The 56,968-nt window shown below is 61.5% G+C and carries 49 protein-coding genes (1 of these 49 only partly in view); 22 read left to right on the forward strand and 27 right to left on the reverse strand.

Features of this window, described 5'->3' with window-relative positions:
- Positions 1–53: 53 nt before the first annotated feature.
- Both ACQ4LH_RS13945 and ACQ4LH_RS13950 read right to left on the reverse strand, forming a co-directional pair.
- Positions 54–536, reverse strand: a complete 483-nt coding sequence (locus ACQ4LH_RS13945) for a glutathione peroxidase (protein ID WP_430697702.1) — start codon at positions 534–536, stop codon at positions 54–56.
- 148 nt (positions 537–684) lie between these two features.
- Positions 685–1,170, reverse strand: coding sequence for an FKBP-type peptidyl-prolyl cis-trans isomerase (locus ACQ4LH_RS13950; protein ID WP_305593363.1), 486 nt, complete (start codon positions 1,168–1,170; stop codon positions 685–687).
- Here ACQ4LH_RS13950 and ACQ4LH_RS13955 point away from each other — a divergent pair.
- The 4 genes from ACQ4LH_RS13955 to ACQ4LH_RS13970 all read left to right on the forward strand — a co-directional run bounded on the left by ACQ4LH_RS13955 (position 1,139) and on the right by ACQ4LH_RS13970 (position 5,925).
- The gene (locus tag ACQ4LH_RS13955) at positions 1,139–1,510 is read left to right on the forward strand and encodes a DUF3565 domain-containing protein (RefSeq protein ID WP_430697703.1); all 372 of its coding nucleotides are present in this window, start codon (positions 1,139–1,141) and stop codon (positions 1,508–1,510) included. The two genes, ACQ4LH_RS13950 and ACQ4LH_RS13955, sit on opposite strands and share 32 nt — an antisense overlap.
- A complete protein-coding gene (locus tag ACQ4LH_RS13960; RefSeq protein ID WP_430697704.1) occupies positions 1,511–2,698 on the forward strand; it encodes an acetate kinase in 1,188 nt (395 codons plus the stop codon).
- Between the two features lie 27 nt (positions 2,699–2,725).
- On the forward strand, positions 2,726–4,819 hold the full coding sequence (pta, locus tag ACQ4LH_RS13965; RefSeq protein ID WP_430697705.1) for a phosphate acetyltransferase: 2,094 nt from the start codon (positions 2,726–2,728) through the stop codon (positions 4,817–4,819).
- A gap of 200 nt (positions 4,820–5,019) precedes the next feature.
- Positions 5,020–5,925, forward strand: a complete 906-nt coding sequence (locus tag ACQ4LH_RS13970; protein ID WP_430697706.1) for an acyltransferase — start codon at positions 5,020–5,022, stop codon at positions 5,923–5,925.
- 28 nt (positions 5,926–5,953) lie between these two features.
- Here ACQ4LH_RS13970 and ACQ4LH_RS13975 read toward each other — a convergent pair whose 3' ends face one another.
- The 5 genes from ACQ4LH_RS13975 to ACQ4LH_RS13995 all read right to left on the reverse strand — a co-directional run bounded on the left by ACQ4LH_RS13975 (position 5,954) and on the right by ACQ4LH_RS13995 (position 14,535).
- Entirely contained in the window at positions 5,954–8,104 is a 2,151-nt protein-coding gene (locus ACQ4LH_RS13975) for a putative bifunctional diguanylate cyclase/phosphodiesterase (protein ID WP_430697707.1), read from the reverse strand.
- A gap of 72 nt (positions 8,105–8,176) precedes the next feature.
- A complete protein-coding gene (locus ACQ4LH_RS13980; protein WP_430697708.1) occupies positions 8,177–11,935 on the reverse strand; it encodes a response regulator in 3,759 nt (1,252 codons plus the stop codon).
- 172 nt (positions 11,936–12,107) lie between these two features.
- Positions 12,108–12,764: an OmpA family protein gene (locus tag ACQ4LH_RS13985; RefSeq protein ID WP_430697709.1), complete on the reverse strand. Its 657-nt coding sequence runs from the start codon at positions 12,762–12,764 to the stop codon at positions 12,108–12,110.
- A 101-nt stretch (positions 12,765–12,865) separates the two neighbouring features.
- Positions 12,866–13,513, reverse strand: coding sequence for an MBL fold metallo-hydrolase (locus ACQ4LH_RS13990; RefSeq protein WP_430697710.1), 648 nt, complete (start codon positions 13,511–13,513; stop codon positions 12,866–12,868).
- 2 nt (positions 13,514–13,515) lie between these two features.
- Positions 13,516–14,535 (reverse strand): AraC family transcriptional regulator, encoded by a 1,020-nt coding sequence (locus ACQ4LH_RS13995; RefSeq protein WP_430697711.1) that lies wholly within the window; start codon positions 14,533–14,535, stop codon positions 13,516–13,518.
- A gap of 400 nt (positions 14,536–14,935) precedes the next feature.
- Between ACQ4LH_RS13995 and ACQ4LH_RS14000 the strand changes: the two genes are divergently transcribed.
- A complete protein-coding gene (locus ACQ4LH_RS14000; protein WP_430697712.1) occupies positions 14,936–15,775 on the forward strand; it encodes a metal-dependent hydrolase in 840 nt (279 codons plus the stop codon).
- 102 nt (positions 15,776–15,877) lie between these two features.
- Here ACQ4LH_RS14000 and ACQ4LH_RS14005 read toward each other — a convergent pair whose 3' ends face one another.
- Together ACQ4LH_RS14005 and ACQ4LH_RS14010 are read right to left on the reverse strand one after the other, a co-directional pair.
- The gene (locus ACQ4LH_RS14005; RefSeq protein WP_430697713.1) at positions 15,878–16,819 is read right to left on the reverse strand and encodes an alpha/beta fold hydrolase; all 942 of its coding nucleotides are present in this window, start codon (positions 16,817–16,819) and stop codon (positions 15,878–15,880) included.
- A 79-nt stretch (positions 16,820–16,898) separates the two neighbouring features.
- Positions 16,899–17,579 (reverse strand): TetR/AcrR family transcriptional regulator, encoded by a 681-nt coding sequence (locus tag ACQ4LH_RS14010; protein ID WP_430697715.1) that lies wholly within the window; start codon positions 17,577–17,579, stop codon positions 16,899–16,901.
- 99 nt (positions 17,580–17,678) lie between these two features.
- Between ACQ4LH_RS14010 and ACQ4LH_RS14015 the strand changes: the two genes are divergently transcribed.
- Complete coding sequence (locus ACQ4LH_RS14015) at positions 17,679–18,545, forward strand: hypothetical protein (RefSeq protein WP_430697764.1); 867 nt, start codon at positions 17,679–17,681, stop codon at positions 18,543–18,545.
- Here ACQ4LH_RS14015 and ACQ4LH_RS14020 read toward each other — a convergent pair.
- The 4 genes from ACQ4LH_RS14020 to ACQ4LH_RS14035 form a co-directional block, all read right to left on the reverse strand.
- Entirely contained in the window at positions 18,534–21,257 is a 2,724-nt protein-coding gene (locus ACQ4LH_RS14020) for a LuxR C-terminal-related transcriptional regulator (protein ID WP_430697716.1), read from the reverse strand. The genes ACQ4LH_RS14015 and ACQ4LH_RS14020 overlap by 12 nt on opposite strands.
- 279 nt (positions 21,258–21,536) lie before the next feature.
- Positions 21,537–22,904, reverse strand: a complete 1,368-nt coding sequence (locus ACQ4LH_RS14025; RefSeq protein WP_430697717.1) for a DUF1329 domain-containing protein — start codon at positions 22,902–22,904, stop codon at positions 21,537–21,539.
- 31 nt (positions 22,905–22,935) lie between these two features.
- Positions 22,936–24,807: a DUF1302 domain-containing protein gene (locus tag ACQ4LH_RS14030; protein ID WP_430697718.1), complete on the reverse strand. Its 1,872-nt coding sequence runs from the start codon at positions 24,805–24,807 to the stop codon at positions 22,936–22,938.
- 371 nt (positions 24,808–25,178) lie between these two features.
- Positions 25,179–26,861, reverse strand: coding sequence for a fatty acid--CoA ligase (locus ACQ4LH_RS14035; RefSeq protein ID WP_430697719.1), 1,683 nt, complete (start codon positions 26,859–26,861; stop codon positions 25,179–25,181).
- Between the two features lie 183 nt (positions 26,862–27,044).
- Here ACQ4LH_RS14035 and ACQ4LH_RS14040 point away from each other — a divergent pair, with 183 nt between their 5' ends.
- Entirely contained in the window at positions 27,045–28,220 is a 1,176-nt protein-coding gene (locus ACQ4LH_RS14040) for a thiolase family protein (protein WP_430697720.1), read from the forward strand.
- 75 nt (positions 28,221–28,295) lie between these two features.
- Here ACQ4LH_RS14040 and ACQ4LH_RS14045 read toward each other — a convergent pair whose 3' ends face one another.
- The 6 genes from ACQ4LH_RS14045 to ACQ4LH_RS14070 all read right to left on the reverse strand — a co-directional run bounded on the left by ACQ4LH_RS14045 (position 28,296) and on the right by ACQ4LH_RS14070 (position 33,613).
- Positions 28,296–28,907, reverse strand: coding sequence for a DUF2846 domain-containing protein (locus tag ACQ4LH_RS14045; protein ID WP_430697721.1), 612 nt, complete (start codon positions 28,905–28,907; stop codon positions 28,296–28,298).
- Positions 28,908–28,997: 90 nt separating this feature from the next.
- Entirely contained in the window at positions 28,998–30,155 is a 1,158-nt protein-coding gene (locus ACQ4LH_RS14050; protein WP_430697722.1) for a phospholipase D-like domain-containing protein, read from the reverse strand.
- Between the two features lie 115 nt (positions 30,156–30,270).
- On the reverse strand, positions 30,271–30,609 hold the full coding sequence (locus tag ACQ4LH_RS14055) for an amidase (protein ID WP_430697723.1): 339 nt from the start codon (positions 30,607–30,609) through the stop codon (positions 30,271–30,273).
- Entirely contained in the window at positions 30,606–31,697 is a 1,092-nt protein-coding gene (locus ACQ4LH_RS14060; protein ID WP_430697765.1) for a serine hydrolase domain-containing protein, read from the reverse strand. The genes ACQ4LH_RS14055 and ACQ4LH_RS14060 overlap by 4 nt, the downstream gene beginning before the upstream one ends.
- Positions 31,698–31,852: 155 nt before the next feature.
- Complete coding sequence (locus ACQ4LH_RS14065; protein ID WP_430697724.1) at positions 31,853–32,638, reverse strand: MBL fold metallo-hydrolase; 786 nt, start codon at positions 32,636–32,638, stop codon at positions 31,853–31,855.
- A gap of 87 nt (positions 32,639–32,725) precedes the next feature.
- Positions 32,726–33,613, reverse strand: a complete 888-nt coding sequence (locus ACQ4LH_RS14070; RefSeq protein ID WP_430697725.1) for an acyl-CoA dehydrogenase — start codon at positions 33,611–33,613, stop codon at positions 32,726–32,728.
- Positions 33,614–33,904: 291 nt separating this feature from the next.
- On the opposite strand from ACQ4LH_RS14070, the gene olsB reads away from it, so the two are divergent.
- On the forward strand, positions 33,905–34,663 hold the full coding sequence (gene olsB, locus ACQ4LH_RS14075; protein ID WP_090249004.1) for an L-ornithine N(alpha)-acyltransferase: 759 nt from the start codon (positions 33,905–33,907) through the stop codon (positions 34,661–34,663).
- 71 nt (positions 34,664–34,734) lie between these two features.
- Complete coding sequence (locus ACQ4LH_RS14080) at positions 34,735–35,529, forward strand: lysophospholipid acyltransferase family protein (protein ID WP_430697726.1); 795 nt, start codon at positions 34,735–34,737, stop codon at positions 35,527–35,529.
- On the opposite strand, the gene ACQ4LH_RS14085 is transcribed toward ACQ4LH_RS14080, so the two are convergent.
- Positions 35,526–36,101: an ACP phosphodiesterase gene (locus ACQ4LH_RS14085; protein ID WP_430697727.1), complete on the reverse strand. Its 576-nt coding sequence runs from the start codon at positions 36,099–36,101 to the stop codon at positions 35,526–35,528. The genes ACQ4LH_RS14080 and ACQ4LH_RS14085 overlap by 4 nt on opposite strands.
- Before the next feature lie 127 nt (positions 36,102–36,228).
- On the opposite strand from ACQ4LH_RS14085, the gene ACQ4LH_RS14090 reads away from it, so the two are divergent.
- Genes ACQ4LH_RS14090 through ACQ4LH_RS14100 form a run of 3 tightly spaced genes read left to right on the forward strand, consistent with a single transcriptional unit; the run spans position 36,229 to position 38,803 of the window.
- Complete coding sequence (locus ACQ4LH_RS14090; protein WP_430697728.1) at positions 36,229–36,531, forward strand: ArsR/SmtB family transcription factor; 303 nt, start codon at positions 36,229–36,231, stop codon at positions 36,529–36,531.
- Between the two features lie 38 nt (positions 36,532–36,569).
- Complete coding sequence (locus ACQ4LH_RS14095; RefSeq protein WP_430697729.1) at positions 36,570–37,736, forward strand: MFS transporter; 1,167 nt, start codon at positions 36,570–36,572, stop codon at positions 37,734–37,736.
- A gap of 17 nt (positions 37,737–37,753) precedes the next feature.
- Positions 37,754–38,803, forward strand: coding sequence for an alkene reductase (locus ACQ4LH_RS14100; protein WP_430697730.1), 1,050 nt, complete (start codon positions 37,754–37,756; stop codon positions 38,801–38,803).
- Between the two features lie 269 nt (positions 38,804–39,072).
- Here the strand turns inward: ACQ4LH_RS14100 and ACQ4LH_RS14105 are convergent, their stop codons facing one another.
- Positions 39,073–39,918: an ATPase gene (locus tag ACQ4LH_RS14105; protein ID WP_430697731.1), complete on the reverse strand. Its 846-nt coding sequence runs from the start codon at positions 39,916–39,918 to the stop codon at positions 39,073–39,075.
- 489 nt (positions 39,919–40,407) lie between these two features.
- Here ACQ4LH_RS14105 and ACQ4LH_RS14110 point away from each other — a divergent pair, with 489 nt between their 5' ends.
- Positions 40,408–40,722, forward strand: coding sequence for a hypothetical protein (locus tag ACQ4LH_RS14110; protein ID WP_430697732.1), 315 nt, complete (start codon positions 40,408–40,410; stop codon positions 40,720–40,722).
- A 17-nt stretch (positions 40,723–40,739) separates the two neighbouring features.
- Here the strand turns inward: ACQ4LH_RS14110 and ACQ4LH_RS14115 are convergent, their stop codons facing one another.
- On the reverse strand, positions 40,740–41,732 hold the full coding sequence (locus tag ACQ4LH_RS14115; protein ID WP_430697733.1) for an NAD-dependent epimerase/dehydratase family protein: 993 nt from the start codon (positions 41,730–41,732) through the stop codon (positions 40,740–40,742).
- Positions 41,733–41,901: 169 nt separating this feature from the next.
- Here ACQ4LH_RS14115 and ACQ4LH_RS14120 point away from each other — a divergent pair, with 169 nt between their 5' ends.
- Positions 41,902–42,963 carry a saccharopine dehydrogenase family protein gene (locus ACQ4LH_RS14120; RefSeq protein ID WP_430697734.1) on the forward strand — a complete coding sequence of 354 codons (1,062 nt, stop codon included), beginning with the start codon at positions 41,902–41,904 and terminating at the stop codon, positions 42,961–42,963.
- On the opposite strand, the gene ACQ4LH_RS14125 is transcribed toward ACQ4LH_RS14120, so the two are convergent.
- A complete protein-coding gene (locus tag ACQ4LH_RS14125; RefSeq protein ID WP_430697735.1) occupies positions 42,953–43,849 on the reverse strand; it encodes a LysR family transcriptional regulator ArgP in 897 nt (298 codons plus the stop codon). The two genes, ACQ4LH_RS14120 and ACQ4LH_RS14125, sit on opposite strands and share 11 nt — an antisense overlap.
- 99 nt (positions 43,850–43,948) lie before the next feature.
- Between ACQ4LH_RS14125 and ACQ4LH_RS14130 the strand changes: the two genes are divergently transcribed.
- From ACQ4LH_RS14130 to ACQ4LH_RS14140, 3 genes are all read left to right on the forward strand, one after another.
- Positions 43,949–44,350 (forward strand): ACT domain-containing protein, encoded by a 402-nt coding sequence (locus ACQ4LH_RS14130; RefSeq protein WP_430697766.1) that lies wholly within the window; start codon positions 43,949–43,951, stop codon positions 44,348–44,350.
- Positions 44,351–44,355: 5 nt separating this feature from the next.
- A complete protein-coding gene (locus ACQ4LH_RS14135; protein WP_430697737.1) occupies positions 44,356–44,967 on the forward strand; it encodes a LysE/ArgO family amino acid transporter in 612 nt (203 codons plus the stop codon).
- A gap of 176 nt (positions 44,968–45,143) precedes the next feature.
- Complete coding sequence (locus tag ACQ4LH_RS14140) at positions 45,144–45,725, forward strand: superoxide dismutase (protein WP_167142437.1); 582 nt, start codon at positions 45,144–45,146, stop codon at positions 45,723–45,725.
- Positions 45,726–45,789: 64 nt separating this feature from the next.
- Here the strand turns inward: ACQ4LH_RS14140 and ACQ4LH_RS14145 are convergent, their stop codons facing one another.
- Positions 45,790–46,434, reverse strand: a complete 645-nt coding sequence (locus ACQ4LH_RS14145; protein WP_430697738.1) for a hypothetical protein — start codon at positions 46,432–46,434, stop codon at positions 45,790–45,792.
- A 1-nt stretch (position 46,435) separates the two neighbouring features.
- The gene (locus ACQ4LH_RS14150; RefSeq protein ID WP_430697739.1) at positions 46,436–47,731 is read right to left on the reverse strand and encodes an ammonium transporter; all 1,296 of its coding nucleotides are present in this window, start codon (positions 47,729–47,731) and stop codon (positions 46,436–46,438) included.
- 333 nt (positions 47,732–48,064) lie between these two features.
- Here ACQ4LH_RS14150 and ACQ4LH_RS14155 point away from each other — a divergent pair, with 333 nt between their 5' ends.
- Positions 48,065–50,128, forward strand: coding sequence for a putative bifunctional diguanylate cyclase/phosphodiesterase (locus ACQ4LH_RS14155; protein ID WP_430697740.1), 2,064 nt, complete (start codon positions 48,065–48,067; stop codon positions 50,126–50,128).
- A gap of 63 nt (positions 50,129–50,191) precedes the next feature.
- On the opposite strand, the gene ACQ4LH_RS14160 is transcribed toward ACQ4LH_RS14155, so the two are convergent.
- Both ACQ4LH_RS14160 and ACQ4LH_RS14165 read right to left on the reverse strand, forming a co-directional pair.
- A complete protein-coding gene (locus tag ACQ4LH_RS14160) occupies positions 50,192–51,088 on the reverse strand; it encodes a GIDE domain-containing protein (RefSeq protein WP_430697741.1) in 897 nt (298 codons plus the stop codon).
- A 3-nt stretch (positions 51,089–51,091) separates the two neighbouring features.
- On the reverse strand, positions 51,092–51,664 hold the full coding sequence (locus tag ACQ4LH_RS14165) for a LemA family protein (RefSeq protein ID WP_430697743.1): 573 nt from the start codon (positions 51,662–51,664) through the stop codon (positions 51,092–51,094).
- Between the two features lie 200 nt (positions 51,665–51,864).
- Here ACQ4LH_RS14165 and ACQ4LH_RS14170 point away from each other — a divergent pair, with 200 nt between their 5' ends.
- The 4 genes from ACQ4LH_RS14170 to ACQ4LH_RS14185 form a co-directional block, all read left to right on the forward strand.
- The gene (locus ACQ4LH_RS14170; protein WP_430697744.1) at positions 51,865–53,199 is read left to right on the forward strand and encodes an imelysin family protein; all 1,335 of its coding nucleotides are present in this window, start codon (positions 51,865–51,867) and stop codon (positions 53,197–53,199) included.
- Between the two features lie 471 nt (positions 53,200–53,670).
- Positions 53,671–55,086, forward strand: a complete 1,416-nt coding sequence (locus tag ACQ4LH_RS14175; RefSeq protein ID WP_430697745.1) for a di-heme oxidoredictase family protein — start codon at positions 53,671–53,673, stop codon at positions 55,084–55,086.
- A gap of 10 nt (positions 55,087–55,096) precedes the next feature.
- Positions 55,097–56,158: an imelysin family protein gene (locus ACQ4LH_RS14180; protein WP_430697746.1), complete on the forward strand. Its 1,062-nt coding sequence runs from the start codon at positions 55,097–55,099 to the stop codon at positions 56,156–56,158.
- Positions 56,159–56,167: 9 nt separating this feature from the next.
- Positions 56,168–56,968, forward strand: partial view of a DUF1513 domain-containing protein gene (locus ACQ4LH_RS14185; protein WP_430697767.1) — the 5' portion only. Its footprint extends 309 nt past the window's final position; 801 of the gene's 1,110 nt are visible here — the first part of the coding sequence; it begins with the start codon at positions 56,168–56,170; its stop codon lies off the right edge, out of view.

The following is a 56,968-nucleotide window of genomic DNA, read 5'->3' on the forward strand; positions in this document are numbered from 1 at the left end:
GGCCGCGAACAAGCTGGATACCGGCTTAGTCCGCAGCCTTGGCGCAAATGGCCTTAGCCCAGGGCCTTTTCGATAGCCTGAATGACACTTGGATCATCCGGTGTGGTGCGCGGCGAGAAGCGCGCCAGCACGCGACCGTCGTGACCAACGAGGAATTTCTCGAAGTTCCAGGTGATATCGCCAGGAAATTCGGCACCCTCGCCCGCCAGCAAACGGTACAGCGGATGACGCTCCGGCCCGTTCACCTCAAGCTTGCTGCCCAGGGGAAAGGTCACGCCGTAATTGAGGCTACAGAACTCGCGAATGGCTTCCTCGCTGTCAGGCTCCTGCTCGGCAAACTGGTTGCACGGTAGGCCCAACACGCTGAAACCCTGGTTCTTGTACTGCTGATACAGCTTTTCCAGGCCTGCGTACTGCGGCGTCAGGCCACACTTGGAAGCCACATTAACCACCAACACTACCTGCCCCTTGAAGGGTGCCAGCGGCAGCTCATGGCCATCCAGTGCACGCAGGTTGAGGTCGTGAAAGGCACTCATGGCTAACTCCTTGAGAACACACGGATTACACGTAGCGGACAAAAAAGGCGCCTATCTGAAGGCGCCTTTCTTCTGTTGCAGCTTAGCAGTCGAGCCAGCGGTTGATACGACCATAAGTCGACTCGCGGCTATGACATAAGGCTAAACCTTAGTGGTGATGACCACCTTCGCCATGGATATGCCCATGAGCGACTTCTTCTTCGCTGGCATCACGTACGCTGATGACCTTGACCTTGAAGTGCAGGCGCTGGCCAGCCAGTGGGTGGTTGCCGTCGACAATCACGTCGTCGCCTTCCAGTTCACGGATGGTGACGATCTGCATGCCGCCATCCGGGCCGGAGGCGTGGAACTGCATGCCGATTTCCAGCTCATCAACACCTTCGAACATCGAACGGTTGAGGGTGGCTACCAGCTCGGCGCTGTATTCGCCGTAGGCGTCTTCCGGCTCGACTGCAACTTCCAGCTCGTCGCCGGCTTGCTTGCCCAGCAGGGCTTTTTCCAGGCCGCCGATGATGTTGCCGGCACCGTGCAGATAAGCCAGCGGCGCGCCGCCTGCGGAACTGTCGATCACCTCACCGGCATCGTTAGTCAGGGTATAGTCGATGGAGACGGCCTTATTGGCGGCGATCAGCATGGGGCGAGACCTTTTGCTTGGAAATAAAGAGCGGGCAAGTTTACCCAAGGGCACGCGCGAAAGCGAACCGGACACAGACGGACGGCCAAGCGCGGCCTCAGTGCGCGTGCTTGATTTCCGTCAGGATGAGCACGGCCATTGGGTGGCAGTATTGTCCTGCGGCCATACTCAGCACCTGCGCCACCAGCCGCCCTGGCAGAATCGCGCCTGGGTGCTGGATGCGCAGCAACGCCAGGCGCACGTTGGCGAACCTTTCCTGTGCGGCTGGTGCGCGGCTGAAAAAGGCGCAAGCGAGGCGCTGACAGAGCGCCCGAACCAAGATTTGAACAAGGAGCGGTAAATGCCCGCACGCAATATTCTGGTGATCAACTGCGGCAGTTCATCGATCAAATTTGCCCTGATCAACGAAGACCAAGACGTCTTTATCCTCAGCGGCCTAGCCGAGCGCCTGGGCAGCCCGGATGCGCAAGTTCACTGGCAGCAGGGCGACAGCAAAGACAGCCTGATTCTGCCCCATGCCGATCACCGCGCAGCCCTCGCCCAGGTGTTACCTCTGGTGCAGGCCGCAACGGGCGGGCAATTGCACGGTATTGGCCACCGCGTGGTGCATGGCGGTGAGCACTTCACTGCGGCCTGCCGTCTGGATGCGCTAAGCCTCGCCGCAATTCGCGCCACCGCGCCGCTGGCTCCGCTGCATAACCCGGCCAACCTGCAGGGTATCGAAGCGGCGATCAAGCTGTTCCCCAGCCTGACCCAGGTAGCGGTGTTCGACACTGCGTTTCACCAGACCCTGCCCGAACACGCCTATCGCTACGCCCTACCCGAGCACCTGTACCGTGAACATGGCGTGCGCCGTTATGGCTTCCATGGCACCAGCCACCGCTTTGTCAGCCAGCGCGCCGCAGAAATGGCCGGGCTGTCGGTCAATGCCAGTAGCTGGCTGGTGGCGCACCTGGGCAACGGTTGTTCGACCTGCGCCATCGTCGATGGCCAGAGTCGCGACACCAGCATGGGCCTGACGCCGTTGGAAGGTGTGGTGATGGGCACGCGCAGCGGCGATGTCGACCCCAATCTGCACAGCCACCTGGCGCGCACCCTGGGCTGGAGCCTGGAGCAGATCGAAGCCATGCTCAATAAAGACAGCGGCCTGCTAGGCCTCTCCGGCCTGTCCAATGATATGCGCACCCTGGAACAGGCCCGCGAACACGGCCATGCCGGCGCCACCCTGGCCATCGAGGTGTTCTGCTACCGCCTGGCCAAATCCCTGGCAGCCATGAGCTGCGCCCTGCCGCAACTCGACGGTTTGATCTTTACCGGCGGTATCGGCGAGAACTCAGCGCTGATCCGCAGCAAGGTCGTCGCCCACCTGAAATTGCTCAACCTGGCCCTCGACGAGCCGGCCAACGCCCGCACCGTGCGCGGCTCAGCCGGGCAGATCCAGGCCGATGGACACCCGCGCGTGCTGATCGTACCGACCAATGAAGAACGACAGATTGCCCTCGACACCCTGGCGCTACTCGAAGCCTGATCGTCACCTGACTACTACGGAGCGCGAATGCACACTTTCTTTATTGCCCCCACCGGTTTTGGTGTCGGCCTTACCTCGATCAGCCTGGGCCTGGTCGGCGCCCTGGAGCGTGCCGGCCTCAAGGTCGGCTTCTTCAAACCCATTGCCCAACCGCATCAGGGCGACATGGGCCCAGAGCGTTCCAGCGAGCTGATCGCCCGCACCCATGGCCTGCACTCGCCAAAACCGCTGGCCCTGGCGCATGTCGAGCGCATGCTCGGCGACGGCCAGCTGGATGAACTGCTGGAAGAAATCATCAGCCTCTATCAGCAAGCGGCTGCAGGCAAAGACGTGGTGATCGTCGAAGGCATGGTGCCGACGCGCCAGGCCAGCTACGCCGCGCGAGTCAACTTCCACCTGGCCAAGAGCGTGGATGCCGAGGTGATTCTGGTCTCCGCGCCGGAACAGGAAAGCCTTAGCGAACTGAGCGACCGGGTGGAAATCCAGGCCCAGCTATTTGGCGGGCCGAAGGACGAGAAAGTGCTCGGGGTGATCCTCAACAAGGTACGCAGTGACGATGGCATCGAAGCCTTCGCCGCTCGCCTGAAAGAACTCTCGCCACTGCTCAAGGGCGATGGCTTCCGCCTGCTCGGCTGCATCCCCTGGCAGGACGAGCTGAACGCTCCACGCACCCGCGACATCGCCGACCTGCTCGGCGCGCGGGTGCTGAATGCCGGTGATTACGAGCAGCGGCGCATGCTGAAGATCGTGCTCTGCGCCCGCGCTGTGGCCAACACCGTGCAACTGCTCAAGCCCGGCACCTTGGTGGTGACGCCGGGGGACCGCGACGACATTATCCTCGCCGCCAGCCTGGCCGCCATGAACGGCATGCCGCTGGCCGGCCTGCTGCTGTGCAGCGACTTTGCCCCCGATCCACGGATCATGGAGCTGTGCCGTGGCGCGCTGCAGGGCGGTTTGCCGGTGATGACGGTAAGCACCGGCTCTTACGACACCGCGACCAACCTCAACCGCCTGAACAAGGAAATCCCGGTCGACGACAAGGAGCGTGCGGAAAAAGTCGCCGACTTCGTCGCCAGCCATATCGACCACGAATGGCTGTTCGCTCGTTGCGGTACGCCGCGCGAGCTGCGCATGTCGCCGCCGGCGTTCCGCTACCAGCTCGTGCAACGCGCCAAGGCAGCGAACAAACGCATCGTTCTGCCGGAAGGCAGCGAGCCACGCACCGTACAGGCCGCCGCCATCTGCCAGGCCCGCGGCATCGCCCGCTGCGTGCTGCTGGCCAAGCCGGAAGACGTTCACGCGGTGGCCCACGCCCATGGCATCGAACTGCCGGAAGGCCTGGAAATCCTCGATCCGGACCTGATCCGCGAGCGCTATGTCGAGCCCATGGTCGAGTTGCGCAAAGGCAAAGGGCTGAACGCGCCGATGGCCGCCGCACAACTGGAAGACACCGTGGTGCTGGGCACCATGATGCTCGCACTGGATGAAGTCGACGGTCTGGTTTCCGGTGCCATCAACACCACCGCCAACACCATCCGCCCGGCGCTGCAGCTGATCAAGACCGCGCCCGGCTACAAGCTGGTGTCGTCAGTGTTCTTTATGCTGCTGCCCGATCAAGTGCTGGTCTACGGCGACTGTGCGGTAAACCCAGACCCGACGGCGGTGGAACTGGCAGAAATCGCCCTGCAAAGCGCAGCCTCGGCCAGCGCTTTCGGCATCATTCCGCGGGTGGCGATGCTCAGTTACTCCACCGGCGATTCCGGCAGCGGTGAAGAGGTCGAGAAAGTCCGCGAGGCCACCCGCCTGGCCAAGGCCAGCAACCCCGATCTGCTACTCGACGGCCCGCTACAATACGACGCGGCGGCGATTGAAAGCGTCGGCCGGCAGAAAGCCCCTGGCAGCCCGGTCGCCGGCCGCGCCACGGTGTTTATCTTCCCCGACCTGAATACCGGCAACACCACCTACAAAGCGGTACAACGCAGCGCCGATTGCGTCAGTGTCGGGCCGATGCTGCAGGGCCTGCGCAAGCCGGTAAATGACCTGTCACGCGGTGCACTGGTCGACGATATCGTCTTCACCATTGCCCTGACCGCGATTCAGGCTGCCAACCTGCCGCAGTAACGCATAGCCAGGGCTGCTCAGCGGCAGCCCTGGCCAAGCAAAAGCGCTAAAAATCCGCGAACCGCAGCGATCACCAGCGTTTCGAAAGGCTTGCAGTTCGGTACACAGGCGTTAACCTGTGCGCCGACCGATCTGTGGTGGAAAACCACAGGCATAGATAAGTCGGGGCATAAGCCCCTTTCTTGGAGGCACCTGTCCCCATGCTGCATTTTTTGCCTGCTCCATTACGTGGTTTGATTGCAGGTATGCTGCTCGCCCTCAACACCCTTATCTGCTGCTGGCCGCTATTTATCGGAGCCCTGCTGAAATTTCTGCTGCCCATTCCGAAGGTGCAGCGCGCGCTGCGCGCGGCCATGCATGCGACTGCCGAGTTCTGGATTTCCGTCAACAAATTCTGGATGCATTTGGTAGGCAAGACCGAGTGGAATGTCGAAGGACTCAAGGGCTTCGACATGCAACATTCCTACATGGTGACCAGCAACCATCAGAGCTGGGTAGATATCCTTGTGCTGCAATACCAGCTCAACCGTCGCATCCCCTTTCTCAAGTTCTTCCTCAAGCAAGAGCTGATCTGGGTGCCAGTGATTGGCCTGTGCTGGTGGGCACTGGAATTTCCCTTTATGAAGCGCTTCAGCAAGGAATACCTGGCCAAGCACCCGGAAAAACGCGGTCAGGACCTGGCCACCACGCGCAAGGCCTGCGAGCGTTACAAGACCAACCCGGTGTCGGTGTTCAACTTCCTCGAAGGCACACGCCTGTCACCCGCCAAGCACGCGCAGCAGCAGTCACCGTTCAAGCACCTGCTCAAGCCCAAGGCTGGCGGCATTGCCTTTGTACTGGATGCAATGGGTGAACAGCTGCACAGCCTGGTCAACGTCACCATTCATTACCCGCAGGGCACCCCAGGATTCTGGGATCTGCTGTGCGGGCGGATTGACCAGGTGGTGGTGCGTTTCGATCAGGTGCAGATTCCCGAGGAATTTATTGGCGGCAACTACGATCAGGACGAAGCCTACCGCCTGCAGTTCCAGCAGTGGGTCAACCAGTTGTGGCTGGATAAGGATGCGCAGCTGGATGAGCTAAAGCAGCGCTATCCCGCGCGCTAAAACGCTATCGCAGCAGCCTCAAGCCCGCTTAATCAGCGGGCTTTTCATTGCGTAGCGGCAAGTTGTGCCAATCCAGCTGCGCGGGGAAGGTTTTGATCTGCTCGGCGCTCAGCCCTGGCGCAACCAGAAAGCCCTGCATGATCGCGCAGTTGTGCGCGGCCAACCAATCTCGCTGGGCCATGGTTTCCACGCCCTCGGCGATCACTTCCAAACCCAGGTTACGCCCCAGGTCGATGATGGTGCTGACCACCGCGGCGTCGCGCGGCGAGTCGAGCATATTGGAGATAAACAGCCGGTCGATTTTCAGCGTATCCAGCTCGAAATGGCGCAGGTAGGCCAGCGACGAGTAACCGGTGCCGAAGTCATCGATGGCGATCTTTACGCCCAGTTTGCGCAGCTGGCGCAGCTGTTCCTGGCTGGTTTCCAGGTCCTGCATCAGCGCGCTTTCGGTAACCTCCACCTCCAGCTGTTGCGGGGCCAACTCATGCTGATCCAGCACCCGACGCAGGTCATCGACCAGTTGCGGCATGCCGAACTGCACCGGGCTGACATTCAGGCTGATCACCAGCTCGTCGCCGTACTGCTGGCTCAGCTGTTGGCACTTTTCCACCCCTGCCTGGAAGATCCAGCTGCCCAGTCGATTGATCAGGCGAGTTTCTTCCAGCAGTGGAATAAACACCCCGGGGGCCACAGTGCCGGCAACCCGATGCTGCCAGCGCAGTAAAGCCTCGAAGCCGCGCAGACGCCCGGTTTCCAGGTAGATCTGCGGCTGATAGACCAGGACGAAATCATCATTCTCGATGGCATTGCGCAGGCTTTCTTCAAGCATCAGCCGTGAGCGCGCGCGGCCGTTCATTTCCGGGGAGAAGAAGCGGTATTGCTGGCGACCAGTGCGTTTAGCCTCGTACATCGCCATGTCCGCTGCCCGCAGCAAACCTTCCACGGTTTGCCCACATTCAGGGAAACAGGCAATGCCCACGCTCGCGCCCAGGGTCACCTCAATGCCGTCGAGGTTATGCCGCACCGACACCTGCTCGATCAGTTTTTCGGCGATGCGCGCGGCGTCTTCCGGGTGCTCCAGGCTGTCGAGCAAGGCGGTGAATTCATCGCCGCCAATGCGCGCCAGGCTGTCGTAGGGTCGTAGACTGGCCTTGAGTTGTTCGCCGACCAGTTTTAGCAAACGGTCGCCGACATCGTGGCCGAGCGAATCATTGATGCGTTTGAAACCATCCAGATCGAGATAGAGCACGGCCATGCGCTGACCGCTGCGATTGATCCGCGACAGCGCCGACTCCAACGCCTGATAGAAGCCACGACGGTTAAGCAGGCCGGTCAGGGCATCGGTAATCGCCTGGGACTCCAGCTGCTGATGCAGGTGGCGCACCACCGACATATCCAGGGCCATCACTACCATCGCGTGCTGTAGGCGCGGCAAGGGTGAACAGGACAGCGCTACCGGCACCTGCCCGCCGTTCAGCGTGCGCAAGCTGGCATCGTGCAAGCGATAAGCTTCGCCGCGCCGCCACTGCAGATAAAACTCGGACTGACGCCAGTCGCTGGTCACTTGCGGGCTGACCAGGTAGGAAAGCATTTCACTGCCTTCCAGATCGTTGATCGAACCCTCAAGCATGCGCGCCATGGCCGGGTTGGCGAAATTGATGCGGCCATCTTCGCCCACCACCATGATGCCTTCAGCGGCGTTGTCCAGCACCGAGGCATTGAAGGCCCGCGCCGTGTCCAGTTGCTGGGTCAGCTGCAGCAGTTCGCTGCGACTGCGCTCATGTTCGAGCAGGGCGTGAATCTTGTGGCGCAGCACGTTGGAGTCAAACGGTTTGAGCACGAAATCCACCGCGCCGGTGGCGTAGCCCTTGATGACCGAGTCCTGGGTCTGGGAGATAGCGGACACGAAGATGATCGGGGTGTAGCGGGTACGCGGGTTGCCGCGCATCAGCCGGGCGACTTCGAAGCCGTCCATGTGCGGCATTTGCACATCCAGCAGCACCAGGCCGACGTCCTCTTCGAGCAGGCACTGCAGGGCGGCCTCGCCCGAGTCGACACAGCGCAGTTGCCAGTCGCCCTCTTCCAGCAGGGCTTGCATGGCCTCCAAATTCTCCGGGCGGTCGTCCACCACCAGCAGAATCTGCGTACTGGCGGCGACCTTCAGCTGCACGTGTGCCATATCTCCTCCCTGTGTCCCTGGCGAGCGCCTTGCGACTCCTGTTGCGGTTCAGGTTAGCAGGCGCTGGCAAAACTACTGCGGTGGTGCTGCAGGTGCTGCGAATGAGCGCTTCGGTGGCTCGACAGTGGCCAACCAGCGCACCAGCAGCTCGAGCAAAGCCTCGCGGCTGACCGGTTTGGCCAGGTAGTCATCGGCGCCCGCAGTGATGCACTTCTCCCGGTCCCCCTTCATCGCATGCGCGGTCAGGGCGATGATCGGAATATTGCAGCCATGCTCGGTCTTGAGCAGCCGGGTAGCGGTGTAGCCGTCCATGGTCGGCATCGCCATGTCCATCAGGATCAGGTCGAACGGCTCGCGCTCATAACAGTTGATGGCTTCCTGGCCGTCCTTGGCCGAGCTGATGATCAACCCCACCTCGTCGAGCAAGGCGGTCAAGGCGTAGACGTTGCGCACATCATCATCCACCAGCAGCACACGCCGCCCTTCCAGCGGGCTCTCGACACTGAAGCCTCTCGCCCCTGAGGGGGCGCGCACACTGCCGAGAAAGCCCTGCACCGCCTCGCTCAGTTCCTGCATGTCCTCGCCGTGCTTGTGCACCACCACAGCGCTGTAACGGCGCAGGCGCTGCAAAGCCTGGCGGGTGACATCGACACCGGTATTGATCACCACCCGCGTGCCATTCAGCGGACGCTGCCGGTTGAGGGTTTCCAGCAGTTCAAAGCCGTCCTGATCGGGCAGGTCGAGGTCGATCACCAATGCGTTAAACATCCCACTGGCGTAGGCCTGCTGCGCCTCATCGGCACGCGCGCAGGCCTGTACATCGAAGCCCAGCTGCTGCAGATGCTCACGGTAATGTTCACGCTCAACCTCGACATCCTCGACCAGCAACAGCCGTTGCGCCGGGGACTGGTCAAGCTGCTGCAGGTCGACAAAGACCTGCTCCAGATCCGCGCGCTGGATCGGCTTGACCAGGTAGCGCGTGCCGTCATCATTCCAGTCCACCGGTTGCGGCACGCAGGAGATGATATGCACCGGCGTGTTGCGATGGCTGGCCTGGCCGCGCAGGCGGCGAAACAGCTGCCAACCGCTGATATCCGGCAGCAGGATATCCAGGATCACCGCACTGAAATGCTCGCCTTGCAGCAGGTTGAGCGCCTGCAACCCAGAGCGGCAATGCACGCTGGAAAAGCCGTGGGCATGCGCCTCTTCGGCCAACACCGCGGCAAAATTCACATCGTCTTCGACAATCAGCACCGCAGGGCCTTCACCGCTGCGTTGCGGCGCGTCTGCTGCCGGCTCCGTCTGGGCCTGCGCCACCACGCGCACCGGCAGGTGCACGGTAAAGCAGGAGCCTTCACCCGGCGCGCTTTGCAGGCTGATCTCGCCGTCCATCGCCAGTACCAGCTGACGGGTAATCGCCAACCCCAACCCGGTGCCACCGAAGCGCCGACTGGTGGAACCGTCGATCTGCTGAAAGGCCTGGAAAATCTGCTCATGCTGCTCGGCCGCAATGCCAATGCCGCTGTCGCGCACGCTGAAGTTGAGCAGCTCATGGCCCTCCTCCGGTTCACCGCTGGCGCAGGAAACAGTCAGGCTGACCTCGCCGTGCTCGGTGAACTTGAGGGCATTGGACAGCAGGTTGCGCAGGATCTGCTGCAGGCGGATGCGGTCCGTGTGAATCACCCGTGGCACCCCGGCCTCCAGCTGGGTATGCAAACGCAGGCCCTTGATCTCGGCCATCGGCCGCAGGCTGGCATCCAGCTCGACCAGAATGTCCTGCATGTTCAGCGGTTCGAGCTTGAGCTGCATGCGCCCGGATTCGACCTTGGCCAGGTCCAGCACATCGTTGATCAGCTGCAGCAGATCACTGCCAGCGCGGTGCACGATGTCGGCATGCTTGGCCTGCTTCTCGGTCAGGTTGCCGGCGCTGTTCAGGCGCAGCTGATCGCTGAGAATCAGGATGCTATTGAGCGGCGTGCGCAGCTCGTGGGACATGTTGGCGAGAAATTCCGACTTGTAGCGGTTGGCCAGAATCAGCTGCTCGGCCTGATCACGCAGGCGCTGCTCGGCGGCCTTACGCTCGCTGATGTCGATGATCACTGCCTGCACCAGTGCATCTTCGCCGCCACGGATCGGCGAAAGGCCCACCTCCAACGGAATCTGTCGACCATCGCGGTGCTGGCCGAACAGCTCACGGTTATTGCCCATGCGCCGTGGTTCCGGGGTTTTCTGGTAGCCCTGGCGCATCGGCACATGGCTGCCACGCAAGGCCGTGGGCAGCAAAATCTCTACCGGCTGAGAGAGCAACTCCTCGCGGCCATAACCAAACATCTGCTCGGTCTGGCGGTTGACCATGGCGATACAGCCTTGATTGTCGACCAGCACAATGGCATTGGGCGACGCTTCGACCACCAGACGGAAACGCTCTTCAGCGCCTTTGCGCGCGCGCAGGTCAATCAGGTTGATCAGGTAATTGACCCCACCAGAGTCGCCCAGCACGCTCAGGCTCAGGGCCACCGGCACTTCTTCGCCGAGGTCGCGACGGGCCAGGTATTCATTGGACAGCTCAGAGGTATCGTGATCAATCGCCAGTGCACTCAGTTGCTCGACGGTCGGCAGAAAGCGTTTGACCCGCTCACCGATCAAGCCCTCGGTGGTCGAATCGAGCAAGTCGGCGGCGCTGCGGTTGGCCATCTCGATACGGCCCTGGGCGTTGCACAGCAACGTCGCCACCGGCAGCCGCTCGACCAGCAGGCGAAAACGCTCTTCACGCTCACGCAATTTATCGGTGGCCAGATGATTGGCATGCAGCTCGCGCTCACGCAGATACAGGTAGCCACCAACCAGCAACGCCAGCAGAGCCGCTGCCACCAAGCCGATCCACAGACTGATGCCGCCACGGCTGGACAGAGTGGCCTCAAAAGCCGCCGTACTGGTTACCTCCAGAACCCAGTTACGGCCATACAGCGGCAATTCCAGCACATGCTTGAAGCGTGGCTGCAGCTCTGCGCCCTGCGCCTCGGCGCTTAACAACGGGGTTTGCAAGGCTTGCTGATCCTTGATCACCACATCGAAACGCTGGCTCTGCGCACCGAGAATGCCCTCCATCAGCTCATGGCTGCGAAACGCCCCATGCACCACGCCAAGCAAGGCCGCCCGACGCTCCTCAGCACTACTCTGCGGCATGCCAGGCAGGTACACCGGGAGAAACAGCAGCACCCCACCCTGCACATTGGCCTCGGTTTCCTGGCGCAAGGTGACCGGCGCACTGAGAATTGCCTGGCCACTGTCGATGGCCTGCTCAACTGCGGCATTCCGTACGGCTTCGCTGAGCATGTCGTAACCCAGCACCCTTCGGTTGCGCCAATCCAGCGGGCTGATGTAGTCGATCAACAGGTAATGCTCGCGCGCCCCTGCTGGGGAAATCTGGTAGTCCGCTCGCCCCTGGCTCTGCTGCGCAGCCAGAAAAGCATCAAGCTGTTCGGCACGCAGATACCGCGACCAGGCCAGGGCCAGGATGCCCGGATAGCGGTCTTGCAGCTGCAGCTGATCGAGGGCGCGATCCCATTCAGTCAGGGACACATGGTCACTACCGGTCATCAGCCCGGAAACGCCCCGCAGGACCATTTCATAGGCGCGCATACGGCTTCTCACGCGCTGGCCGATGTCCTGCGCTTCCAGCTCGAAGCGCTGCTGGCTCTGCTCGCGCTCACGCTGTTCGAAGACCTGCCACTGCCAGACGATCAAGGCCCCCAGGCCAAGCGACAAGGCCAGGGTGACCCACAATGGCAGCCAGGGTTTACGCGAAGTGGGTGCTGGCTTGTCGTCCATGATCTCTCCAGTTTTCGTCCATGTCTGGCGCGGGCAACGCGCCGTTGCGGCGGGGTTATTGGAACCACTGCCAGCAGTCTAGTCACGAATTGAACAGGCGGCCGAGTCTAAATTGCAGGCATAAAAAAGCCGCGCATTCAGGCGAATGCGCGGCTTTTATGGGGCGCTGCGGTTACAGCGGACGCAGGTTGATTTCTACCCGGCGGTTCTGCGCGCGACCTGCTTCATTGGCATTGCTGGCAATCGGCTGGTTCGGACCTGCGCCAAAGGACGTCAGGCGCGAAGCTGGCACGCCATTGGCACTCAGGTAAGAAGCGACGCTCTGCGCACGGCGATTGGAGAGGTTCTGGTTCAACTCCAACGAACCGGTGCTGTCGGTATGACCGACGATATCCACACCGTTCTTGTCGAACTCCTTGAACACCGTGGCCAGGGAGTTGAGCGTTGGGTAAAAGCTGCTGGAGATATCTGCCGAGTTGCTGGCAAAGGTGATATTGCCCGGCATGATCAGCTTCAGGTCATCGCCATTGCGCTGCACCTGTACGCCAGTGCCCTGCAGGGTCTGACGCAGCTTGGCTTCCTGGGTATCGACGTAATAGCCGTAGCCACCACCTGCCGCGCCACCAACTGCCGCACCGATCAAGGCACCTTTGGCGCGGTCCTTCTTGCTGGACGTGGCAGCGCCAATCACCGCACCGGTAACTGCGCCAACACCACCGTAGATGCCCGCCTTGCCCGCTTCACGCTCACCGGTATAAGGGTTGGTGGTACAGCCGGCGAGCACGCCAAGACCGAGGGTAACAACAGCCAGATTTCGCCACAGCTTCATGCGTACTTCCTTTGAATATCGGATCGGGACAGGTTTGCACCTGGATTTTCGAGCCAGAAACGCGGTTTAAGTTCCCCTCGCCGCGCAATTGAGTGGGAGGACTATGCCCGAATGAAGGGGTTCTCGCGCATCTCATCGCCGAGGCGCGTATCGGCACCATGGCCAGTCACCACGGTGGCGTCCTCGTCCAGGATATACAAACGCTGCTTGATCGAGCGCTCGATGGTCGCGTAATCACCGCCCCACAGGTCGGTGCGACCGATACCACGCTTGAACAGAGTGTCGCCGGCAATCAGCAGTTTGTCCTGGGGGAACCAGAAGCTCATCGAGCCTGGCGTATGCCCCGGCGTGTGCAGCGCCACGCCACAGCCGCAGGCCAGCTCCTCATCATCGGCCAACCACTGATCCGGCGACGGCACCGGCGTGTAGGGCACACCGAACATGCGGCACTGCATTTCCAGGTTATCCCAGAGGAACTGATCTTCCTTATGCAGGTGCAGGGTCGCGCCGGTCTTCTCCTTCATCTGCCCGGAGGCGAGGAAGTGATCCAGATGGGCGTGGGTGTGGATGATGCTTACCACCTTCAGCCCATGGGCCTCCAGGCGTGCCATGATCAAATCGGGATTGCCACCCGGATCGACCACAATGGCCTTCTTGGTCAGCGGGTCACCGATGATCGTGCAGTTGCACTGCAAAGGCCCGACGGGGAAGGTTTCGCGGATCAGGGTCGGGGTTGCGGCAGAACTCATGGTTATTCCTCAGCGCGGTAATCGCTGGGCAGTTTACCCGTCCATTTCTTGAACGCACGGCGAAAATTCGACGGGTCGCTGAAGCCCAGCAGGTAGGCGATTTCATACAGCGGCAGGTGGGTGGTGGTGAGGTATTGCAGGGCCAGGCTCTTGCGCACCTCATCGAGCACCTGCTGGTAACTGGTGCCCATAATCGATAGGTGTCGGCGCAGGCTGCGGCCGCTGGTGTGCAGGGCTGCGGCGGCGCTAGCCAGGTCGGGAAAGTCGCCGGGGCGCGCCAGCAACAGACGGCGCACGCGGGTCAGCAGGCCGTCCTGCACATCCAGGCTGGCCAGCAGCGCTTCGCATTGCTGCTCGCACATCTGCACCGTTGCCGGGTTGGCCAGGGCCATCGGCCGATCCAGGTAGGTGATCGGCATGCTCAGGCGATGGTAAGGCTGCTCAAACGCCACCGGCACGCCAAACAACCGTTCGTAGCGCTCGGCGTAATGCGGTGCGGCATGGGCAAAGCCCACCTCCACCTCCTGCAAGCGCTCCCCCACCAGAAACCGCGCGATGGTGTAGAGGCTGGTCAGCAAACCTTCTGCGGCGAAACGGCTGAGCGGACCAAGCGGCATGGTTTCGCTGGCGCGCAATTCAATCCGCGCGCCCAGTTCGACCATTTCCAGCTCATAAGTTAGGCCCAGCACCCTGTAATACTTCAGAGCGAACTGCATGGCCTTGCCCAGGTTGGCGCTGGACAGCACCGCATAACCGAGGATGCCGTGGGTCGAGACGTTCAGCCGCTGCCCGAGCAGCAGACCCAGCGCCGGTTCATCACAGAGGCGTAAGGCGCTACTGGTGAGCTGGGTGAAATCAATAAAGGACAACCGCCCCTGCGGATTGCCCATCACTTCGGGGCGTACCCGCGCCTCGGCAAACAGCTGCGCACGCGGCACGCCCAGCTCCTCAACCAGGTCGAGCAAGGCGGCGGCGTAGGCGACGGGAACCAGTTCGGCAGAGAAATTCAATGATGGCTTCATGGGCTTCTTATTATCTGGCCAGATATGACCACTGGCAGCGACGATAACCTTGTTCGACAAAACCCGACAAGGGCATCCATGCACCACAGTGCCGGGTCGGCAAACCTGCTGAGTTCGCACAAAGGCTTTAGCCATACTCAGGACTTGGCAGGTCGCTCACCACAACCGAAGGTTGGGCGCATGCATGCTAGTGCCGCAGTAAATGCCCGGCTTCACCCTGAAAAACGCTCTAGCACGGGCACTAGCAACACAACTCACGACACTAACAAGCTCCAAGATTGGTACACCCGTGCAATATTGGCCATAAATGACCGAAATATTGGCTGTTGTGAACCTTTGCCGAAGCGCTTGGCGAATCCATAGTGAAACCACGCTTCAGTCACAGACTCAGGGAGTCAGCATGGTCAGCACTACCCCGGAAGGTTTGCAGATTCGTCCACGGCATATGGATTTCGATTTCCCTAATCCCCTGCCGCGTCACTGGCACAGCGGCGATGCCTTCAAAAGCCATCTGTTCGATGCCATGTCGGTGCTGTTCCCCGACGGCGAGCGCTTCTTTATCGACTCGGTGCGCCACTTCCGCGACCAGATCAATGACCCGGTGCTGAAAGAGCAGATTCGTGGCTTTATCGGCCAGGAAGGCCACCACAGCCGCGAACATCTGGAATACAGCAACCGCCTGCGCGACTTGGGTTACAATATCACCCGTATCGAAAAACGCGCCCAGGCGCGGATTCGCTACACCCAGAAAAAGTTCTCGCCACAGCGCCAGTTAGCAGCCACCGCGGCGCTGGAACACATCACCGCGATCATGGCTGACGGCCTACTCAAGGACCCACGCCATATGGCCGGCGCCCATCCGACCATGGTGCGTCTGTGGCGCTGGCATGCGCTGGAGGAAACCGAGCACAAGGCGGTGGCCTTCGACGTGTACAACCAGGTCTGCGGCAGCCGCAAACTGCTGCGCCGGGCGATGATCATGGGCACCTTCTTTTTCGTGCTCGACACCACTCGCGGCCTGGCGCATATGCTCAAACAGGACGGCCTGCTGTGGAACTGGCGCGTATGGCGAGACGGCATCCAGTGGATGTGGGGCAAGGAAGGCGTGTTCCGCCCGCTGATCAGCACCTACCGCGACTTCTTCAAGCCAAACTTTCACCCCTGGGAGCACAACAACCTGGAGCTGCTCTACCAAACCCGCAGCGAGTTCGATCTGCCCGCGCAAAGCCAGGCAGCATAGCCTGAGAGTTGCCAATAACGACAAGGGAGCCTGCAGGCTCCCTTTTTTATGCGGGTCAATTTCATCAATAGCGACGGCTTGTGCCGCCGCTATCAGATCATTTCAGCCCTGCAGAAAACGCAAGGTATCCGCTGCACTCTGCTGCGGGATTTCCTCCATCGGGATATGTCCGACGCCTGGGTAGGTTTTCACTTGGATACCCGGCAGGTCGCGCTGCCACAGCGGCACGTGCTTGGGCGAAATCCAGCGATCACGCTCGCCCCACAGCAGCAGCGTCGGCGCCTGAATCTGCGCGACCCGCGCCGAAGTGCCATGCAGCTCTTCTTTATTGACCTTGAGCAGCACGCGGAAGATATCCATCATCGCCCGGCGATTGCCCGGCCGCCGCGTCAGGTCGTTGTAGCGATCCACCACACCCGGCTTGATCCGCGCGGGCTCACCGTAGACTTCCTTGATGCCCTGGGCGATCAATGCGCGCGGCATCCACAGCGGCATCGCCACGGTGGCACCGGGCAAAGCAGCGGCAGCAATCATCCACGGCACCTTGTGCATGTGATAGCCAGCCGGGTCGATCAACACCAGTTTCTCCACCCGCTGCGGCTGCGCCAGGGCGAAGTTCCAGGCGATATAACCGCCCAGGGAATTGCCGACAATTGATGCCTTGCTCACGCCCAGATAATCAAGCAGCAGACCAAATACCTTGATCATCCGCTCGGCCGAATACACGCCATCACGGGCCGGACCGGTGAGGCCGAAGCCCGGCACATCGAAACGGATCACCCGGTAATCCGCGGCAAAGGCCGGCAGCCAGTCGTCCCAGGTGTGCAACGAAGCAACCACCCCGTGGATCAATACCAGCACCGGCTTGTCGCGGCTGCCTTCATCGCGGTAATGCAGATTGAAGCCATCGAGTTCGATATAGCGCGAGCCGTTAGCGGCATTGCCATAGCGAGCCTTGAGGCTTTCCAGCGGCAAAGCGCCGAAACCTAGGCGGGCAAAACCGGCCGCCAGCGGCGGCGTCAGCGAGAGACTGGAAGCAGACATGCAGGCACCTCTAGATTGTTGTTATGGGAAAGACGCATCCGGTCTATCAGAGCATGCTCGCTTACGGCTGACGCCTAACCTAGGTTGAGCGCGCGGCAGGACACAGCGAGGCGATCAGCAGCTCGCTAAGCACCCGCTTGGCCTGTTCGATTTCCGCGCGGCTAGCGGCGCGCCCGAGCAGCTCCAGAGACGCGGCTTCCATCGCCCAGATCAGCGCGCGATAGGTCAATGGCTCTGCAGCTTGAGTATCGCCATGCAGACGCTCAGCCAGCAGCCGCGCCATCTCGACATGAGCCCGCTGGCGATGGGCGGCCAAAGGTGAGTCGGCGCGCAGGGCTTCTTCCTGCATCAGACGGATAATCGGCCCGACCGCCAGGTGATAGTCGAAATAACGCCCGACCATGCCCTGCAACCAGGCCTGCGGGCTGCCGGCAAGGCTCTGCATTTCACCGAATCGCGACAGCAGCAAGGCGACCGCCGTCTGGTAGATACCTTCGAGCACCTGCATCTTGTTTTCGAAGTATTTGTAGAAGGTGCGACGCGACACATTGGCCGCCGCCAGCAGGTCATTCACCGTGGTGTCAGCCAGGCCCTTGCGAGCAAACACCGGTATCGCCGCCAGCTGGATATTGGTGCGCTGCAGATGACCGATCAGCGGCCCCTCACCATCCTGTTCCTGCTGCTGGGCCACCGCACCGTAACCACCCAGATCCTCAAACACCGCACGAACAGCACCGAGCTCAGCCAAGGCTTGCTGCATTGCACACTTCCCAACCAAGGCGCGGGTGACGCAGCAGAGCAAGCTGGTTACTCTGCAGTTGATTACTCTGAACGCCATCGCCGCAGGATTATTGTTGTGCTGACCACGCTACCACGCCGCCTTTGTCTACCGCTGGCCATCCTTTTGCTGGTTCTGCTGTCACCCGTTCAGGCCGCCGAACTGTTCTATCTCGGGCAGAAGATTCCGGATATCCACAAGCCCTGGAACAGCGCCGACTACCAGCAACTGCTGGAAGCGCTGAACAAGGTCGACAGCACCCAGCTCAATGCCCTGCCCCGCCGTAGCGGCGAGTTCACCGGGCCGATCTACCAGCGCATGGTCAGCGAAGAGAACTTCCGCCCGCAGCTGAACATTTACGCCCCGCTGGAACTGCGGCAGAACGAAGCCCGCGAAGCGCTGTTTCGCCTCAAGGAGCTGATGCGTCTGTACTTTGATTTCCGCGCCGTGCAACAGCCCTATGCCGCCGAGGCGCTGGGCCTGATGAGTTATTCACTGCGCCAGCAGGCCGTACTGTTCACCCTGACCACCGAATTCTGGATGACCCTCTCTGAAACCGAGCAAAGCAACCCGGTACGCCTGCAAGGCCTGCATGAAACCAAGGCAGCGGCGGCAATGCTCACCTCTAGCGCCCTGGACTATCTGGGCCTGACCAAACAGTTTGGCCGTGAAGAGCTGGTGCTCTACAGCGCCGAACTGAGCAAGCAACTGCCAGAGCTGTTTATTCATTTGAGTGGGGAGGTGCGCGAAACGCTGCTGCAACGCGTCGAGCAGCTTGCCCAGCAGCATGCCTATGCGGAAGTGCAGGCCAATATGCGCGAGTTGCAACCGGTGCTGCTAAGCATCCAGCAGGATGTGCAGGCCAAACTCGCGGCGGCCGCGGCGCAACCGCACAAGGCGCCTACACGCAGCCTCGACCTGTCGGTACCAGCTGAATCAACGCAGTAGGCCGAGGCTCTTGGCCCGCGCCACGGCCTGAGTGCGCCGCTCGACGCCAAGCTTGCTGTTGATGTGGCGGGCGTGGGTTTTTACCGTGTGCAGGGAGATAAACAAACTGTCGCTGATCTCCTGATTGGAGCAGCCCTGGGCGATCAGTTGCAGCACCGACAACTCCCGTGAACTCAGGGCATCGACCCCGCCGACATAGTTGTCCTGACTGACGGCCTCTGCAGCCTGCGGCAGATGCTGCAGTAAGGCTTCAATCAAGGGACTCGCTTCCTGCGTGAGCAACTGCTCGCGTAGCCACTCGGGTTGCTGGCTTAGCAGCGCATAAAATGGCAGCAACCCACCGCCGGCGGCGGCCTGCAGCGCACTGCGCAGCTGTTGCTGAGCCTCACGTTCACGCCCGCCATCACGCAACAGAGCCGTCAGCTGCATCTGGGCAATCGCCCCGAGCAACTGCCCGCCGGCGTTCTGTGCCAGCTGACTCAAACCGCGCAAACGCCGCTCGGCCTGCTCATCCTCACCCTGCAGACGCTCGTAGGTAGCCAGGTGCAATTGAATATGCAGCGGCAATTGCGGATGGAATTCCGGGGCCGCTGCGGCCTGCTCGCCGCCATAGGCATCGAGCAGGCGACTCAGCCAGACGCCTGCCAGCTCGGTCTGCCCCTGACGCAGCCATAGCTCACATTTGGTCAGGGTGATCATCGCTAGGTAGTAGATCGGCGGAATATCCCAGATATGCATCAACCGCTCGGCCTCGGCCAGCTGAGCAAAAGCCTCGGGCAGATTACCGCTGCGCCCTTCCAGGCTGGCCAGCACGCAGTATCCGATCAACACGCTGATATCACGGCAGCCGCGCGCTTCGGCAATCCCGGCCAACAGCCGCTGACGGGCCTGCTGCGGCTGCAAGCGCAGGCTCAGCAGATAACCTTCATACAGGGTCAGGCGTCCGCGCACCGCGTACTGCCGCTGTGCCGGCAGACTGGCTAGGCGCTGCTGGCCCTGCCGCACTTCGTCCAGCGCCCGCAGCACTTCACCCCGGGCTTGTAACACGCGCGCACGGTCGTAATGGGCCAAGGCTTCGAACAGCGGATTACCGACCCGCTGCGCCAACTCCAGGGCCTCGCGGTTCAGCCCACGAGCGCGCCACAGATCACCGTGCACGATGGCCAGGTTGGCCAGGCTAGAGAGGCACATCAGGCGCTGACCATAACGGTCCAGCGGCAAACAACTCAGCGCTTCACTGCAATAGGCCTGCGCATTGGCGCTGTCGCCCCGGCCGCGAGCGATCACCCCACTCAGGGCCAGCCACTGGGCCAGCAGGCCTTCCTGCTCACTGCGATCGCGCGCAGGCAGAAAGCGCCCCAGTTCAGCCAGCAGCTCCTCGGCGGCATCCAGCTGACAAGCCAACGCCAAAGCCCAGCCATACAACAGAATCAGCCGCGGCGTACTGGTCAGCAGGCTATCCGGCAAGTCCATCTTCCAGCGCAGCAAGGTCGCGACGTTCTGCTCGGCCAGCAGCTGCTCCTCCGAGAGGTTTTGCACCAGATTGGCCGCCACATCCGGCTGACCGGCGCGCAACGCCTGCTCAATCGCTTCGTCCAGCAGCCCCTCGGCGCTGAACCAGCGACACGCACGCAAATGCAGACCTGAGGTTGGCTGCGGGCGACTGCGCAGCAAGTCGGAAAACAGGTGGTGATAGCGAAACCATTTGCCCTGCTCATCCAGCGGCACCAGAAATACCTGATGGGCCTGTAGATGGCGAAGAATTGCAGCGCTGTCATGGGCATCGCGCAGTGCATCACACAACTCGGCACAGAAGCGCTCCTGGCTGGCTGTTTCATAGAGGAAAGCCTGCACCTCGGCGGGCTGTCGCTCGATCACCTCTTCCAGCAGATAGTCATGGATCAGGCCGTCACTACCCTGAGCCAGCGCCGGCAGTGCAGCTGACTCCTGCGCTTCACTGGCAGCAAGCGACCACAAGCGCAAACCCGCTACCCAGCCTTCACTACGCTGCAGCAGAACGGCCAACGCCTCGGCCGACAGCACGGCACCTTGCAGCGCAAGCAACTCAGTGCTTTCCGTATCGGTCAGACGCAGATCCTGCTCATGCAGCTCCAGCAACTGCCGCGACAGGCGCAGGCGCGCCAGATGCCAGTCCGGACGCTGGCGACTGGTCACCAACATCACTAAACCGGGCGGCAAGTGGCTTAAAAAGAACTGCAGGCAGCGGTCGAGCACCGCGCCCTGGGCTAGGTGGTAATCATCCAACACCAGCAATAGCGGTTGCTGAGGATCGAGGCGCAGCGCCAGCTCATCGAGCAGACCATCGAGCCACTCTTCGAAAGCAAAGGGTTGATGCCGCTGGCGCAAACGCAGCAGCCCCAGCGCTTCTTGCCCGACACCGGGAAAAAACTGTTGCAGCCCGCTAAGCAAGCGCTCAAGAAAGCGCCCAGGATCACTGTCGCGCGAACTCAAACCCAGCCACAGGCTTTGCCAGTACTCTGGCAGATGCTCACAGAACTCGATGGCCAATGAGCTTTTACCAAAACCGGCCGGCGCGCTGACCAACAGCAGTCGCCCCGCCAAGCCGCCCAGCAGACGCTCGCACAACCCCGGGCGCGGCACGTAACTGGCCGGTAACGGGGGGCGATAGAAATGCCCGCCCAGTACGTTGGGCGCGGCAACCAAGCCAGGAATTCGGGACAGATCAGTCATCAACCAGTTTCTTGTAGTAGTCAGGCAGAGGCACTACCAATGCCCCGCAGACTAGCCTCTTGATGCGCGCATTTGAAGCCCTTGTGGCCATCAGGTAGCAAACGGCAATGATTGCTCTGCCCTATTGAACATTTCCCGAGCTTTATCACAAGCATAAAAAATGGCCGGGAGCCATTTTTAACGTCGCGCAGCGACGGCCCGAAGGGTGGCCGCCATGGATGGCTGGCCATAAAAAAACCGGCCCTTGCGGGCCGGTTCTTTATGCAGCGTTACTCAGATTTAGCGTACGCCAGCCTGGCGCAGGGCCGCTGGGGTGTAATCGCTTTCCTTTGCAGGGTAGTCGAACTCGTAAGCACTCTTCTCTTCGTTCTTCATACCCAGAGCCAGGTAACGACCGGACAGCAGGTCATACAGGGTCTCTACGCTGTACCACGGCACTTGCTTGTCGTAGTAGTACTGAGCATGGGCTTCAGCCACACGCCACAGGGTACCGCGACCGTCGTAGTGGTCGATGGCAGCAGCTTGCCAGGTGTCTTCGTCGAGGAAGAAGTCACGCTTGGCATAAATATGGCGCTCGCCCGATTTCAGGGTTGCAGTCACATGCCATACGCGGTGCAGCTCGTAACGGGTCAGGTCCTGGTTGATGTGGCCAGCCTTGATGATCTGGTCATACTTCAGCTTCGGCGAGTCCAGACGGTAGCTGTTGTAAGGAATGTAGATTTCCTTCTTTCCGTTGAGCTTCCACTCGTAACGGTCAGGTGCACCGTTGTACATGTCGAAGTTGTCAGAAGTACGCAGACCGTCAGCAGCGGTACCTGGACCGTCGTAGGACACCTGCGGAGCACGACGCACGCGACGCTGACCAGCGTTATACAGCCACGCCAGACGCGGCTCTTTCACCTGGTTGAGGGTTTCGTGTACCAGCAGCACGTTACCGGCCAGACGCGACGGAGCAGTTACCCGCTGCTTGAAGTAGAACAGAACGTTGCTTGGCTTGCTGGTGTCGGCATCCTTCAGAGCACCACGGAAGGTGAACTCATCCTGGAAGTACACCAGGCTGTAGGAGCCGTTCGGCTGCGGAGTAGCCTGGGTAACCAGACGCTTCACGCTGCCGCCACGGTAGCGGGTGATGTGGTTCCAGATGGCTTCCAGACCGTCCTTCGGAATCGGGAAGGGGTTAGCCTGCTCGAAGTTCTCCAGACCGTTACCGCCCTCGACCATCTTGGTGTTGACTGCGTTGTTCTTCGCAGCAGACAGGATGAAGTCCGGCATGGAGGCCGTACGATGAGTCGCGAACACCGGCATTTTGTAGCTTTCCGGATAACGCTTGAACATCGCCAGCTGGCCAGGGGTCAGCTTGTCTTTGTACTGATCGACGTTTTGCGCGGTGATGGTGAACAGCGGCTGCTCACTCGGGAACGGGTCCGAGAGGAAGCCCGCGCCATCGGCAGTGCCGGCACTGGCTGGCAGACCGCCAGTCCAGGCAGGGATCGAACCATCCGCATTGCCCGCCATTTCCGCACCAACTGGTGTCAGCGTGGTACCCAGTTTGGCAGCTTCATCCGGCGATACCGCCGCCATTACACCGCTGGCCAGCAGCGAGAGTGTCAGGGCGCCAGTTTGCAGCAGACTTTTTGTTGTTTTCATAGTCATAGTCGTCCTCAAAAATCTCGTCCGCTTAGAAGTTCACGCCAAAGCTGAGCGCAACGAAGTCGCGGTCAGTGGAAGTGTTGTATTTACCGTCAAAGAAGTCGGTGTAAGCGAGACTTGCGGTGTAGGTGTTCTGGTAGTCAGCATCCAGGCCCAGGCTTACAGCCTTGGCACCTTCAGTGAACAGACCATTCGGGCCATAGCCATCGACGTCATGAGACCAAGACACACTTGGCTTCAGGTTTACACCAGCGAAGACATCCGGGTAATCCCAAATGGCACGGGCACGATAGCCCCAGGAGGTGGAAGTAACGAAACCGTCATCTTCGCAATAACGACGGACGTTCTTACCAGAGTTTCCATTAAGTATCTGCGAGCATGTGTTAAACGGACCAGTAGCAGGCAAAGGACCAGGACCAAAAACAGGATCGCGGCCATAACGGACCTCATCCGTACTTTCTAACGCACCGACATGAGCCACGCCAATCTCGCCAACCAAAGTCAGACGGGAAGCCCCCATGACTTGATCAAAGAAGTGCGTAAAAGTGGTCTGGAACTGAGTAATTTCTTTTCGGTTATAACCATGCAGGTCATTCCCAGCAGTACCATTGAGAAGGGAGGCGTTTGCAAAATTACCGCCCAACAGTTTCACACCGCTATAAAGCACATCCGTTGAGTTAATTTGAACTGGCGCATTCGGACGATAGCTCAACTCACCAGCCCAAGAAGTACCAGTAGGAAGTGTTGTGGAGAAACTCAGCCCATAAAGCTGAATATCCTCAGGGTACTCCATAAAGTACTCGGAGTTACCTGCAACTATAAGTGGAGCAGCTGCGCCGGCAAGGAGCGCCGCGTTGTATACATTCTGACCCGCAGCCGTGGCGCTAAACACAGGAGCGCGGCTGTGATAATTCATAAAGTAGGCGCCGAACTCAGTGTCTAAAGGCTCAAACATATAGCGGAACGCCAAGCCCCACTGGCCGCTATCACGGGCATCCCGATCACCACCACGCGGCACGATTACGCCTTCGCTCGTACCGGAAATAGCATTCGCACCAAAACCAGCCAATGGGCCGGCACCAGTAATAGTTGCGTTGATACCCGCGATCTGAGCAGGCGTAGCACTCAATACATTCAGATTGTTATCACAACCATCGGCAACGATGTCGGCCTGAGAGAAAAATGTACCGCAGTTTTCAGCAACAGTCTGATCCCACTCAAGTTGATAAAAAGCTTCCGCAGAAAGGTTTTCAGTCAAACTTTGAGCCACATAAAACATATTTACCGGGATCAGACCTTCCTTGATCTCAGCACCGGGGCGACGAAATGCGGATACATCTACAGGGTTAATCTCGTTGATACTATTTCGGATAAAAGTACTCTCACCCCAGCTTACTACCTGCTTACCCAACCGAACGGAACCTGGCTGATCGCCGATGGCGTAGTTGTGATAAACGAAAGCATCGAGAATTTGAGCACCGGAGGATTGAGCACCTTCTTTACGGTTGCTATCGCTAATTTCCTTGAACTGGCGACTCTCGTCTTTCAGCTCGAAGTCATACCAATACTTGCCACGAACAAAAACACCGGTATCTCCATATTTCAATTCAAGGTCATGAATACCTTTGAAAATCTTCGAGAAAGTTTCACCCCTCTTGAAATTCAAATGACCGTCATCCGACGTCTGTGAAAGACCGTCACCACCATTGTTTTTACCAATCAGATCCTTATCCGCACCTTTCACCGACCAGCTCGCGCCAACCGACAGGGACGAGTCGAACTGACCTTCGATTTCACCGATATTGAAAGTAACGCCGAATGCAGGGGCGGCGAGGGTGGATGCGAGGCTGACGGCCAGTGGCAGTTTTGCCAGGCGCCAGGTTTGTTTTGTTTTTGTCATCGACGCTACTCCATGTGTTTTTTGTTATGGATGGTGCGGACTATAGCCAGCGGGTACTTCTGCTTGATCCCTCTAAAGTGTGATTTGCAGCCCCCAGGCACTCTGGCTCGCAGGTTTCGGCGTGTTTGGCACGGCCGGCAGAGCCAAGAATGGCTTGGAATGAGCAATTAGCAAGCCAAACGCTTGTTTGACTGGCCAGTCACCAAAAACGACCTAGCTTGGCGCGATTGGAACATCCCGCAACGTTACGCAAACTGCTCCAAGAGAATCCTGTTAAATCGCCTCAAAGCCTTAGTCCAGAAGGCTTTAACGGTATTACCCGGCAATCCCATAAACGAGCGAAGCCTGCGCCTCGCCCGCACATCAAAGCCTTAGACAGTCGACAGAAACGGGCTGCCCGCAGCCTGCCACTGGACGATATCCAGGCGAATGCGTTTCTTATCCAGCTTGCCGACGCTGGTCTTGGGAACTTCGGTAACAAGGGCGATCTGCGACGGTATCGCCCACTTGTTGATGCTGCCCTGATCAACAAAAGGCTTGAGGTGTTCCTTGAGGCCCTTGGCATCCAGGCTCTGGCCTTCGCGCAATACCAACAGGGCAAACGGCCGTTCGCCCCACTGCGGGTCGACCACGCCCACCACTGCCACTTCGCGCACCGCCGGATGACGGCTGATCAGATCTTCCAGCTCCAGGGAGGAAATCCACTCACCGCCGGTCTTGATCACATCCTTGATACGGTCGCGAATATCGATAAAGCCAAAGTCGTCGATGGTCGCCACATCACCGGTGTGCAGCCAGCCGTGTTCCCACAGTTCGGCACCCTTCTCAGGCTCGCGGAAGTAACCCTGGGTTAGCCACGGCGCACGCAGCACCAGCTCGCCCTGGCTTTCGCCATCGGCCGGTAACAGGGTGCCATCGGCGGACATGATCGCGGCTTCCACCAGCGGCACTGGCACGCCGGCCTTGATCCGGTAGGTGGTGCGTTCATCTTCGCTGCCGGCCATCAACTCATCGTTGATATGTGCGCAGGAGATCAGCGGGCAGGTTTCCGACATGCCGTAGGCGGCGGTCAACTGGATGCCGCGACCCTTGGCCGCTTCGTACAGCGAACGGTTGAGCGCGCTGCCACCGATGATCATTTTCAGACCGCCAAAGTCGTGGCCCTGAGCACCTGGGGCGGCCAATACCATCTGCAGAATGGTCGGCACGCAGTGGGAGAAGGTGACCTTCTCCTCTTTGATCAGGCGGCAAAGCATGTCTGGCTCATAACGGCCGGGATAGACCTGTTTGATCCCCAGCATGGTGGCCACATAAGGAATGCCCCAGGCGTGCACGTGAAACATCGGGGTGATCGGCATATACACATCATTGGTGCCCAGCAGACGGATGCTGTCCAGGCTACCCAGCACGCTGGCTTCAGCCATGGTGTGCAGCACCAGCTGACGGTGGCTGAAGTACACACCCTTGGGGTTGCCGGTGGTACCGGTGGTGTAGAAGGTGGTGGCGACCGAGTTCTCGTCGAAATCCGGAAAGTCGTAGCGCGGGCTGGCGGCGGCCAGCAGGTTTTCGTATTCACCGACCAAGCCGCCCAAGTCGGCGGTTTTCTCGGCGGCATCGGTCAGCAGAATGGTCTTCTCCACCGTGGTCAGCTGGCTTTCGATACCCTTGTACAGCGGCACGAACTCGCTGTTGACCAGCACGAACTTATCGTCGGCATGGTTCATGGTGTAGAGAATCTGATCAGCCGATAGGCGGATGTTGATGGTATGCAGCACCGCGCCGATCATCGGAATGGCGAACATGCACTCCAGGTAACGGTGGCTGTCCCAATCCATCACGGCCACAGTGTCACCGGCCTTGACCCCGGCTTCGCTGAGCACATTGGCCAGGCGCGCCACGCGCTCGTTAAGGGTGGCGTAGCTGTAACGCAGCTGGTCGCGGTAGACGATTTCGCGGGTTTTCTCGTAGCGGATACCGGACAGCAGCAGGCGCTTGATCAACAGCGGCGCTTGGTGTGCATTGTCGGCGGGAGCAATCAGGCGGGTCTGCAGCATGGCGGTACCTATTGTTGGCTTTTTTCAGTGCGGCCAATCTAGAGCCCCCGCAGCCTGCTCAAATCAGCCCAAAGAATGATTTTCCGCGTGACTCTTTGGGCATTTTTAGTCACGCAGTAGAATCGGCGGCTCGCATTCGATGTGTTTGCTCTGCGATCTACTACAAAAACGAGGAGTTTCCTGATGTCCGATATCGTCATCGTCAGCGGCGCACGTACGCCGATGGGTGGTTTTCAAGGCAGCCTGTCGAGCATTGCTGCGGTTGACCTGGGTGCGGCCGCCATTCGCGCTGCGGTCGAGCGCTCCGGTATTGCCCCTGCCGACGTGCAGGAAGTGATCATGGGCTGCGTGCTGCCAGCCGGCCTGAAGCAGGGCCCGGCCCGCCAGGCGTCGCTGAACGCTGGCCTGCCCGCTGCTACCGGTTGCACCACGATCAACAAGCTCTGCGGTTCGGGCATGAAAGCCGTGATGATGGCGTTTGATTCGCTCAAGGCCGGCAGCAATAACGTGATGATCGCCGGCGGCATGGAGAGCATGTCCAACGCGCCCTACATCATGACCAAGGCCCGCGCGGGCCTGCGTATGGGCCACGGCGAGATCAAGGACCACATGTTCCTCGACGGCCTGGAAGATGCGCGCACCGGCCGCCTGATGGGCTCCTTTGCCCAGGAAACCGCCGACCAGTACGGCATCACCCGTGAGCAGATGGACGCCTACGCCATCGAGTCGCTGAAACGCGCCCAGGCCGCCATCGCCAGCGGTGCGCTGGATGCGGAAATCGTCCCGATCACCGTCAGCGGCCGCAAGGGCGATGTCGTGGTCAAGGATGACGAGCAGCCGCTGAACGCTAACCTGGAAAAAATCCCGGGCCTGAAACCGGCCTTCCGCAAGGACGGCAGCATCACCGCGGCCAACGCCAGCTCGATCTCCGACGGCGCCTCGGCGCTGCTGCTGATGACGGCTGAAGAAGCCGCCAAGCGTGGCCTCAAGCCGCTGGCGAAGATCGTTGCGCACGCCACCCAGAGCCAGGACCCAAGCGAGTTCACCATCGCGCCGATTGGCTCGATCAGTAACCTGCTGAAGAAAACCGGCTGGGACAAGGCCGACGTCGACCTGTACGAGATCAACGAAGCCTTCGCCATGGTCACCATGCTGGCCATTCGTGAACACGGCCTGGATCACGCCAAGGTCAACGTCTACGGCGGCGCCTGCGCCCAGGGCCACCCGGTCGGCTCCACCGGCTCGCGGATCATCCTGACCCTGATCAATGCGCTGAAAAACACCGGCGGCAAGCGTGGCATCGCCTCGCTGTGCATCGGTGGCGGCGAAGCTACAGCTGTAGCGGTTGAGCTGATCTAAAAGGATCAATGCATGGCCGCAATGGTCATGCTCACGTTGCGGTAACGGGCCAGCCTTGCGCTGGCCCATTGCGTTTTAGATGCCGATCTTGTCCAGCGACTTGCCGACTTTGCGCCAGAAGCTGCGCTGCATACGCTCGGTTTCACCGCTGGCGGCAATCTGCTCGAAGGGCTGGATTTCACGGGCGGTGCCGATTTCTGTTGCGGCCACTTCGCGGGACACCAGCTGCAGCGGACCATCGCCCTGGCTGGGCGCCCGCTCATTGACTGGCGGCGGGTTGAGTTCGTCATAGCGCAGGTAGTAGATACCGCCGGCTTCGGCATCCAGGGTAAAACTGCTGATCAGGGTGAAGTCCAGCGGGCCGTCGGCGAAGAAAGTCCAGTGCGTGCCAAACAACGGCCGGCGCATCTCCAGCTGGTAACTGGCGATATCAAACTCCAGCACCATATAGGCATTGCTCGGCAGGCTGCCGATGCGCGCGTTGTTCAGAAACAGCGCAGGCGCCTCCAGCTCCTGGTCGGCCCAGTCGCTTTGCGGGCGGTACAGATAAACCAGGGCATGGTTGTCATCACTGAGCACATGCTCACGAAACGCTTCGCCCTCTGTTGCGCCAAAGAACGCCCCAGGAGTCGAGCAACCACTCAAGGCAACCACCAACAGCACCGCAAGCCAGGGCAGACCACGCATCGACAGCATCCTTATTCGAGTTATAGGCCGAGCATAGCGGTGCCTTGCTCGGCCTACACCAGACAAAAGTGCGGGCCGAAAAAGTGCGGGTTAGCGGCGACGATCGAGCAGGTTGACCAGCAACTGATCCAGCGAGCCCCAGATGGACTGCTGCAGCCGGCGCCACCAGGGCCGCGCACGCCAATCGGCCAGGGTGATTTCCTGGCTATCGGCAAAGTCCGCCTGAAAGCTCGCCGCCACGCTGGCGGTAAAGGCTGGGTCGAGTGCCTCCAGGTTGGCGTCCAGGTTGAAGCGCAGGTTCCAGTGGTCGAAGTTGCAGGAACCGACGCTGACCCAATCGTCCACCAGCACCATTTTCAGGTGCAGAAAGCGCGGCTGGTACTCGAAGATCCGCACCCCAGCCTTGAGCAGGCTGGCGTAATAGCGCTGGCCGGCAAAACGCACCGGTGGATGATCGGTATTCTGCCCGGCCAACAACAGATGCACCTCCACGCCACGCTTGGCGGCCTGACGCAGCGTGCGGCGCACGCGCCAGGTCGGTAGAAAGTAGGGCGTCGCCAGCCAGATACGCTGCTTGGCGCCGCGCAGGGCGCGTACCAGCGAGAGCAGAATATCGCGGTGCTGCGAAGCATCGGCAAAAGCCACACGGCCCAAGCCCTGGCCTAGAGCCGGCAAGGCCGGCAGGCTTTTCAGGCGCAGCGGCATACGCGGTCGCCAGGCAATCCAGGCCTGAGTCGCCTGCCACTGGCGCTCGAACAACTGCTGCCAGTCGGCCACCAGCGGCCCACTGATTTCCACCATGACCTCATGCCAACGGCTGCTGTCTTGCTCCGGCTGCCAGAATTCATCGGTCGCGCCAGTACCGCCGACAAAGGCAAATTGTCCATCGACCAGCAGCAGCTTGCGGTGATCACGGTGAAAGTTGCGCACGCCGTGTTTCCAGCGCAGCGGGTTGTACCACTGCACCTGCACGCCGGCCGCCTGCAGCAGCTGCCGATCCGCCACCTGCAGGCCCTGCGCGCCAAAGGCATCCAGTAGGCAGCGTACGGCCACACCACGCTGGGCAGCCGCGCACAGCGACGCGAGCATGGCTTTGCCACAGGCTCCGCTTTCCACCAGATAGAGTTCCAGTTCGACCTGCTGCTGCGCGGCGTCGATGCGCGCCAGCATCTGCACAAAGAACTGCGGCCCGTCGATCAGCAACGTCAGCGTGTTGCCGCGCCGCCAGGGAAAGACGTTATGCGGCATGACAGTTCACGTTGCAGTTGATTCTGCGCATTGCGTCTCACGCATGAAAAATGGAGACGCCACCATAGCCGCCCGGCAGAGCCTTGCAAACCCTGCCGGGCGAACCGCTGGTGCTTTATGACTCAGGCAGTGGCGCCGGTTCCGGTAACAGCTGACAGCCCTGCCGCACGCCTAACCATTGCGCACTCTGGGTGCTGCCCAGACCGCGCGCGGTCACGCGCTTATTGGCTTGATCATCGAAGAAGCCGGAGAGCGAAACATACTGCGCCACATACGCCTCGCAGTAGTCGGCCGGGTTGTTCGCCACATAGCGGCACGAACAATATTCCTTGGCCGAGTAGGCGCCGATGATGCCTGGGAAGGCTTGCAGGTGTGCACGGTTCTGCCAGGCCAGGGCGGCGAGCAACAACAGAATAAGCAACAACAGGCTACTGAACGGGCGACGACGAATCATGGCTGCACCTCCTGGGCCAACGCGGCGAGAACCAGCTTGAGGAAGTGGTTGCGATCAAAGCTGCCATCGCGGTCATCGGCGTAGCGCACGATCAGCAGGTTCTCGCTGGCGATCACGTACAGCCCCTGCCCCCAATGACCGGACGCCACCAGAGTGTCCTCGGGCGCATCCGTCCAGGGCCTGCCCGCGCCAGCTACTGCTGCGTTCAACCACCAGTGCCCGCCGGGCACCGCCTCACCAGGCTGTTCGGCCTGCGGCTGGTAATTGGCAAACGGCGTGCGATTGAAGTCGACCCAGGCTTTGGGCAGCAGCTGCTGCTCACCCCAGCGGCCATCACGCTGCATCAGCAGGCCGACGCGGGCCAGGTCGCGGGCGCTCATATAGACGTAGGAGGAGCCGACAAAAGTGCCGGCAGCATCACGCTCCCAGACGGCGGTCTTGATGCCCAGCGGATCGAACAGCGCGGTCCAGGGATAATCGGCGTAGGCCTCGGCGCCCACCATGCTCTTCAAGGCGGCGGACAGCACATTGCTGTCACCACTGGAGTAACGGAAACGCTCACCCGGTTCGGCATCGGCGCTGTGCGCGGCGGTGAACGCCGCCATATCACTGCGGCCGCGGGTGTAGAGCATCGCCACCACAGAGGATTTCAGCGGCGCGTATTCGTAGTCTTCCTGCCAGTCCAGGCCCGAAGCCCAGTTGAGCAGATGACCGACCTTGACCTGCGGATGTGCTGCAAATGGCGGGTAGTAATGCGCAACCGGTGCATCCAGTCGGAAGCGGCCCTGTCCGTAGGCCACGCCCATTGTGGTGGCGAGCAGGCTCTTGGCCATCGACCAAGTCAGATGCGGCGTGGCGGCAGTGGTAGGCGCGGCGTAGCGCTCGTAAACCACCTGGCCATCGCGGATCACCAACAGAGCGTCGGTGCGCACACCCTTGCGGGTCGCCTCATCACGGGTCGGGAAGGCGTAGTTTTCCAGTTCGCTCAGCGCAGCGCTGGGTGCGGCCAACTGGCTGTCCCAGTCTTCACCTGGCCAATTCTCGGCGTGCGCCGTCGCGCAGCTCAGGCTGAAGGCACACGCCAGCATCAGCCGCCGCGCAGGAGATAGAGTGAAAGACATGGAGCCGCCTCTGCTGGGATCGAAGGCGGCACCCTAGCATGTGATCGATGACGGCAAACAGCGCCGAACACGCCGGTTTAGCCGGTGATTCGGCGCGAAAAGTCATGGCCTTGGTTAAACCACTATTTCGGCAAGCGGTAATCGTCCGGCCCCATCAGATCCATGCCGCACTCAAGGTTTTCGATCCAGTAGAGGAAGGCATTGATCATTTCCGCGCCGACAAAGGGCCGGCCGTGCTGCGGCACGATCATCGCCACATCCATGTCGCGGACCATCGCCGCCCACAGCCTGCAGACCTTGTTACTGGCCATATAGCGGCGGTGAAAGCCAAGCATATTTGGCACATGGTTGACGAAGTCGCTCACCGGGTGCGCGTCATCGACCATCGAGGCGCCCATATCGCCGGAAAACAAAATCTTACTCACCGGGTCATACAGCTGGAAGTTGCCCACCGAGTGGAGAAAATGCGCCGGTACGGCCTTGAGCGTGCATTTGCCCAGGGCAAACGACTGGCCGCGATCCGGCAGCGCGATGATCCGGTCAAAGGTGTTGATTCCTCGGCTGAGCGCCAGGTAGTTGGCCGTCAGGTGCGGCAAAAAGCGCGCCCAGAGCTTGGAGCAGATCACCCGCGCACGGGTGTGCAGCAGCCATTTGTCCAGCGAGGCGATGATGTCCGGGTCCTGGTGCGAGGCGAAGATATAGGTGAGGTCCTGCACCGGGATGTGCTTGGACAGCTCCAGCGACAACGGCGTATAGGTCAGATCGCCGCCCGGATCGAGCAGCAGGTACTGCTCGTTGTCGGTGATCAGAAACTGGTTGGACTGCACGCCCTCCCCGCTGACCAGGTCATCGAACATCATGCATTGATGCTCGCCGTTATCGAACAGCACTATGGGCTCGCGTCGCATGGCAGGCTCTCTCCCGAAAGCCCGCGAGCTTACTGGCGCAGCGACCCGGCCTTACTGATCTGGATCAAGCCGGCACGCCATGCCTGATTAGAGATTAATGCCGAACAGCGCCTGCGCCTTCTGCAGACGTTTGCTGCGCGCGCTGCCGGCAATCGCAAGCAGGCCTTTGTCGCGCTGCCAAAGCTGCGCCCAATGCGCATCGCCGGCGGCAAAGGCGTTGTCCAGATCACTGCGCAGGCTGTCGAACTGGGCAAACAGCCCGGCCAGCATCAGGTGGCTATCCGCTGCACTTGGGCATTGCCGCGCCACTTCCGCGCAGCCGGCCAACAGGCCGAGCAGGCGCAATTGCAGAGCCTGCGGCCAGGCCGATTCCTGGCCCACACCAAACAGCCAGGCCGTCAGCGCCGCCAGTACGTGGGTGTCTTCCAGGGTACGGAAGGGTTTTACGTAGTCATCCCAACCATCGCCGGCCAGACGCTCGCACTGCGCGTCCTGCAGATGCAGACGGCCATGGCTGACATCCGGCATCAACGGCAGCGCCGGCAGTGTCTCGATCTGCACACCCGGCGCGCCATTGCGCACCACGCCTAGAGCCAGCTGCACCGGCGCACCGACGGCTTCCTCACGGGCGGCCACCAGCAACCAGTCGGCGGCCTCGGCGGCGGTGACGAAATCCTTGCGGCCGTCCAGGGTCAGCGCGTTGATCCGCGTGCTCATATCCGCCGGGCGGGTGCTGCGGTTCTCGGTTACGCACAGCGCGCCCAGGGTCCAGGGCGCGGCCGGCCAAAGTGCGCGCAACGCGCCCTGGTAACCGGCGAGAAACGCCAGCCCCGGCGTCGCGGCCAGTCGGCCACCGAGCAGGGCCAGCTGCAACGGGGTTGGGTTGCCGATGCGTTCGAGCAGGCTGGCGTACCACTCCTCCAGCCCCGCGACCGGCAGACGCGCTTGCGGGCTCAACAGCTGTTGCCAGGGCATGCATTGCTCCTTATTGGAATTATCGAAGTCACTGTCACACAAGCATCACCAAAGATTCACGGAGGTGACACCGCCGCTACCTAGCCTGAGCTTGCCCAACAAGATCGACCGGCTGCAAGGCAAAAAGCCGGCTAACTAGGCCAAGTGAAAACGTCGCGAGCGAAGGTTAGGCAAGGCGAAAGCAAGCGAGGAAGCGGAGTGTACGAGTTGTACATGAGCATTCCGAGGTTGCTTTCAACGCGGCATAACCGAGCGCAGTAGTTTTCACACGGCCGAAATGGAGATGACGGCATGACCCAGATGGCAATCACCCGCGACCGCACTACCCCCGCTCGTCGCTTGCAGGCCGAGCGCTTACACGGCGCTGCCGCCCTGCGCGAAGCCCAGGCGCTGCGCTTTCGCGTATTCAGCGCCGAATTCGATGCCAAGCTCAAGGGTGCCGAACTGGGCCTGGACATGGATGACTACGACATTCACTGCCAACACATCGGCGTACGTGACCTCAACAGCGGTGAGCTGGTGGCCACTACCCGCCTGCTCGACCACCGCGCTGCCGCCAGCCTGGGGCGCTTCTACAGCGAAGAAGAATTCAGCCTGCACGGCCTGCCGCACCTCGAAGGGCCGGTGCTGGAAATCGGTCGCACCTGCGTCGACGCCGCCTACCGTAACGGCGCGACCATCGCCGTGCTCTGGGGCGAGCTGGCCGAAGTGCTCAACGAAGGCGGTTACCGCTACCTGATGGGCTGCGCCAGCATCTCCATGCAGGACGGCGGCATCCAGGCCCAGGCGATCATGCAGCGCCTGCGCGAACGCTACCTGTGCACCGAACACCTGCGCGCCGAACCGAAAACCCCGCTGCCGGCGCTGGATGTGCCGAGCAACGTGATCGCCGAAATGCCGCCGCTGCTCAAGGCCTATATGCGCCTGGGCGCGAAGATCTGCGGCGAGCCGTGCTGGGACCAGGATTTCCAGGTCGCCGACGTGTTTATCCTGCTCAAGCGTGACGAGCTGTGTCCGCGCTATGCCCGGCACTTCAAGGCAGCCGTCTGAGTTAGGTTGCACAAGTCGCCGGCACTCTGTAGACAGTGCCGGCGTTTGTGTTTTTGCAGCGAGAGAGTTCGATGAAGAAAGTGCGTTTGTACCTGCGCCTGGCGCGCCTGCTGGCGGTGATCAGCCTCGGCACCTTGCTGGCGGCGGGTATCACCCTACTCGAACGCCTGGTCCGGCATGACCTGATGCCAACCCGCCAACGCCTGACCCGCTGGTTTCTCGCGCGTCTGGCAGGGGCGTTGCCATTCCGCTTGCAGGTACAGGGCGAGCTGCCGCGCAAGCCGATGCTGTGGGTCAGCAATCACGTGTCCTGGACCGATATTCCGCTGCTCGGCATGCTCACCCCGCTGTCCTTTCTGTCCAAGGCCGAGGTGCGTACCTGGCCAGTGGCCGGCTGGTTGGCACACAAGGCTGGCACCCTGTTTATCTGCCGCGGCTCGGGCGACAGCAGCCTGCTGAACCAGCAGCTCGGTCGGCATTTGCAGCGCGGGCGTAACCTGCTGATCTTCCCGGAAGGCACCACCACCGACGGCCTTGGTCTGCGCACCTTTCACGGCCGTTTGCTGAGCAGCGCGATCGACAGCGGTGTATCTGTGCAGCCGGTGGCCATCCGTTACCTGCGCGGCGGCAAGCCGTGCAGCGTGGCGCCGTTTATCGGTGACGACGACATGCTCTCGCATCTGCTGCGCCTGCTGAGCAGCGAGCTGAGCGAGGTGCAGATCCAGCTGCTCGCACCAATTGCCAGCAGCGAGCTGAACCGCAATGCATTGGCCCGCGCGGCGCAGCAGGCGATCAGTCAGGCGTTGTTTGGTGCGGCAGACGCAGCTGAAACTGAAAAAACCGAAACAGAGAGCCAGGCCGCCTAACCACGCTCGCGGGCAACGAACGCCTGTAGCTCTGGATAGAACTGGCGAAAGTCCTCCAACAGCGGCTGATACAGCCGCTCCAACTCGGCGGCACCGCCCGCCAGCAACCCAGGCCGCGACAGTCGCCGATCAATCCCCGCGACCACCTGCTCCAACACGGCAAACTCGCGGTAACTGCCCAGCCAGTCCTGCGCGGCCATACGCGGTGCGATCAGCGCCAGGCGTTCGGGCAAACGCGGTTCGTCAGCCAGCACCTGATACACCCGCCCGGTAAAACGCGGCAGTGGCTCGGCGGCATAGTCGGCCCAATTCAGCGCCAGGCAGTGATCGAAAAACACATCCAGCAAGATGCCGCTATAACGCCGCCGCTCAATGGCAAAGCGCGCCCGTGCCTGCGCTTGCAGCGGGTGGCTATCGGTGAATACATCGATACGTCGATGCAGGCGGATCGCCGCCTCAATATCCGCCGGCCACTGCCCGGCCAGCGGCCCTTTGACGAAATCGCCATACAGGCTGCCCAGCAGTTGTGCCGGCGCGTCGCCGCCGAGGTGTAAATGCGCGAGGTAGTTCATGGCCTCAGCTTACACATCAGCACGCGTGATGATGACTATCGCCACGAACGATCTGTATATCGCCAGCAACCGATATAAGGTTCGCCTCATCGCGATATGGCGTTACAGCGCACAGGGGATAACCCGTATGCAACTCGACATTGATGAAGTGATCAAGGCACTGGCCCATCCGGTGCGGCGCGACATCCTGCACTGGCTGAAGGACCCGCAGACGTATTTCGCCGATCAGGACCATCCGCTGGAAATCGGTGTGTGCGCCGGCAAGATCGACCAACGCACCGGGCTGTCGCAATCCACGGTGTCCGTGCACCTGGCAACCCTGCAGCGCGCTGGCCTGGTAAGCAGTAAGAAGGTCGGCCAGTGGAACTTCTTCAAACGCAATGAAGAGACCATCCAGGCGTTCCTCAACCACATCAGCCAAGCGCTCTAAACCAACTTTTACATTCACTTTTTTCAGGAGCTGACGGCATGCCTGCAGCGCTTCTCGTCCTCGCTTTGTCCGCGTTTGCCATCGGCACCACGGAATTCGTCATCATGGGTCTGCTGCCGGAAGTGGCGGGCGACCTCGGCGTGTCGATTCCCGGCGCTGGCTGGCTGGTCACCGGTTACGCCCTGGGCGTGGCCATCGGCGCGCCCTTTATGGCCCTGGCCACCGCCAGCTGGCCGCGCAAAGCCTCACTGCTGACGCTGATGAGCATCTTTATCGCCGGCAACCTGTTCTGCGCCCTGGCCAGCGATTACCAGATGCTGATGCTCGCCCGGGTGATCACCGCCCTCTGCCATGGCGCATTCTTCGGCATCGGCTCGGTGGTTGCCGCCAGCCTGGTGCCAGCCAATCGCCGTGCTTCGGCCGTCGCTTTGATGTTCACCGGCCTGACCCTGGCCAACGTGCTTGGCGTACCGCTGGGCACCGCGCTCGGTCAGTACGCTGGCTGGCGCTCGACCTTCTGGGCCGTGACCCTGATTGGCGTGATTGCCCTGATCGGCCTGTGGCGCGTGCTGCCGAGCAAAACCGATGAAGCCAAGGCCGACTTCGCCAGCGAAGTGCGCGCCCTGCGCGGTACCGGCCTGTGGCTGGCGCTGAGCACCACGGTGCTGTTCTCCGCCGCGATGTTTGCCCTGTTCACCTATATCGCGCCGCTGCTCGGCGAGGTCACCGGCGTATCGCCCAACGGCGTGACCTGGACCCTGCTGCTGATCGGCCTTGGCCTAACCCTCGGCAACGTACTCGGCGGCCGCCTGGCCGACCGCAGCCTGAAAGCCACCCTGGTCGGCGTATTCATCGCCATGGCGGTGATCTCCACCCTGTTCAGCTGGACCAGCCAGGCGCTGATCCCTGCCGAAATCACCCTGTTCCTCTGGGCCACCGCCGCCTTCGCTGCGGTGCCGGCCTTGCAGGTCAATGTGGTGGCCTTCGGCAGCGGCGCACCGAACCTGGTGTCGACCCTGAATATTGGCGCCTTCAACCTCGGCAACGCCCTCGGCGCCTGGGTCGGCGGCCTGGTGATTGCCGAAGGTTTCGGCCTGACCCGCGTGCCCCTGGCCGCTGCTGCCCTGGCCGTACTGGCGCTGCTTGCCACCCTGCTGACTTTTAGTACCCGTAGCCCTGAACCCGAACTTGCACTCAACGATTAACCTGAGAGGACCTTCCCATGACTACGCTTTTCGACCCGATCCAGATCGGCGACCTGCAACTCAACAACCGCATCATCATGGCCCCACTGACCCGCTGCCGCGCCAATGAAGGCCGCGTGCCCAACGCACTGATGGCCGAGTACTACGTACAACGTGCCAGCGCCGGGCTGATCATCAGCGAAGCCACCTCCGTGACCCCGATGGGCGTCGGCTACCCGGACACCCCAGGCATCTGGTCGAATGATCAGGTGCGCGGCTGGAGCAATATCACCAAGGCCGTACACGCCGCGGGCGGCAAGATCGTTCTGCAGCTGTGGCACGTTGGGCGTATCTCCGACCCGCTGTACCTGAACGGTCAACTGCCGGTTGCGCCGAGCGCCATCCAACCAGCTGGACACGTCAGCCTGGTGCGGCCGATAAAAGACTTCGTCACCCCGCGCGCCCTGGAAACCGAGGAAGTCGCCGATATCGTCGAGGCCTATCGCATGGGCGCAGAAAACGCCAAGGCCGCAGGCTTTGACGGTGTGGAAATCCACGGCGCCAACGGCTACCTGCTCGACCAGTTCCTGCAGAGCAGCACCAACCAGCGCACTGACCGCTACGGCGGCAACCTGGAAAACCGCGCGCGTCTGCTGCTGGAAGTTACCGATGCGGCGATCGAAGTCTGGGGCGCTGGCCGCGTTGGCGTGCACCTGTCGCCACGGGCTGACCTCCACGATATGGGCGACGCCAACCGCGCCGAGACCTTCACCTACGTGGCGCAGGAACTGGGCAAACGCGGCATCGCCTTTATCTGCGCCCGTGAGCAGGAAGCCGACGACAGCCTGTCGCCAAGCCTGAAAGAAGCCTTCGGCGGCGTATTTATCGCCAACGAGCGTTTCACCAAAGACCAGGCCAATGCCTGGCTGGCTGAAGGCAAGGCCGATGCGGTGGCCTTCGGCGTGCCGTTTATCGCCAACCCGGATCTACCGGCGCGCCTGGCGCAGGATGCCGAGCTGAATGCGCCACACCCGGAAACCTTCTACAGCCAAGGCCCGGTCGGTTACCTCGACTACCCAACGCTGTAACACAGTGGTTTAACCGGCATAAAAAAGCCCGCCAATAGGCGGGCTTTTTCGTTGCGGCAACTTTAGAACCTGTTTCGGATCTCGCGAGCTAGAGTCCTGCAAGGCGCTACGTTAGTAACAGCCTCCGGCTGGTCAAAGCGGCGAGATAAATGAGCATTACTCGTTTCACTCGCCCTTCGGGTCGCGCTAAAGCGCGTTAGCCGCAAGCGGCTTGCCGAGCCGGTTTTTAACGCCGCAGGGCCGACGCGCAGCAGATCCGACGCTGGTTCTCAGCGTGCGTCGATCTGCTGCTGCAAATTCTGCACCTGCGCCTGCAGGGTGCTGATATTGCGGGTCATCTGCGCGCGGAAGGCGTCGAACTCAGCCGTGCTGCTACTGGCGGAACGGGTTTCCAGATCGCTTTTCAGTACCAGCAGGTCCTGCTCAACACGAGCGATGGCCTGGTTGGGGTTGCCCTGTTTCTTCAGTGCATCGATATCGCTACTCAAGCTGGCAAGCTTCTCGTCGAGCTTACTCTGCCCGGCCAGTGCACTTTTCAGGGTGGTTTGCTCGTTTTTCAGTGCTGCCTGCTCGGCAGTGAGCTTCTTCAGAGTGGCTTCCAGCTTTTCGCCACCACCTTCCTGACCTTTCAGCTGCACCGCCAGCTGTTCAAGGCGCTTGTTCTGATCGCCCTGCTTGCTGCTGGTGCCTTGGTGCTGCTTGCTCAGCTCGGCCAGTTTGCTTTCCAGCTGCTTGACCTGCAGCTTCAGCGCTTCGCTGCCGCTGGTGACCGAAGACTCGGTGGCCACCACCTTGCCGGAAATGTCCTGAATCCGCCCGGCCGCTTCCTCGCTGATGCGCGCGAAACTCTCCTGGGTGGCAACCAGCTGCTGCTCCATCAGGCTGATCTGCTGAAAGCTCCACCAGCCGAGCCCGCCCAGGGCAATCATCAAGGCGCCAACCAGCGCCCAGAGTGGGCCCGTGCTGGCCGACTTAACCGGTGCGGCGGCCGACGCGCGGCCATAAGTGTTGCCGCGTGCTGGCTCCGGGTGATCGGTGGCGTAGTCATCGTGATCGCGCTGATCAGCCCGCAGGCTGGGCACGTGATCGAGTTCGTCGTGGGCATCGTTACGCATGGGTCAACCTTCAAGAAAGCGCGGGGTGAGGAGCCTGTCGGACTTAACACTGCTCGGCTGCGGAAAAGCCGGATTTGGCCACTTTAGCTGCTCTTTTTCGTTAAATAGCGGGCTATTCGCCTCAAAAGACCAACAAAGCTGACTCAAACCGGACTTCCCCTCGCTACGAACGGTCAAGCCCGACAGGCTCCATGCAAATTTGCCGCGCAGTATAACGGTTCGCGCGCAGCGCTTCAGTGTCGCGCCATGCCAGTGCGAAACGCACCGACGAAGGGCACGGCACAGGCCATCGACTCGCTGCAGCCCGCGCAGTTCCACAGAGTGTGAACTGGTATGCGCTTTGCACTTGTCTATTTGCGACGTTTTCGCAGCGCCAGGGAGCAAGAGCGCTGCAGACGCGATCCGCACGCGGGAAACGCGGCGTGACCAGGCGGGTGGCATTGCGGATGAATGACACCCAGCCCACTTGTAATAACGGGGGAAAGGTCCATGGAGCTGAACAGAGAAGTACTGGATTGCATGATGAGCCTGCGCCGCAGGCTGCGCGAAGAACTGACGGTGGACATTCGCATGAGCCAGCCTGATGCGATCAACAGCATGCTCAGCGCCTGCCTCACCTCAAGCAGCGAGGAAACCCGGCAACTGGGGCAACTGCTGGCCCAATACAGCGACCGCCCCTTCGGCGAGCCCGCAAGCACACCACGTATGCAGGCCGGCCACCCGCTGCTGGTGGAAGACCTCGCCCAACGCCCACCCACCAGTGGTTCGGTAAGGATGTATCGCGGGCAGCGCGTCTACGCCTGAGATCTGTTTACCGGCAGTCAACTTGGATGATGCGCCTGCCACCAGGCGCAGAACTCATCCAGCGCGTTCCACAGGCTGGCCTTGGGTTCGTACTCCAGATACTGCTGCGCGCGGCTGATATCCAGGGAGAAATCCTTGGCCATCACCGCCACACCCAGGCGGAACAGGGTCGGCTCAGGGCGACCGGGCAGCAGCTTGCACACGCCCTCATTCAAGGCCGCCGCGCCATACGCCAGGCTATAAGGCAGATGACGGGTGACCGGCGGCAGGTCGAGCTTGCGCAGCACATAATTGACCACGTCCCACAGCGGTACCGGCGCACCATTGCTGATGTTGTAAACCTGCCCCAGCGCTGGCCCGGCCGCCAGCAGGCAGCTCATCAGCGCTTCGTTGAGGTTGTGCACGCTGGTGAAATCGACCTTATTCAGGCCGTTGCCGATGATCGACAACTGCCCCTTGCGCTGCATATTGATCAGGCGCGGAAAGATGCTGGTATCGCCCGCCCCAGTGACAAAACGCGGACGCAGCGCCAGCACTTCCAGGCCGAACTCCTGAGCTGCAAACACCTGCTGCTCGGCGAGAAACTTGGTTTTGCCGTAGTGATCGGAAAAACGCTTGGGTAGCTGTTCTTCACGCAGGCCGACATGCGCCTGACCATCGAAATACACCGACGGCGATGACAGGTGCACCAGCCGCCGCACCTTCTGTTTCAGGCAGGCATCCACCACGTTCTCGGTGACCGTTACGTTGGCCTGATAGAAGTGCTCGTAACGCCCCCAGACGCCGACCGCGCCAGCGCAGTGCACCACCGTTTCAACATCCCGGCACAGCTGCTGCACCAGCTCTGGGTCGGACAAATCGCCCTGCACAAACTCCGCGCCACGCGAGCATAGATGCTCAACGCCCTCGGCGCGCCGCCCGTTGACCCGCACGCTCAAGCCCTGCTCCAAGGCAAAGCGGGCGAAACGCCCCCCGATAAAGCCACTGGCCCCGGTTACCAGAATCTTCATTACCGCCCCCTTTGCCTTGATTGCAGGCCACTCTAGCAGCGCACGCCGGCCGCTGCCGTGGCATTACAAGCCAGAACAACGACTGCACACACCCTGCGATAGGCCAACAGGCCCGCCCACAGCGGCTAAGCTGCCAGACGCAAACCTAATAACAACTAAGGAGCACGGGATGGCGACGCACTGGATGATTTACGGAGCCAATGGTTACACCGGCCACCTGCTGGCCGCCGAGGCCAAGCGTCAGGGCCTCACACCCATTCTGGCTGGGCGCAACCCGGCCGCCGTACATGCCTTGGGCAGTCTGCTGGGCCTGGAGTGCCGGATATTCGATATCCATCAGCCGGATCGCGCCAAGGAAGCCCTGGCCGATATTGCCGTGGTCGCCCACTGCGCCGGCCCGTTCTCCGCCACCAGCGCGCCGATGCTAGACGCCTGCCTGGCCAGCGCCACCCATTACGTCGATATCACCGGTGAAATCAGCGTATTCGAAGCGGCCCATCAACGGGATCAACAAGCGCGCGAACTGACTGTGGTGGTCTGCCCCGGCGTGGGCTTCGATGTGATCCCCAGCGATTGCCTGGCCGCCTGCCTGCATCAGGCCCTGCCCGATGCCACGCACCTGGCACTGGGTTTCGACTCTGGCAGCGGGCTGTCGCCCGGTACCGCGAAAACCTCGGTGGAAGGCCTGAAACATGGCGGAAAGGTGCGCCGCGCGGGCGTCATCACCGATGTACCGCTGGGCTATAAACGCCGCGCCATCAACTTTGGCCGCGGTGAAAAGCCGGCGGTAACGATTCCCTGGGGCGATGTCTCCACCGCCTACCACTCCACCGGCATCGACAATATCGAGGTGTACCTGCCGACGCCGACGCCGACAGCGGCTGCGATCGTGATGCGCCTGATCGACCCGCTACGCGCCCTGCTGGGCCTGGATGCGGTGCAGAACTGGCTCAAGCGGCTGATCGAAAAACGCGTCAGCGGCCCGGATGAAGCCAGCCGCTCCCGCCAGCGCACCTGGCTATGGGGCGAGGCGCGCAATGCTGCAGGCGTGGTAAAAACCGCGCGACTGGAAACCGCCAACGGCTATGACGTAACCGTGCACGGCGCCTTGCTGGCCGTGCGGCACCTGCTCGATTACAACGGCCCCGGCGGTTACTTCACCCCCAGCAAGCTGCTCGGAGAGCGCTGCGTGGAACAGCTGCCGGGCTCGGGCAAGGTGGTTATTTCCTGAGCGCCACCAGGCTATGGGCTGCGGCCTGGGTAAGGTGGCGCGTCAGCTGATTAAGCAACTCGCCGCCATTACGCCAGTGGTGCCAGTACAGCGGCACATCGATTGGCCGGTCGCTGATCAATTCGACCAGCTCGCCACGGGCTGACTCCCCGAGCACTTGCAGCTCGGGGATCAGCCCCCAACCAAACCCGGCCTGCGCCAAGCGGATAAAACCTTCGGATGACGGGCACAGATGGTGGGCAAAACCACCTTCGACGCCCAGGCTGGACAGATAACGGTGCTGCAACAGGTCATCCGGGCCGAAGACGATAGCCGGCGTATGAGCCAACGCCTGCGCCGTTACTCCATCTGGAAAATGCCGGGCGATAAACGCCGGGCTGGCCATGGCGCGATAACGCATCGCCCCCAGCAGCACGGCACGCGCACCGGCCACCGGGCGCTCACTGGCGCATACGCAGGCCGCCACCTCGCCGGCGCGCATGCGTTTGAGGCCGACTTCCTGATCCTCCACCACCAGATCCAGCAGCAAACGCTGCTCGTTGCAGAACGCGCCCACGGCGCCGGCCCACCAAGTGGCGAGGCTGTCGGCGTTCAACGCAATACGCAGACGCTCGGGCAGCCCGCCCTCATCCAGCCCCGGCACCTGCGCCTGAATATCCCGTTCCAGCAAACGCACCTGCTGCACATGGTTAAGCAAACGTCGACCGATTTCCGTCGGTGCCGGCGGCACCGCACGCACCAGCACCGGCTGGCCGACCCGCGCCTCCAGCAGCTTGATCCGCTGCGACACCGCCGACTGCGACAAACCCAGCACCTGCGCCGCACGCTCGAACCCCGCCTGCTCCACAACGGCAGCCAGAGCGGCGAGTAGTTTGTAATCCAGCAAAATAAGAATTCCTAATGGGTGATCAGGATTATTGGTTTCTCTTATATACCCAGCCACAGCAGACTGACCAGCATCCCCACCCTGAACAAGGCAATCCGCATGGCCGGCGAAACCTCACTGACAACATTGCTACACAGCATGAGCCCACAGCTGAACGATGGCGCTTACGTGTTCAGCAGCCTGAGCGATGCCGCGCAGCTGGACGGTGTGCAGCCGCTGGGCAGCTTTCAGGAAGCCGAAGGCCTCACAGTTATTCTGCCGCGCCAGCATGCCGAACACCTGGGCTTGCCGTTCAGCTACGTGGCCGCCTGGCTGACGCTGCATGTGCATTCGGCTCTGGAAGCCGTCGGATTGACGGCTGCCGTCGCCAGCGCACTGGCGCATGCCGGGATTAGCTGCAACGTGATCGCCGGTTTCTACCACGACCACCTGTTCGTCGCCCACGCCGATGGGCCACGCGCGCTGGCCGTTCTGCAACAGCTCAGTGAACAGGTGGAGTAACCGATATGTGGCAAAGCTATAGCAATGGATTACTGATCGCCGCCGGGCTGATCATCGCCATCGGCGCGCAGAACGCCTTCGTGTTGGCGCAAAGCCTGCGCCGCGAGCATCACCTGCCGGTGGCATTGCTCTGTGTGGTCTGCGATGCCCTGCTGGTCACTGCCGGGGTGTTCGGCCTGGCCGCCGTGCTGGCGCAGAGCCCGATGCTGTTGGGCGTGGCGCGCTGGGGTGGCGCGGCCTTTCTACTCTGGTATGGCGCCCAGGCGCTGGTTCGCGCCAGCCGTCCGCAGGCGTTGGCTCAGACCAGCGACAGCGGCCCACGCTCACGCCGCGCGGTGCTGCTGGCGGCACTGGCCGTGACCCTGCTCAACCCGCATGTGTACCTCGACACAGTGCTGCTGATCGGCTCACTCGGCGCGCAGCAACCGGTGCCCGGTGCCTATGCCCTCGGTGCGGCCAGCGCTTCATTAATGTGGTTCTTCTGCCTGGCCCTTGGCGCGGCTTGGCTCGCCCCCTGGCTCGCGCGCCCGAGCACCTGGCGCTTTATCGACCTAGGCGTGGCCTTGATGATGTTCAGCATTGCCTGGCAGCTATTGAGCAACCCCGGCATGCTCTAAAACGGCCCTGATGCAACATGCCGAGGTGGTTTTCCACACAGTTGCCGCGTGTTTAAGGCGCGGGGCGAGTGCTATGATCCAAGGCTTGCGGCGCAAAGAGATAACTCACGCCGCTGAGATGGCCGCCCGTGATCGGCCTCGCGCACACCGCACCTGACCTGATTAGGAGATAGACAATGGCTTTCGAATTGCCGCCGCTGCCCTACGCACATGACGCCCTGCAGCCGCACATTTCCAAGGAAACCTTGGAATTCCACCACGACAAGCACCACAACACCTATGTCGTGAACCTGAACAACCTGGTCCCTGGCACCGAGTTCGAAGGCAAAACCCTGGAAGAGATCGTCAAGACCTCCTCAGGTGGCATCTTCAATAACGCCGCCCAGGTCTGGAACCACACCTTCTACTGGAACTGCCTGGCGCCTAACGCCGGTGGCCAGCCGACTGGTGCCCTGGCTGACGCGATCAACGCGGCCTTCGGCTCCTTCGACAAGTTCAAAGAAGAGTTCAGCAAAGTTTCCATCGGCACGTTCGGCTCCGGCTGGGGCTGGCTGGTGAAGAAGGCTGACGGCTCCCTGGCTCTGGCCAGCACCATCGGCGCCGGCTGCCCGCTGACCAGCGGCGACACCCCGCTGTTGACCTGCGACGTCTGGGAACACGCCTACTACATCGACTACCGCAATATGCGTCCGAAGTATGTTGAGGCGTTCTGGAACCTGGTCAACTGGGACTTCGTAGCGAAAAACTACGCCGCCTAAGTACCTGCGTTACCCACAAGAAACCCGGCCATGTGCCGGGTTTCTTGTTATGTGGATAAGCGTTTTACAGCAGCTTGCGCGGGGGAAAAGCCAGGTGCAGCGCCTCCACTTGCTGCACCGCCTGACTCAGGCGCTGGTCGGCGATGACCGGCCCCAGGTACTCGCACAGGCCGATATACAGCAGGTTGAGCAATTGCCGTAACTGCTCAAGGCCCAAGCCAGCCGGCTCCAGCGCAGCACCCTGCTCCAGCCAGGCGCGCACCAGCAGACGCTGTTCGTTAGCCACACTCAAACCGCCCAGGTTGCCCGCGGCAAAGCGCCGCAAACGCGGCACCAGCTCCGCGTCCAGGTCATTCAACAGCACCCGGCTCAGCGCCTCGAAGGTATGTCGTGCCTGGCTATCCGGGCCGACCCGTAGCGGCGCCGCCACGCCCATCCGCTGCCGCCAACTGTGCAGCAGCGGCTCCGGGTCCGGCAGCAAGGCCGATAGCGGCCCGGTCAGCGCCCCCACCAGTTCGCGGTAGAGCTTGGCGCGCTCCAGTTTGCGTTCAGTCGTCGCGGCCACTTCGCCGAGAAACTCATTGAGGGCGAACGGCGGTTTGTCGGCGTATTTGCTTTCCCACAGCGCCAGCACGGCCAGCAGTTCGTCCTCGGCAAAGTGCCCGGCCAGCCCGGTGTAGATCGCCCGTCGGCGAGTTGCCAGGCTCATCTCACACCCTCCTCGGCAAGTCGTTACTGTCGAAGGTCACGGCCAGGTTGAACTCGGGATAACCCACCTCGGCATGTTCGGCATAATCCAGGCCGCGTTGTTCATGCTGGGTGGAGGTACGCAGGCCGAGTGTTTTCGCCAGCAATAGATAGAGCATCAGCGCCAGCGGGAAGGCCCAGACAAACGCCACACCGGCGCCGAGCAGCTGCACGCCGACCCGCGACCAGTTGAACAGATCGCCACTGAAGAACAGCCCGGCCGCCACAGTGCCCCAGACGCCGGCAAAACCATGCACTGGCACGGCGCCGACCACATCATCGAGCTGCCAGCGCTCCAGCAAGCGCATGCCGAACACCACCACAAAGCCGGCGACCAGCCCGGTCAGCAGGGCAAACAGCGGCGACATCGTCGCGCAACCGGCGGTGATGCCGACCAGCCCACCCAGCGAGCCGTTCACCGTGGTGGTCAGCAGCACCGGGCTGGAGGTGCTGCGCTGCGCCAGAAATGCGCCCAGTGCCCCGGCAGATGCCGCCAGATGGGTATTCAGGGCAATCAGGCCGAGGCTGACATTCATCTCCAGGCTGCTGCCGGCGTTAAAGCCAAACCAGCCGACCCAGAGAATAAAGCCGCCCAGCGCGACCAGGCTGAGGTTGTGCCCGGGAATGCTGCGCGGCGTGCCGTCCGCAGCAAAACGGCCCAGACGCGGACCCAGCACCAGAATACCGGCCAGCGCACACCAGGCGCCGACGCTGTGCACCACGGTCGAGCCAGCGAAATCAATAAAACCCAAAGCCGCTAACCAGCCCTGACCGCCATAGATGCCGCTCCACACCCAACTGCCGAACACCGGATAGATAAACCCGCTGATCACCACCGCGCCAATCAGGTAGGCCGAATAGCGCGTACGCTCGGCCATGGCGCCGCTGGCGATGGTCGCCGCCGTAGCCGCGAACATCATCTGAAACAGCAGAAAGGTGAAATCCCAGGGCTCACCCGTATGCGGCGCGAAATGGCTCATACCGAACCAGCCGGTGATATTGCTGCCGAACATCAGGCCGAAGCCCAGCAGCCAGAAGGTGATGCCGCCGACGCAGCCGTCCATGTAATTTTTCATCATCACATTGACCGCGTTCTTCGCTCGCGACATGCCGCTTTCCAGCAAGGCAAAGCCGGCCTGCATAAAGAACACCAGCACACTGGCCAACACCAGCCAGGCGGTGTTGAGCGCCTCATCGCTGGCCGCCTGCGCCAATGGCGAAACCGCAAAAACAGCTATCCCTAACAGTCGAGTTTTCATTGCAGCGTCCCCCGTAACGGTGAGTACAGGGGGCTTCGCAACTCTCATGCCAAACAAAAAAATAGCTGGGAGCCATTTTTAACGTTGCGTAACAACGGCCCAAAGGGTGGCCGCCAGGGATGGCAGGCCATATAAAACCGCCCAACGGTGCTCAAGCCATAGGTAACTCGCACCGACACAGTGCAAGCAGCCAACACAGCTGCCCGCGCCCGCGCCATCGCCGCGCAGATAATTTGTTCGACAAAGTTTGGTAATGGCCCTTTGACTGCAAGCGCGACTTTGCCAATACTCACTAGCGTCTGACGCCGAAGGCCTCGAACAAGGAACCGTCATTTGAAGCTGGAACTTAAAAACAGCTTGTCTCTCAAGTTGCTCCGCGTAGTGCTGTTATCAGCGCTCATAGTCGGCGTGGTCTTGAGTCTTGCGCAGATTGTTTTCGACGTTTACAAAACACGTCAGGCAGTCGCCAACGACGCGCACCGAATTCTTGGCATGTTCCGCGACCCATCCACCCAGGCGGTCTACAGCCTGGATCGGGAAATGGGCATGCAGGTGATCGAAGGGCTGTTCCAGCATGAGTCGGTGCGCATGGCCGCCATCGGCCACCCCAACGAACCGATGCTGGCGGAGAAAGCCCGAGAGCAGGTCGATATCCCCACCCGCTGGCTGACCGACCCGATCCTTGGCAAAGAACAGAATTTCACCACCCAGCTGGTTGGCCGCGGTCCCTACAGCGAGTACTACGGCGACCTCAGCATCACCCTCGACACGGCCCCCTACGGCGAGAGCTTTGTCACCAACTCGGTGATCATCTTTATCTCCGGTGTGCTGCGCGCCCTGGCCATGGGTCTGGTGCTGTACTTGGTCTATCACTGGCTGCTGACCAAACCGCTGTCGAAGATCATCGAGCACTTGACCAACATCAACCCGGACCGTCCCAGCGAACACAAGCTGCCGATGCTCAAGGGTAACGAGAAGAACGAACTGGGCCTGTGGATCAACACCGCCAACCAGTTGCTATCCTCCATCGAGCGCAACACCAATCTGCGCCGTGAAGCAGAAAACAGCCTGTTGCGCATGGCCCAGTACGACTTCCTCACTGGCCTGCCGAACCGCCAGCAACTGCAACAGCAACTCGACCAGATTCTCGAAGACGCCGGCCGCCTGCAGCGCCGCGTAGCGGTACTCTGCGTAGGCCTGGATGACTTCAAAGGGATCAACGAACAGTTCAGCTACCAGACCGGTGACCAGTTGCTGCTGGCCCTGTCCGACCGCCTGCGCAGCCACAGCGGCCGTCTCGGCGCCCTCGCGCGACTAGGCGGCGACCAGTTCGCCCTGGTGCAGGCCGATATCGAGCAGCCTTATGAGGCCGCCGAACTGGCGCAGAGCGTGCTCGACGACCTCGACAACCCATTTATGCTCGACCAACAGCAAGTGCGCCTGCGTGCGACCATCGGCATCACCCTGTTCCCGGAAGATGGCGACAGCACCGAGAAACTGCTGCAGAAAGCCGAACAAACCATGACCCTGGCCAAAAGCCGTTCGCGCAACCGTTACCAGTTCTATATCGCCAGCGTCGACAGCGAAATGCGCCGCCGCCGCGAACTGGAAAAAGACCTGCGCGACGCCCTGGCGCTGAATCAGCTGCACCTGGTCTACCAACCGCAGGTGGATTACCGCGACCACAGCGTGGTCGGCGTCGAAGCGCTGCTGCGCTGGCAGCACCCACAACATGGCTTCGTACCGCCGGATCTGTTTATCCCGCTGGCCGAACAGAACGGCACCATCATCCCGATTGGCGAATGGATTCTCGACCAGACCTGTCGCCAGCTACGTGAATGGCACGACCAGGGCTTCACCGAGCTGCGCATGGCAGTCAACCTCTCCACCGTGCAGCTGCACCACGCCGAGTTGCCACGAGTAGTGAACAACCTGATGCAGGTCTACCGCCTGCCACTGCGCAGCCTGGAGCTGGAAGTCACCGAAACCGGCCTGATGGAAGACATCAACACCGCCGCCCAGCACCTGCTCAGCCTGCGCCGCTCCGGCGCGCTGATCGCCATCGATGACTTCGGTACTGGCTACTCCTCGCTGAGCTACCTGAAGAGTCTGCCGCTGGACAAGATCAAGATCGACAAGAGCTTCGTGCAGGACCTGCTGGAAGACGAAGACGATGCCACCATCGTGCGCGCCATCATCCAGCTGGGTAAGAGCCTCGGCATGCAGGTCATCGCCGAGGGCGTGGAAACCGTCGAGCAGGAGGCCTACATCATCGCCCAGGGCTGCAACGAGGGTCAGGGCTACCTGTACAGCAAGCCACTGCCCGCCCGCGAACTGACCGCCTACCTGAAGCAGGCGCGACGGCTGAACAGCGCAGCCAACCCCGCCACGCTCTGACGTCAAACGCCTACGAAAAAGCCCGCCAAATTTGGCGGGCTTTTTTATGCGCAGCGTTTTCACCTAGAAGCTGTTGATGCCCAGCAACCAGGCCGCTGCCAGCGCGCCGGCCAGACACAGCACTACACCGCCAGCTGCCTGCCAGTAGAACTGACGCACCAACTCATCCTCACCGGCGCAAGAAAGGATAAACGGCTGCGCCTCGCGTGGTTTGCCCAGGTGATGTTGCACCGGCTGAGTGCTTTGCCGACGATGCCGGTCTTCGGCTTCCAGGCCCGCAGCCAGCTGCACGCGCTGCCATTCACGCTCATCCAGCTGGCCATTGCCGTCACTGTCGAAGCGCTGCAGCAGGCCGCCAAAGTCGCCCTTCCATTCGCGGATTACCGCACCTTGAGCCGCTGGCAGATCCAGGCCCTGGCGACCGCCACCGCTGCTGCGAAAATCACCGATGGCATACAGCGGTTGGCCGGCATGCAAGCGCTCCTCGGTATAGCGATAGCGCTCATCATTGCTGAACAGCGCGCGCCAACCGGTTTTCGCCGCGCCCAGGGGATGACGCAAGCTGCCTTTCCAGACTTCACGGGTCAGCGGCCGCACCTGCGCGCCGCGCGGGTCGATCAGGCAACTGCCGGTGCTGTCGTCGAGTTGCAGTAACGCCTCGCTGCTGCCGCTTTCCAGGGTGCGCCAGCTGCGTTTCTTGCCGCTTGAGGTGTATTCCTCAATCTTGTAACGCCACCACAGGCAGGGCGTATTGGTCAGCGGACCGAGCAGCGCAGGCTCGGTACTGTCATGCAGTACGCCATAGAACTCGACATAGCCCTGAGCCGCCGAGCGAATCTTCGAGGTCGGCGTATCGAGCAAATGCCGCGCCTGGGAGAAACGCCGCAAGAACCACCACGCCCCGCCCGCACTGACCGCCACACTGCAGGCCAAGCCAACAAGCTGTCCTTGAATATCCACGGCTTAGCCAAACAGCGACTTGAGATCGACATCGGCTTTCTCGCCCTCGCTGAACTCCAGCAGCGCCGCTTCCTTGAAGGCAAAGGCGCGAGCAATGATCACGTCGGGGAACTGCTCGATGCGCACGTTGTTCAGGTTAACCGCCTCGTTGTACAGCTCGCGGCGGTCGGCAATGCCGTTCTCCAGGCCACTGATGCGCTGCTGCAGGTGCTGGAAGCTCTCATTGGCTTTCAGCTCCGGGTAGTTCTCCGCCAGGGCGAACAACTGACCCAGGCCGGCGCGCAGGCCCGTCTCGGCCTTGCCCAGGGCATTCATATCGCCTTTGGCCTGGGCGCTGGAAACCGCCTGGCGCGCAGCAATCACCGCTTCCAGGGTGCCGCGTTCGTGCTGCATGTACTGCTTGCAGGTTTCCACCAGCTTGGGCAATTCCTCGTGACGCTGCTTGAGCATCACATCGATGTTCGACCAGGCCTTGCTCACGCCATGCTTCAAACGCACCAGCGCGTTGTAGAGCACCACGGCATAAGCCGCGAGCAGGACCAACAGCACAATGATGACAACACTGGTAAGGCTCATGCGGAACTCCTGAGTGGTTCTTGAAGGCAGCTGTACTGGCATTTTAGCCCTATCGAATTGCCCGATCGCAGACTTTGCCCACAGCTCGCGGTGAAAAAGCTGCATTGACCCTTTGCGCAAAATGAAAATCTTTCGCATTATGTTTCGGTTTTTGTACCCGCTTGCGTGGGTGCTTACTCTCACCAGCAAAGGATTCCGCCATGCTCCGTATGCCCCTGGCCTCGGCCAGCCTACTTGCCATCGCCATTACACTCGCCGGTTGCGGTGAAGACAAAGCACCAGCCACCCAAGCTGCCGCACCTGCCGCCAGCAGCGCCAGCGCTCCGGTAGCCGCCACCAGCCAAGTCGATGAAGCCGCCAGCAAAGCCGTGGTCAGCCACTACGCAGACCTGGCCCTGGCCGTCTTCAGCGACGCCGCCAGCACCGGCAAAACCCTGCAAGGCGCCATCGATGCCCTGCTCGCCAACCCGAATGACGACACCTTGAAAGCCGCCCGCGAAGCCTGGCTGGCTGCCCGTGTGCCTTACATGCAGACTGAAGTGTTCCGCTTCGGCAACGCCGTGGTCGACGATTGGGAAGGCCAGCTGAACGCCTGGCCGCTGGACGAAGGCCTGATCGACTACGTCGCCAAGGACTACCAGCACGCCCTGGGCAACCCAGGTGCCAGCGCCAACATCATCGCCAACACCGAACTGCAGGTCGGCGAAGACAAGCTTGACGTCACCACCATCACCCCGGAACTGCTGGCCAACCTGAATGAGCTGGGCGGCTCCGAAGCCAACGTCGCCACCGGCTACCACGCCATCGAATTCCTGCTCTGGGGCCAAGACCTCAACGGCAGCGGCCCTGGTGCCGGCGAGCGTCCAGCCAGTGATTTCGTCGTGGGTGAAGGCGCCACTGGCGGCAACAACGAGCGTCGCCGCGCCTTTATCAAAGCCGCCGCCGACCTGCTGGTCAGCGACCTTGATGCCATGGTTGTGCAGTGGCAGGCCGGCAACGCCGACAACTACCGCGCCAAGCTGGAAGCTGAATCGGCTGAAAACGGCCTGCGCAAAATGCTCTTCGGCATGGGCAGCCTGTCCCTCGGCGAACTGGCCGGCGAGCGCATGAAAGTCGCGCTGGAAGCCAACTCCACCGAAGACGAGCACGACTGCTTCAGCGACAACACCCACAACTCGCACTTCTACAACGGCAAAGGTATTCGCAACGTCTACCTGGGCGAGTACAAGAAGGTCGATGGCACCACCCTGACCGGCCCAAGCCTGTCGTCGCTGGTCGCCAAGGTTGACGCCGCCGCTGACAGCACCCTGAAAGCCGACCTCGAAGCCACCGAAGGCAAACTGCAGGCTCTGGTCGACAGCGCGGGCAACGGCAAGCACTTCGATCAGCTGATCGCCGCCGACAACGCCGAAGGCCAGCAGATCGTTCGTGATGCCATCGCCGCCCTGGTCAAGCAGACCGGTGCAATCGAACAGGCCGCCGGTAAGCTGGGTATCAGTGATCTCAATCCGGATACCGCTGACCACAGCTTCTAAGCACCTATTTACGATCTGCTGCGCGTCGGCCCTGCGGCGTTAAAAACAGGCTCGGCAAGCCGCTTGCGGCTAACGCGCTTTAGCGCGGCCCGAAGGGCGAGTGAAACGAGTAATGCTCGTGCACTCCGCTTGATTCGCTACGCTCACCCTTCGGGCCAGCCTGCGGCTGTTACTTCGCTTCGCTGCGTTTCTCGGCTGTTTTCGCTTTGTCTCGCTCTAGCTCGCGAAGTCCGAAAATTGGTAGCACATAAGAAGCCGCGACTTCTTAACCGGAGTTGCGGCTTTTTTGTGGCCTGCCATCCCTGGCGTCCACCCCTTCGGCGCCGGCGCTACGCGCCGTCAAAAATCGCTCCCGGCGATTTTTGACGACCTGCGACCTTTGGCCACCATCGATAATGCAAATCCGTCTTATTTAAAACTGATCAGACTGTTAAGATCGGCCGCCTGTTTTTCTGTTGCGGATGTCCTTTCATGTTTGCGCCGCATCGCGTTGCGCTGCTGCTGGCCTTGAGCCTGAGCCTGGTCGCCTGCGATAAAACCCCACAGTTCACCCAGGCCGAGCCTGGCGAAGCCCTGTCTGCGGGCAGCACCACTGTGCGCAAGGCGGATCAGAACGCCTTCTCCCTGCCTTCAGCCAACCTGTCGCCCTCACGCCGCCTGGATTTCAGCGTCGGCAACAGCTTCTTTCGCAACCCCTGGGTCACCTCGCCAGCCACCACCACCGCGCGTGATGGCCTCGGCCCGCTGTTCAATACCAACGCCTGCCAGAACTGTCACATCAAGGATGGCCGCGGCCATCCACCGGCCGCCGATGCGCAAAGCGCGGCGTCCATGCTGGTGCGCCTCTCGATTCCGGCGGGTAGCGAACATAGCGAAATCATCCAGCGCCTTGGCGTGCTGGCCGAACCCACCTACGGCGCTCAGCTGCAGGATATGGCCAACCCCGGCACCGCCCCCGAAGGCAAGGTGCGCGTAAGTTACAACACGCAGCTGGTCAGCTTTGCCGACGGCCTCCAGGTCGAGCTGCGCAAGCCCAACCTGGAAATCAGCCAGCTCGGTTACGGCGCCCTGCATCCAGACACACTGTTCTCCGCGCGCATCGCCCCGCCGATGATCGGCCTTGGCCTGCTCGAAGCCATTCCCGAAGCGGCCATCCTGGCCAATGCCGACCCCGAAGACAGCAATGGCGATGGCATTTCCGGGCGCGCCAACCAGGTCTGGGACCGCGAGCAACAACGCACGGTGCTCGGCCGCTTTGGCTGGAAGGCCGGCCAGCCCACGCTCAATCAGCAGAATGCCGAAGCCTTTGCCAACGACATGGGCCTGACCAGCACGCTGGTGGCCCATGACAACTGCACAGCGGCGCAGACGGATTGCCGCAACGCGCCCCATGGCGGCGAGCCCGAAGTCAGCGACAACATCCTCGCCAGCGTACTGTTCTACACCCGCAACCTCGGGGTTCCGGCTCGCCGCGGCGCCGATACGCCGCAGGTGCTCGCCGGCAAAAATCTGTTCTACCAAACCGGCTGCCAGGGCTGCCATACCCCGCAATTCACCACTGCTGCCGATGCCGCCGAGCCCGAACTGGCCAATCAGCTGATCCGCCCCTACAGCGACCTGCTGCTGCATGACATGGGCGACGGGCTGGCAGATAACCGCCCGGAATTTCTCGCCAGCGGCCGCGAATGGCGCACCCCGCCACTCTGGGGCATCGGCCTTACGGAAACAGTCAACGGCCACACCCAATTCCTGCATGACGGCCGCGCACGCAACCTGCTGGAGGCGATTCTCTGGCACGGCGGCGAGGCCGAGGCGGCCAAGCAGCAGGTCATGACTTTCAATGCCGACGAGCGCGCCGCGCTGTTGGCTTTCCTGAACTCGTTGTAAGGAGCCGCAGATGATTCGCTCACCACTCACGCTCGCCCTGCTCAGCCTCACGCTCACCGCCTGCAGCCCGAGCGACCCGCAGCAGCAGGTCAGCCGCGCGCTCACCGATGGCGTATTGCTGCCGATCTACAGTGCCTGGAGCGAGGCCGACCGCCAGCTGGCCGCCAGCGGCCAAGCCTTCTGCGCCGGCCAACAGAATCTCGCCGAGGCCCGCCAGGCCTTTGCCAGCGCGCAAAGCGCCTGGGCCGCCGTGCAACCGGTAGCATTCGGCCCGCTGGCGGAAGGTAACCGCGCCTGGCAGGTGCAGTTCTGGCCGGACAAGAAGAACCTGGTAGCACGCCAGGTTGAAGCGCTGGTCAACAGCAAACCCGAGCTGACGCCAGCCGATCTGGATAAATCCAGCGTCGTGGTGCAAGGCCTGACCGCCTATGAATACCTGCTGTTCGACCCGGCCATCGATCTGAGCGTCGCCGAACAGAAAACCCGCTACTGCCCGCTGATCGTCGCCATTGGCCAGCACCAGCAAGTGCTGGCCGCCGATGTGCTGAGCCAGTGGCAAGCCAAGGACGGCATGGCCGCGCTGCTCAAGGACTTCCCCAATGCGCGCTACGCCGAAGCCCCGGAAGCGGTGGCCGAACTGCTGCGCACCCAGGTCAGCGCCATCGACGGGCTGAAGAAGAAACTCGGCACTCCACTCGGCCGCCAGAGCAAAGGCCAACCGCAGCCCTATCAGGCCGAAGCCTGGCGCAGCAAAGCCAGCCTGGCCAACCTCGCCGCCAGCCTGGCCAGCGCCGAGCGCATCTGGCTCGGTGCCGAGCAGGATGGCATCCAGGCGCTGCTCGGCAGTGATCAAGACGCCCTGAAACAACGCATCAACGCCGCCTACAGCGACACCCGCCAGCGCCTGGCCGCAGCCCAGCGCCCGCTCGGCGAACTGCTTAGCGACGAAGCCGGCCGCACCGAGGTCAACGCCCTGTATGACAGCCTGAATGTTCTGCATCGCCTGCATGAAGGCGAGTTGGCGAAGACCCTGGGCATCCAGCTGGGCTTTAACGCTCACGATGGTGACTGAGCCATGCAGATCAATCGCCGTGCCTTTCTAGGGCTGAGCATCGCTGCTGTTGCCGCTACGGCAGCGGCCGTCGGCACTTACGGCGGATGGACGCTAATGCACAGTAGCGCGCAGCCGCTCCTGCTGTCGGCGCGCAACGACAGCACCGGCAAGCACTTCGCGGTGGGCTACCGGCTGGATGGCAGCCAGGTATTTGCCACCCAGGTCAGCGAGCGCTGCCACGATGTTATCGGCCATCCGTTTCTGCCGATGGCGCTGTTTGTCGGCCGTCGCCCGAGCACTCAAAGCTACCTGATCGACACCCGCGACGGCCGTCTGCTGCAGACCCTGAATTCGCCCAAACAGCGCCACTTCTACGGCCATGCGGTGTTCCACAAGGACGGCGAATGGCTGTACGCCACCGAGAACGACACGTCCGACCCAGGTCGCGGTGTACTCGGCGTCTATCGCCTGCAAGGTGAACAGTTGCTGCGCAGCAGCGAACTGTCGACCCACGGCATCGGCCCGCACCAATTGCTCTGGCTGCCCGACGGTGAAACCCTGGCGGTAGCCAACGGCGGTATCCGTACCGAGGCTGACAGCCGGGTGGAAATGAACCTCGACGCCATGGACTCCAGCCTGGTGCTGCTGCGCCGCGACGGCAGCCTGATCAGCAAGGAGCAGTTGCCCGAACGCATGAACAGCGTGCGCCATATGGCCGTGGCCAGCGATGGCACTATTGTCAGCGGCCAGCAATATATGGGCGAAGTCAGCGATGCGGTGCCGCTGCTGGCGATCAAGCGCCCTGGCCAGCCCTTCCAGCACTTCCCG

Origin of the sequence: Pseudomonas peli, assembly GCF_050563605.1 — a bacterium.
GTDB lineage: Bacteria > Pseudomonadota > Gammaproteobacteria > Pseudomonadales > Pseudomonadaceae > Aquipseudomonas > Aquipseudomonas peli_A.

Excerpts from the sequence above, each read along its gene's own strand:
- ACQ4LH_RS14000 (WP_430697712.1), top strand. The coding sequence starts at position 14,936 with ATGGTCAGCACTACCCCGGAAGGTTTGCAGATTCGTCCACGGCATATG.
- ACQ4LH_RS14135 (WP_430697737.1), top strand. The coding sequence starts at position 44,356 with ATGTGGCAAAGCTATAGCAATGGATTACTGATCGCCGCCGGGCTGATC.
- ACQ4LH_RS14080 (WP_430697726.1), top strand. The coding sequence starts at position 34,735 with ATGAAGAAAGTGCGTTTGTACCTGCGCCTGGCGCGCCTGCTGGCGGTG.
- ACQ4LH_RS14150 (WP_430697739.1), bottom strand. The coding sequence starts at position 47,731 with ATGAAAACTCGACTGTTAGGGATAGCTGTTTTTGCGGTTTCGCCATTG.
- ACQ4LH_RS14175 (WP_430697745.1), top strand. The coding sequence starts at position 53,671 with ATGTTTGCGCCGCATCGCGTTGCGCTGCTGCTGGCCTTGAGCCTGAGC.
- ACQ4LH_RS13955 (WP_430697703.1), top strand. The coding sequence starts at position 1,139 with ATGGAGACGGCCTTATTGGCGGCGATCAGCATGGGGCGAGACCTTTTG.
- ACQ4LH_RS14005 (WP_430697713.1), bottom strand. The coding sequence starts at position 16,819 with ATGTCTGCTTCCAGTCTCTCGCTGACGCCGCCGCTGGCGGCCGGTTTT.
- ACQ4LH_RS14020 (WP_430697716.1), bottom strand. The coding sequence starts at position 21,257 with ATGACTGATCTGTCCCGAATTCCTGGCTTGGTTGCCGCGCCCAACGTA.
- ACQ4LH_RS14110 (WP_430697732.1), top strand. The coding sequence starts at position 40,408 with ATGGAGCTGAACAGAGAAGTACTGGATTGCATGATGAGCCTGCGCCGC.
- ACQ4LH_RS14095 (WP_430697729.1), top strand. The coding sequence starts at position 36,570 with ATGCCTGCAGCGCTTCTCGTCCTCGCTTTGTCCGCGTTTGCCATCGGC.
- ACQ4LH_RS14010 (WP_430697715.1), bottom strand. The coding sequence starts at position 17,579 with ATGCAGCAAGCCTTGGCTGAGCTCGGTGCTGTTCGTGCGGTGTTTGAG.
- ACQ4LH_RS14165 (WP_430697743.1), bottom strand. The coding sequence starts at position 51,664 with ATGAGCCTTACCAGTGTTGTCATCATTGTGCTGTTGGTCCTGCTCGCG.
- ACQ4LH_RS14025 (WP_430697717.1), bottom strand. The coding sequence starts at position 22,904 with ATGAAAACAACAAAAAGTCTGCTGCAAACTGGCGCCCTGACACTCTCG.
- ACQ4LH_RS13960 (WP_430697704.1), top strand. The coding sequence starts at position 1,511 with ATGCCCGCACGCAATATTCTGGTGATCAACTGCGGCAGTTCATCGATC.
- pta (WP_430697705.1), top strand. The coding sequence starts at position 2,726 with ATGCACACTTTCTTTATTGCCCCCACCGGTTTTGGTGTCGGCCTTACC.
- ACQ4LH_RS13950 (WP_305593363.1), bottom strand. The coding sequence starts at position 1,170 with ATGCTGATCGCCGCCAATAAGGCCGTCTCCATCGACTATACCCTGACT.
- ACQ4LH_RS14060 (WP_430697765.1), bottom strand. The coding sequence starts at position 31,697 with ATGCTGGCGTGTGCCTTCAGCCTGAGCTGCGCGACGGCGCACGCCGAG.
- ACQ4LH_RS14130 (WP_430697766.1), top strand. The coding sequence starts at position 43,949 with ATGGCCGGCGAAACCTCACTGACAACATTGCTACACAGCATGAGCCCA.
- ACQ4LH_RS14070 (WP_430697725.1), bottom strand. The coding sequence starts at position 33,613 with ATGCCCTGGCAACAGCTGTTGAGCCCGCAAGCGCGTCTGCCGGTCGCG.
- ACQ4LH_RS14115 (WP_430697733.1), bottom strand. The coding sequence starts at position 41,732 with ATGAAGATTCTGGTAACCGGGGCCAGTGGCTTTATCGGGGGGCGTTTC.
- ACQ4LH_RS13980 (WP_430697708.1), bottom strand. The coding sequence starts at position 11,935 with ATGGACGACAAGCCAGCACCCACTTCGCGTAAACCCTGGCTGCCATTG.
- ACQ4LH_RS14090 (WP_430697728.1), top strand. The coding sequence starts at position 36,229 with ATGCAACTCGACATTGATGAAGTGATCAAGGCACTGGCCCATCCGGTG.
- ACQ4LH_RS14055 (WP_430697723.1), bottom strand. The coding sequence starts at position 30,609 with ATGATTCGTCGTCGCCCGTTCAGTAGCCTGTTGTTGCTTATTCTGTTG.
- ACQ4LH_RS14085 (WP_430697727.1), bottom strand. The coding sequence starts at position 36,101 with ATGAACTACCTCGCGCATTTACACCTCGGCGGCGACGCGCCGGCACAA.
- ACQ4LH_RS14170 (WP_430697744.1), top strand. The coding sequence starts at position 51,865 with ATGCTCCGTATGCCCCTGGCCTCGGCCAGCCTACTTGCCATCGCCATT.
- ACQ4LH_RS14105 (WP_430697731.1), bottom strand. The coding sequence starts at position 39,918 with ATGCGTAACGATGCCCACGACGAACTCGATCACGTGCCCAGCCTGCGG.
- ACQ4LH_RS14120 (WP_430697734.1), top strand. The coding sequence starts at position 41,902 with ATGGCGACGCACTGGATGATTTACGGAGCCAATGGTTACACCGGCCAC.
- ACQ4LH_RS13985 (WP_430697709.1), bottom strand. The coding sequence starts at position 12,764 with ATGAAGCTGTGGCGAAATCTGGCTGTTGTTACCCTCGGTCTTGGCGTG.
- ACQ4LH_RS14040 (WP_430697720.1), top strand. The coding sequence starts at position 27,045 with ATGTCCGATATCGTCATCGTCAGCGGCGCACGTACGCCGATGGGTGGT.
- ACQ4LH_RS14100 (WP_430697730.1), top strand. The coding sequence starts at position 37,754 with ATGACTACGCTTTTCGACCCGATCCAGATCGGCGACCTGCAACTCAAC.
- olsB (WP_090249004.1), top strand. The coding sequence starts at position 33,905 with ATGACCCAGATGGCAATCACCCGCGACCGCACTACCCCCGCTCGTCGC.
- ACQ4LH_RS13990 (WP_430697710.1), bottom strand. The coding sequence starts at position 13,513 with ATGAGTTCTGCCGCAACCCCGACCCTGATCCGCGAAACCTTCCCCGTC.
- ACQ4LH_RS14180 (WP_430697746.1), top strand. The coding sequence starts at position 55,097 with ATGATTCGCTCACCACTCACGCTCGCCCTGCTCAGCCTCACGCTCACC.
- ACQ4LH_RS14035 (WP_430697719.1), bottom strand. The coding sequence starts at position 26,861 with ATGCTGCAGACCCGCCTGATTGCTCCCGCCGACAATGCACACCAAGCG.
- ACQ4LH_RS14050 (WP_430697722.1), bottom strand. The coding sequence starts at position 30,155 with ATGCCGCATAACGTCTTTCCCTGGCGGCGCGGCAACACGCTGACGTTG.
- ACQ4LH_RS14145 (WP_430697738.1), bottom strand. The coding sequence starts at position 46,434 with ATGAGCCTGGCAACTCGCCGACGGGCGATCTACACCGGGCTGGCCGGG.
- ACQ4LH_RS13945 (WP_430697702.1), bottom strand. The coding sequence starts at position 536 with ATGAGTGCCTTTCACGACCTCAACCTGCGTGCACTGGATGGCCATGAG.
- ACQ4LH_RS14030 (WP_430697718.1), bottom strand. The coding sequence starts at position 24,807 with ATGACAAAAACAAAACAAACCTGGCGCCTGGCAAAACTGCCACTGGCC.
- ACQ4LH_RS14065 (WP_430697724.1), bottom strand. The coding sequence starts at position 32,638 with ATGCGACGCGAGCCCATAGTGCTGTTCGATAACGGCGAGCATCAATGC.
- ACQ4LH_RS13970 (WP_430697706.1), top strand. The coding sequence starts at position 5,020 with ATGCTGCATTTTTTGCCTGCTCCATTACGTGGTTTGATTGCAGGTATG.
- ACQ4LH_RS13975 (WP_430697707.1), bottom strand. The coding sequence starts at position 8,104 with ATGGCACACGTGCAGCTGAAGGTCGCCGCCAGTACGCAGATTCTGCTG.
- ACQ4LH_RS13995 (WP_430697711.1), bottom strand. The coding sequence starts at position 14,535 with ATGAAGCCATCATTGAATTTCTCTGCCGAACTGGTTCCCGTCGCCTAC.
- ACQ4LH_RS14140 (WP_167142437.1), top strand. The coding sequence starts at position 45,144 with ATGGCTTTCGAATTGCCGCCGCTGCCCTACGCACATGACGCCCTGCAG.
- ACQ4LH_RS14045 (WP_430697721.1), bottom strand. The coding sequence starts at position 28,907 with ATGCGTGGTCTGCCCTGGCTTGCGGTGCTGTTGGTGGTTGCCTTGAGT.